The organism is Paenibacillus sp. FSL R5-0636, assembly GCF_037974255.1.
GTDB classification, from domain to species: domain Bacteria; phylum Bacillota; class Bacilli; order Paenibacillales; family Paenibacillaceae; genus Paenibacillus_AQ; species Paenibacillus_AQ odorifer.
This window is the reverse complement of sequence record NZ_CP150232.1, coordinates 3,287,274-3,344,944: the sequence shown is the minus strand read 5'-3', so window position 1 is coordinate 3,344,944 and position 57,671 is coordinate 3,287,274. Positions and strand designations below refer to the sequence as shown.

Sequence of the window (57,671 nt, the reverse complement as noted above, 5' to 3'; positions counted from 1 at the left end):
GGCGAGTCCCAAGAGTATTTCTTACCCCCGAGCTCAATCGCAAACATGAGACAAAGAATTGAAGCTACTAGTGTAAAAGCCCCAAGATAATCAATTTTCTCTTTGGAATGCTCAACAGATTCTTTGTAGAAGAAAGCGATCATAAAGAATGCAATAACACCAATGGGTAAATTGATATAAAAGACCCAAGACCAATGAATATAATCCGCTATATAAGCGCCAATAAGGGGACCGAAAATACTGGAAATACCATAGGCAGCACCGAATAACCCACCGATTTTCCCCCGTTTCTCCGGGGCCACTACATCGAACATAATCGTGAATGCGATAGGAACGAGTGCCCCTCCACCAATACCCTGAATCGCCCGATAAATACTAAGCTGGACAATAGAATTTGCCGTACCACATAAAGCTGAACCAATCATAAAGACAATAATACCGAAAATAAAAAATCGCTTACGTCCATACATATCCGATAATTTACCGAAAATCGGCATACCCGCCATCTCAGCTATCATATAAGCGGACGTAACCCACATCAATTTGTCAAAACCGCCAAGGTCACCTACAATGGTTCCCATTGCGGTTGCAAGTATAGTATTATCCATTGATGCCATAAGGGTGGCCAACAATAGAGCTACTATAATAACCCCAACTTTATTTTTCTTTTCCATGCTCCTTTTTCTCCTCCACTTTTCCCAAATGTTTAGTTCTGCTCTAATTGTTAAAGGATTGTGCACAGGCTTCATTCCAAACCACGTGATGTTATACCCTTTGCAAATTAGTGAATAATTCGATAAAATCAAGACAATTAATTAGATGTTCATCAAGCATCTTGTTTATTAATTATCTTGACTATCAAGATATAAACATTTTAAAAGGAGGGTCCTCTTTTGTCAAGAGATCGACACAATCAAGTTACAATTCAGCAGGAAGACTTAACTTTACGCATGCGGGGCCTAGGCAGCCGAACGGTTTTGTATCAGCAAAAAGTAGCAACTTCTTTAGGGTTATACAATAACGATTTTCTATCTATAGATATCCTTCAGGAAAAAGGTCCTATCACCGCCGGCGAGCTATCCAAATTAACTGGACTTACTACAGGCAGCATTACCACATTAGTTGATCGACTTGAAAAAAACGGCTTTGTTCGCAGAGAACATGACCCAAATGACCGTCGTAAGGTGATCATTGTCCCTTTATATGAGAATAACGAGGTTGGAAATGCCTACCTTCCTTTGCACACTAAGATGGTTAAACTGGCGTCTTCCTTTACTGAGCAGGAGCTTGAGTTGATAACAACATTTTTAGGCAAAGCAAGTACCATCCTGGAAGAGCAGATTCATTATCTCAGCACTACAACTAGTAACTAAAACTGTATAATCATCAAAAAAGGACGATATCCCATGAAGTCAAATGACTTTGAGATATCGTCCTTTTAATATAAGTATGGATCAAAGAGAAGCTGAAGCTTGAGCAACTAAAGAGACCAACTGTGCAGAATCAAATGTGTCTCCTTTTCGAAGCTTTAAGGTTTTCCTTTCAGGTGGTCCCTCAAATGCTCCCTCTGGAAGCGTTAGCTCGGTTGTATTAAAGATTACAAAGCTGACTGCGTCTTTTGATGTCGAGATGGCCGCAGCGTATTTTCCATTTTTCAAAAAATGAGGTTTCTTATACTGAATACGTTCCTGCACATCCGGTATAGCCTGATGAACAACCTCACGTAGTGAGGTGGACAACTCCACCTGCCATGATTCTTTTAGCGCTTCAATAAAATCGATTACTTCCTGATTCATTTTTCATCTCTCCCTTTAAGTAATTAAATGGTTTGCCTGAATAAGCGCAGTAAGTTGTTTAACAAAATCAGGAGGTCCTTTGAGATCCGACGCATCTGCTATGACGAACATAAGATGATGAAATCAACACATCTGCAAAAGAATTTCAAAAATTTAATAGTTTAAATTCCCCATATATTAATTTCTTGTTCATGTAGTCATTATCCTTCTGGCAAATTAGAGATATTAGCTCGTTACAAGCTAAAAAGGGAAAAGCTCCTAAGAGCTTCTCCCTCAACCTCGTACATAAAATTAATGAATCGTTAGATTAAAACCGCTCTGAATATAATTCAGATTCGGATAAGCAATGTTAGAAGTTGTCAGGTTATTAAAGGTTGCCGCACCATTGCCTGTATAGGTGTAAATAGCTGCACCTTTATGTGGACCTGAGAACCGTGAAGTTGTTATTCCATCAAGTCCTGTACCGTTAATATTGATGTTGTTGAACACGATGTTCTCGAATCCACCACCATATCCAAATTGAATCGCATCACGCTGGGTATTAATGATGTCTATGTTGTTAAATGTAACGTTCTTGATAGCATCATTTGATGCTTCAAGATCAATTGCGCCACGTTCACCCCCATAAAGATCTTTACTCGTGCCACTGTTAATAATGGTTGTGTCTGAGAAAACTACACCCGTATTATTCTGGAAATGATAACCTGGAAAAACGGTATTCATACGTATGCCGGAACCACCAACTGTATCAATGATATAGTTATGATCAGCCTTATGACCACTTCCTCCAAAGAAAGCAATCGCTGCCGCACGCCAGTTATTCTCAATGGTGTTATACGAGAAGGTATTATTCACACCAGCAGGTGCACCATTGGTGTTACTGGTCCATACTGCAAGACCATCGTCACCATTATTTCGCACACTGCTATTGCGTACAATTGAATTGCTAGTGCCTTGCGAGAAGTTGATGCCGTCTGCAAGATTGTTCCGAATCCGACTGTTTTCAACTACCAGCCCGGTAGCATAAATCGCAGGTGTATGAGCGTAGTCGCCTACCCACATTCCGCATTCAAAATGCTCTACCCAGACATCATGGATAATAGAGTTGGTTCCAAAGTTATCCATAAAACCTTTGTAAATTGCATTTTGTCCATAACGTGAGCGCAAATTAGAATTCATATAAACATTGCTGAAATCTAGCTTACCTGAAATACGGAGTGAAATACCCCCGCCCGCAGCATTAGGATTGGTGAACTGAATATTGGTGTGCCAGAGACCAGCACCAGTAATAGTGAGGTTATTGATCATATTACTAGCAGAACCAATCTCCCACATACTGCCAAGATTAAAGGTTCCTGCTGGAATATAAATAGACTTTCCGCTTACCACGGCTGCATTTACAGTAGCTTTAAAAGCTGCCAGATCATCTTGTCCGTCGTTTGCCACAGCACCGTAATCTGTTACAGATACGGAGTTAGCTGGGCGGGCAATTGCTGTTGGAACAGATTCAATTTCAATGAAATCCACACCATATTCCAAGCTATCTCCATTGTTCTTCTGGATTCGAATCTTGTCCCCAGGTTGGAGGGGTGTATCCATCTTCCAGTGAACTTCATCAAAACGGAATAGTGGACGTCCTGCACTAGGTGTATCGCCAGGCATATCACCTGAGAAATACTGCCAGCTGTAGTATGAGGTTAAAGAAACTGTTTTTACTTTCGCTCCATTCACATACACATCCAGTGAACCATTCAATCCCATCCCATCTGCAGAGTCAGGCATTGTAAATCTCATCGTTACACCTGCGCCGCCTTGACCCTGTCTGACCGTCCACTCTAAGTTCGAACCATTCGAAGGAAGAGCTATATAACGCTGGCCAGAAGCTTCAGAAGCGAGTAATGCCTGATCAAAGGTTGGCGCCGATTTCAAGGTCGCGCCACCCCCGAGAGTAGCATCCTCGGTATCATATCGACTATACGGCATGCTTGCACCACGCGCAGCATAGACAACGAGATTAGAAACACTTACATTATTCGCTTGCTTGGCAGCTATCTCATTAGCATCCACTTCAACAGTAGTGGTGACTGTGTAGTTACCATTAATCGCTGTCCAAGTCCCTGGAATCGCAACATTAACTGATGCCCCCGCTGCTAAGGCACCGTTATAAGATCCATTATAGGTTTGAACAGTGGAACCCGCAGAGTTTTTTAGAACAACGCTTATACCATGTGAACCACATGCAGAGGCAATGGTTCCTTGATTCTTAAGATTTACATTGAACGCTACATTGTTATTAGCAACAGGATTACTTGGTGTCCATGTAACAGTTCCCACTAAGTCAGAGCTGGACACTGGAGCGATAATAAGTGACGCTGGGTTCGTGTAGCTGTTATTCGCTTCATTTTGTTCGATAACTAGGTTGTCTTCATCAACTTTGGCACTAACTGAATACGTTGCGGCAGGCTTAACTCCTGCGGTAAGTGTCATCGATGCTGTTGTCGATGCTCCAGTTGCTAGTACACCTACCGGAGCTGAGCCTACAAGCTCATTATTTAAATAGAAATTAACAGTAGTAGCTGGAGAGCTGGCATTGCCGATATTCTTTACGATTGCGTTCAGCGTAATCGCATTAGACTCGACCGGATTCGTTGGTGACCAGGACATGCCAGTAATCACCAAATCCGGATTCGGAGCTGGAGTACCGTATACTTCAAATTCGGCGATCTGTCCAGCTGGAGCACCCGAGTTGGCAGTAATATTAAGCTGTAGACGTTTGACAGTTGCGGTAACAGGAATGGTTACTGTATTTCCTGAAGCTGGATTAAACGAATACGATTGTGCTGACACCAGATTCCCAAATGTCGTTGTGTTTTGATTGTGACCGAGCACTTGAATCGTTTGGGTACGTGCTCCCCATGCAGCGGCTGGATTTAACTTTAGAACGATTGAGGAAACATTGTAGTTTGACCCCAGATCAAGTATCAATGAACTAGGATTACTGCCACCTTCCCAGTATGTGTTGGTGTTGTTGTCATTAGCATTTGCTGCCACAAATGATTGCGTATTAGAGGATGCGGTAATCGATTTGCCAAACGCGATATTACTGCCCGCAACAGGCGTAGCCGTTGGCGTTGCTGTCGGTATGGCTGTTGGCGTTGGTGTGACAGTTGGCGTTGGTGTGGCTGTTGGCGTTGGTGTGGCTGTCGGTGTGGCTGTTGGAATTGGTGTGGCTGTCGGTGTGGCTGTTGGCGTCGGTGTTGGTGTGCTAGCTCCATAAATTTCGAATTCAGATACTTGCGCTGCCGGCCAACCCGTATTGCCTGTTACATTCAGGCGTACATAACGAGTGCTGGTTGCTGAAAAATCAAGCTTAACGGTGTTCCCTCCTGCTGAAGGATTGAACACATAATCAGCTGAACCAACAATGTCAGTGAATGTAGATCCATTTGTGCTGCCTTGAACGGCGAGTGTTTGCGTACGCGTCTCCCAGCCCGTTGGCAGCTTCAATACGATTTGGTCAATACTTGTCTCTGTACCGAGATCAACTTGGATCCATTGCGGAAATGCATTATTGCTGCTTTCCCAATACGTCTCTTGATTGCTGTCTTTCACATTGTTTGGACTATACGTTTGTGATTGACCGCTAGCCGTTACAGTTTTGCCCAGCGTCAAATTTGCGCCACCAGAGGCACTAACAAATGTGAACGGACCCGCTGCCAGGTATAAACTTGAAATCAACAGGGTTACTACAAGCGACCATACGACATACTTGTTGCGCATTATAATCCTCCTCTTAATGTAGATTATCACTAATGTGTCGCCCTATCTGAGTACTCAAATGATAGCGTTTACATTCAAATTCATCTCAGAGCACATTTAATAACAACCGATCCTCCTTTCAATGTGAGACACTTTCATTATAGAGAAAGAGTAGTTCAAGCTATAAGATGTAATTCTACGGAAAAGATATGTGATACCAATATCGCCAAACTACCCTAAATATGGAATCTATCAACATCACGCCAATCAAATATAGGCCTGATTTCTCAGGCCCTTGTTTTTTATAAAGATTAGCTTATGGTTTTAAGTTCTTTTTCATTAGCTGAATCTGGAGAGTTTAATAAAACTACACCTCCAACTATTAATACTATGCCTGCAAGTGTAAGCACACTAAATGGATCCCCCCATATTACTATGCCAACGATGGCGGTTAGAACTGTACCTACACCTGCCCAAATCGCATAAGCTAAGCTTAAAGGTAAAACTCTGAGACTTATGGACAAACTATAAAATGCGATAATAAAACCAATAATAACACCTATAGTAGGCAATATTTGTGTGAACCCTTCTGACATTTTCAGCATAGTTGTACCTATTACTTCGCTTATAATAGCTACCCCTAGTACCCAAAAACCCTTATTCTTGTTCATAACATTTCCTCCAAGCTCTAATGAGATCCACCAGAAAGTTTCATAATGACTACTCCACCAATGATAAGAATCAGACCGAGTAATTTCTTCAGATTGAAGTTTTCTTTATAAATGATTACTCCAATTAACGCAGTTAAAGCCGTACCTACCCCTGACCAAATAGCATAAGCCGTCCCTAGAGGAATCGTTGAAAGCGCTAAAGAAAGACAATAAAAGGCTGAACCCATGCCGAGTACGACTCCTATTGAAGGTAAAATCTTTTTAAACCCGTTAGAAACCTTAAGCATGGAGCTACCAAATACCTCGCAGATAATCGCTGTTGCCAGTAACACATATGAATTCAACAATAGCCCCTCCTTACTCCGTCATATTTATTAATTCTTGAATCACTTTACTGCGTAACTCCTTATCTAAAACTCCTAATCCGAACATTTCTGAATACCATAAACCGTCCGCTGCCAGCCTGACAATCGTTGAACGTACAGGATCTATTCCATCGTTCTCTATATTGTTTTGCCATACTGAGTATTGATCTTGAAATTTCTTAAGGATATCCGGATTCGTAAAAAGAGCAGCCGAAAGCGCTGTGCTAATCTCCTGCTCTTCCTTAAGATCGTCGTCAATCGCCTGAACAAACGCTCGTCCCCACTTCCCCGTTTCTCTAGATGCATTCGCTACTCTTTCTTGAACATTACTGAAAAAATCGCTTGTTAACTCTTCCACCATACTTTTTATTAAAGCTTCCTTATTCGGAAAATGGTGCAGCAGTCCACCTTTACTGACCCCGGCTTCTTTGGCAACGGCTTCAAGCGTAAGCTTCTCCACCCCATTATTTTTAACAACAATAGAAGCTGCTAATAAAATACTACTTCGTTTTGAATTACTGTTCACGATAATCACCCCTGTTATTTACTATACCGTCTGGACGGTTTTATTGTCAAATAAAAAATCATTATCTTAGAGCAAAAAAAGCCTGGTAATCCAGGCCTCCAACATTTTTAAATCAATTACATTAAATTTTTAATATACCAAGCATCACAAGCAAAATGCTCCGACCCAGCAAGTGGTTTTTCTAATAGCTCAAATCCATTTTTTGTGTAGAAACGGTTGGCTGCGTGCATATTTTGCAGTGTCTCCAAATAACATTGGTTGTAATGAAGCTTGGCAAAGTCCAGCGCTGTATTTAAAAGTTCGTTGGCTATCCCGTTACCTCTAATCGACTGAGATAAATACATTTTTTGCAACTCACATATCTTGTCATCATTCCCGAAAGGAGCAATTCCACAACCTCCCAATACTTCCCCTCCCTCTTCAACAACCCAATAAGCCCGATTCTCACTATGATTATAATAATCTGATAAATGATGCAGGCTGTCATCCTCCCAGGCGAGACCCGCGCGATTCCCGCCAAACTCAATTAGGCAGTCCCTGATGACCTTTTCAATGGAGCTATTATCTTTCATTTGTAATAGTCGGATATTCATGAGTAACGTTCTCCTATCTTTTGATTAGCTTTCTTCAGTTATTATATTGTATCAGCCTTCAGAATGGATAATTATAATGGGAATCAAACATAATATAGAGAAATTTATTTAGGAGGGGCTTCAATGAAAATGGCAGCTAAGCAGCTCTCGATTGCAGCATTAGGCGGGGTTCATGAAATCGGTAAAAATATGTATATCCTGCAATACGCAGATGACATTGTCGTTATTGATTGCGGCTCTAAATTTCCAGATGAAAGTCTTTTAGGAATTGACCTAATTATTCCTGATGTTTCGTATTTATTAAATAATATTGATAAGGTACAAGCATTGGTGGTTACTCATGGACATGAGGATCATATCGGTGGGATTCCTTACCTGCTTAAACAGTTGAATATCCCGATATATGCTTCCCGTTTAACCCTAGGATTAATCGAAAATAAACTTAGGGAACATGGGATTTTACGACAAACGAAACTCAATTGTATTGATTCAGAATCTACTTTAGCCCTGGGTGCCATTACTACAACATTTTTTAATACAAATCATAGCATTCCAGATTGCCTTGGCGTAGTATTCGATACACCTGAAGGTACCGTAGTTCATACGGGAGACTTCAAATTTGACATGACGCCCGTCAACAAGCAGTATCCAGATATACATAAAATGGCCGATATCGGTAAAAAGGGTGTAAAGATCCTGCTGTCAGAAAGCACCAATGCTGAGCGCCCTGGCTTCACCCCTTCTGAGAAGCTTGTTGGCGCTCACATAGAAGAAGCCTTTTTAAAAGCAGAACGTAGAATTTTTATTTCTACCTTCGCCTCAAATGTACATCGTCTACAGCAGATCATTGATGCTTCTCATTTAACTGAACGTAAATTGACCTTACTAGGCAGAAGTATGGTTAATGTAGTCGGAGTAGCCCAAGAGCTCGGTTACTTAAACATTCCGGACAATATGCTGATCGAACCTGCAGAAGCTGCTAAGCTTCCTCCGGCTCAGGTAACTGTTTTATGTACAGGCAGTCAAGGAGAGCCCATGGCCGCCCTCTCCCGCTTAGCGAACTCAAGCCATCGATTGATGGAGATCCAGGCTGGGGACACGGTTCTGCTCGCAGCCAATCCCATCCCAGGAAATGAAAGAAATGTTTCAAGGATTGTCGATAATTTATATATGCTGGGTGCTAAAGTCATCTATGGTTCACGCAGTGAGCTTCACGTCTCAGGGCATGGTAGCCAAGAGGAACTTAAGCTAATGCTGACTCTAATGAAACCTGAATACTTTATTCCGATCCATGGTGAATACCGCATGCTGCATCATCACAGCTTGTTAGCGGAGGCGGTAGGCGTCAAACCAGAAAATATCTTTATTCTAAAAAATGGGGACATCGTCGAGTCATCGTCTGGTGTTGTCCGCCAATCCGGTCGAGTGACTGCTGGGCAAATTCTAGTGGATGGCCTTGGGATCGGTGATATTGGAAATGTTGTGCTTCGCGATCGTCGCCAGCTGTCAGCAGACGGCATACTGATTACGGTGATTACACTGAGCCAAACCGATGGACGTCTATTAAATGAGCCGGACACCATTTCCAGGGGATTCGTTTATGTCCGTAACTCCGATAATTTAATGGACGAGATCAACCAGCATGTAACATCGACCCTTAAAAAGATGAACGAAACTGATCTCGGCCAATGGAATATCATCAAGCAGACCATCAAAGAATCATTAAGTAAGTTCCTATACGAGAAAACGAAACGGCGTCCAATGATCCTTCCAATCATCATTGAGGTTTAATGTAGGAATGCATCCAAATAGATATTGGCGGATTCTCACTCCATTATGAGTAAGAATTCGCCTTTTTGTGTTTTATAGTTTTAATACTCTTCTTTTATATATTCTGCTGATAGTATTAGATTCAGGTGCAAATTTCTACATACTGAAGTACAACTAAGCAAGAATTATCAAAATCCCTTTAAATAGATGAGGTATATTAAGACCAGAACAAGGAGGTGATCAGGCTGTATTACAAGATGATTCACAATAGTATTGAATTTATTGAGAACCATTTGGAAGAAGAAGAATTGAATCTGGACAGAATTGCGAAAGAGGCTGGATTCTCCAAATATCATTTCCATCGGCTCTTTCAGAAATATGTCGGCAAAAGTGTAGCTGAATACATTCGTTCCCGTAGGTTGAGTTCTGCTGCCCAACTGCTGCTCTATTCCGAAGAACGCATTCTAGATATTGCACTTCTTTATGGTTTTGATAGTCAAGAGGCTTTTACAAGAGCTTTTAAAGGACTTTATGCTCTCCCCCCAGCCCAATACAGGTCACAGATAAAACTATTGATTCAGGAAAGAGAGGAATTTACCATGTCCGAAATTAAAGGTTGGTTCATCACCGGAACATCCCCCAGCAAATATAAGGCATCATTAGATATGCAGATTTACCATAAGGGAAGGAACTCTGTATCACTGGAATGCGCAGAAACTGAACCACTCGAAGGGAACGAATTCGGTACTCTAATGCAGCAGTTTGACGCAAAAAATTATCTTGGGAAACGGATGCGGTTTGCCGGCTTTATCCGGACCGAAGAAGTAAGCGACTGGTGCGGCTTATGGATGCGTATTGATGACAAGCTCCAGAATATGCTGGGTTTTGACAACATGCAGTACAGAAGTATTAAAGGAACTGCTTCCTGGAATTTTTACGCTTGTGTGCTGGATATCCCGGCAGAGGCGGATTGTATCAACATAGGTATTCTCCTATCCGGATCCGGAAAGATTTGGCTGGATGACTGCACCTTTGAAGAAGTAGGCCTGGACGTTCCCGTCACTGATTCCCGTGCACGGACAGAAGAATTTCCGACGGAACCGCAGAATCTGAAGTTTGAAGCCTAAAGTTTGCTTACCGGCGGAAAGTTTTGAGGAGTGATCTATTGTTTGTGTTAATTATGGAAATCATGAAGACAGCCATTCAATTTTTGACGGATTTGTTATCTGGGAATCTGCCAAAATACTTTTACCTCTGGTGTGGTCTATTTATGCTATTTGTAATCATCTACGCCTATCTTGAGGTACGGATGAAATATAAATCAGCCGATTTTATAAAAGGCATCTGCATTGAAAGTGTCTCCCATCTTGCAGGCTGGATCATCGGTATCCTAGTAACCTTGTGTAGTTACATTATCCATCCTCAGTGGTGTTTTTGCGTTACTGTTCATGATTTCTCAGAGAGATGGAATCATTGCCTCAGACGCCAATTTTAATCGTCACAGTTAATGCAGATGGTGCCTCGGGATAAAAAAACAGGATACCCTTCGGAGAATCGAAGTAAGGTATCCTGTTTAAGATTCGTTAATTGAACTCGTATACTTAGAATACTTTCGTCGTCCAATCTTCGCAATTCCAGATATCTGTTACGATGTCCTGATAAAAATCGGGTTCGTGAGAAATCATAAGAATGCTTCCTTTGTATGCTTTTAGAGCGCGTTTCAGTTCATCTTTGGCATCGATATCCAAGTGGTTTGTCGGCTCATCTAATACGAGAATATTGGTTTCGCTATTAATGAGCTTACATAGACGCACTTTGGCTTTTTCCCCACCACTTAGAACAGCAATCTTACTCTCAATATGCTTCGTAGTTAATCCGCATTTAGCAAGGGCAGCACGTACTTCGAATTGTGACAGTGACGGGAACGTGTCCCAGATTTCCTCAATACAAGTCTTGTAATTGCCTTCCTTCATCTCTTGCTCAAAATAGCCAATCTCCTGATGGTATCCACGTTCTACCGAACCGGACAATGCAGAGATTTCACCTAAAATGCTGCGCAGCAAAGTTGTTTTACCAATTCCGTTTGCCCCAACCAACGCGATCTTCTGTCCACGCTCCATCAGCAAATTAAGCGGTCTGGACAATGGAGAATCGTAGCCGATAACCAATTCTTTTGCTTCGAAAATCATCTTGCCCGCAGTTTTACCTTCTTTAAAGTTAAACTGTGGTTTCGGTTTCTCCTTGGCAATCTCGATGATCTCCATCTTGTCGAGCTTCTTCTGTCTGGACATCGCCATATTACGGGTTGCCACGCTGGCTTTATTACGAGCTACGAAATCCTTCAGCTCTGCTATTTCTTGCTTTTGACGATTATAAGCAGATTCAAGCTGTTGTTTTCTCATTTCGTAGACTTGTTGGAATTGCTCATAATCACCCACATAACGGGTCAGCTTTTGATTTTCCATATGGTAGATCAGGTTGATAACGCTATTCAAGAATGGCATATCGTGAGAGATCAGAATAAAGGCATTATCATACTCTTGAAGATAACGTCTCAGCCACTCAATATGCTGCTCATCCAGATAGTTGGTAGGCTCATCGAGGAGCAAAATATCTGGTTTTTCAAGCAATAGCTTCGCAAGCAAGATTTTGGTACGTTGACCACCACTAAGATCGGCTACATCACGATCCAATCCAATGTCAGTGATCCCTAGTCCACGCGCAGTTTCTTGTACTTTCGCATCAATCATGTAAAAATCTTGATTTGTAAGTGTATCTTGGATGGTACCTACTTCTTCAAGCAGCTTTTCCAGCTCTTCAGGTGAAACGTCACCCATTCTGCCGTACATATCATTCATCTCTTGCTCCAGATCAAACAGGTATTGAAAGGCACTTCTGAGTACGTCTTGAATCGTCATTCCTTTGGTTAACACAGCATGCTGATCGAGGTAGCCAACACGCACCCGCTTGGACCATTCGACTTTACCCTCATCAGGTTGCAGTTTGCCTGTAACAATATTCATAAAAGTGGATTTTCCTTCGCCGTTAGCGCCGAATAATCCGATATGCTCGCCTTTTAGGAGACGGAATGAAACATCCTTAAAAATCGCACGATCCCCAAAGCCATGACTTAATCCTTCAACATTTAATATGCTCATTTATGGACACCTTTTTCTTATTTTTCTCGCTATATTATAAGCAGGATTAACTAAAAACTCAATGGAGAAGCAAAAAATTATCATTTTTCAGGCTAATTTGCGAACAATTTTAGTTTTTGTGGACCGTCACTTGCCGAGATTAGGTTTGCGCTGGCGATCGCTCGTCATCTTTTATATGATAGTATGCATAGATACACTTTGGAGTTGACTTGAGAACTAAGGAGAATTAGAAATGAATAAACTTGTATTTTTTCTTGGTCCAGCTGGAGCAGGCAAAACAACGTTAGCTAAAGCGATTGCTTCGCGGCGCAAAATACCATTTTTCGATATGGATATTCTGCTACGGCCTGCTGCCGACGCCATAATGACTTTACACGGACTGGATCCGGCAGATAGAGACTCAGCAGAGTACAAAAGGTTATGCCGCGATTTAGGTTATCGAATCACTATGGATGCTGCGCTGGATAATATAGGCTTGGACGTCGATGCTTTTGTGGTTGGTCCCTTCACCAAAGAGGCGGCCAATCCTGACTGGATCAGCAATGAGTTAGCTCGGATCGGACGTTCCCTCCTTGATGTTGAAGTCAAGGTTGTCTTGGTAGGTTTAGCCAACGAGGAATTGTACCGGGAACGAATTCAAGACAGACAATCACCACTAGATGAATGGAAGTTCCAGCATTGGAATGAATTCCGCACTTCTCTTGGCAACCGTGCGGTAGCATGGCCGCTCGCAGCTGAAAATATTGCGTTGATCGATAATTCTAACCCGGATATTAATGCTACCGTTGCGGCAGTAGAGCGATTTATTTACGTCTAAACTTTCGGACCCAGATGACGTTATTTCCGCTTTTATCAGCTTTTGCGCAGAGTTTCGGACCCCAGTGCAGCTATTCGTTAGAAAAGAGTGCTTGGGGAGTGTTTTTCGTGTCAATAGCGACGATGCGGTCCGTTCGGATTGCAAAAGTGCGATAATGCTGCGTTTAGGGTCAGCTGAGTCCGATAGCTGCTGCGTCCCCCGTAAAATAATGACATCAAACGATGTTTAAGGCTTTGACAAAGAGTTTTGGCTAAACTTTTGGACTCAGATGACGCTAGTTCCACATTTATCAACTTTTGCGCAGAGTTTCGGAACGCAGATGACGTTATTCCCAGAATTCTTTTATTGAATATACTTCTGACTGACCAAATCATCAGCAAGCACCGCGGTTGGTATCACAAATTCAACGGAGCCCATATAACCCGGTGCGACATCGTATTTATTAAACACAATCACAAGCTTACCTTCGGTATTGATATAAAAGCTTTGATCCTTCGTAATGGATGTAAACTGATCCGTTGGCACATCATCGCCATACTCAGGGATCCAGTAAACTTTCTCAGAGTCTGCTTTCATTTGAGCAATCATCTGTTCTTTAATATTTTCGCTGATGCGCTCAATGTATTGATCATCTTTAAATAACATTGGTAATGTAATAAGGATCTGATTTTCTTTGTCTATCGTATCAAAAGTAACTTCCATTGAAGATGAACCAGCGGTTTCCTCAACATATCTGCCAATGGAGAAAATATGCTCATTATCCGTTTTCACTTCATAACCAACATCCAGCCCCAAATGGCCCCCACCTTGTTCCTTCAACGCTTCGATCTCCGCTTGGAACTTTTCGTATAGTGCTTTGTTCTCACTTAAATATTTGCTGTTCAATCCAAGCTCCAGTTCTTTGTTCTCCATATCCGTAACGGCTGGAACTTTGATATTAGCATCGTAATTCTCTTCTTCTACAACATATTCTTTAATAGTTAGCACTTTTATTATCCGATCAACGCCTGGGATGGAAGATAATGCACTAGCTACGGTTGTACTGGTGTTTATGGCTACTAGAAAAATAACTGCGGCCGCGCCAACACTAGCCACCCACTTAGTTGTTGTGTGTTTCTTTCTATTGGCTTTAAGTGACTGCTTTATAGAGCGGTTTACAATCAAATCAAGTTCATCCGGAATGGGAATATCGGTATACTCTTTATGTAATTCTTGTATTCTTTCGTCCATCTTACTTTATCTCCTTTAAGGCTTCATCATTCAGCTTCACCCGCAATAACTGAAGGGCCTGATACAGCCTTGTCTTTATTGTATTGGTGTTCTCGTTAAGAACTTCAGCCACTTCATTAATCTTCATATCCTCAAAATATCTAAGCACGATCACACTTCGGTATTTCGCCGGCAGCTCTTCCAGTGTTCTTTTCAAATCCATATCTGTATAGTTATCCTCAACAGCCGGACTATAGGTTTCTATTATCTCTGGCTCCATCGTCTGAACCTTCTTGTTTCTGCGCAAAAAGTCTAAAGAGGTATTCACGACAATCCTGTAAAACCAGCTTTTCACGGCATCGTGATCCTTTAGCAAATCCATCCGTGTCATCGCTTTATAAATAGAATCCTGCACAATGTCGAGGGCATCCTCTTTGTTTTTCACATAACTGTAAGCAAGCCGGTATACATTTTCTTTGTTTTCTTTGATACATCGCGTCAATATTTTCTCGGTTTTCCTATTCAACATGGTCGATTATCCTTCTCTGTTTGTGATCTGGTGTTGTAACAGGAGTAAGACGTTTGGTGAGTATAAAAAAGTTTGGAGATTCCAAATAAATTATTTATTTTCTTTTTCCAAAGCTTTAATTAGAATTGATGCATAATACTTGGCACCCTCACGTTTCAGATGAACACCATCTTTGTAGAAGTAGTCGTCTTTTCCTTCACTAGCTGAGTACCAGTCTACTATGGTCGTATTCCTGAATTCACTGGAAACTTTTGAAAGGGTGGAATTCACAGTCTGCTCCCACTTTCTCGGCACACGTGTATTGACCAAAATAATCTGCTCCGCATCGCTTAACGAGTTTAATAGTTTACGTAATTGCTTGGAGTTAAAAGCTCCATTCGTCCCCAGCTCTATGATCATCCGCTTCCCTAACCGTCCTTGTGCTCTAAGCTGATCAACCACCTCCTGTGCCTGCATCATCTGTCTGCCGACCTTTCCATCGATAACAATACCAGGGAGACTTTCTACCAAAAATGGTGCCGCATCCAAAATGACAGAATCGCCAATGGCCGTAATATTCTTTCCGGTTTGATTTTTTTCGGTTACCGCTATGTTTCTTTCTGGTTCAGCTTGTTTCTCTTCAGTGTCAGGTTTTTGCTTCTCAACAACCGTCGTATCTTTTTCTACGGGTGGTGCCAATGAGTTGTGATCTATTGGATCTTGCGCTGTTCCCTCTTGCTGTACATTCTGCTTATCTGCAACTTCGATTGTAGGCGTGTCAGATTCAGCATTGGATAAATATCCATTGCAGGCAATCGGTATAAGAATCAAAAAGATCATGGTCATAAGAAAGACTGGGCGGTAGCTGCGGCCTTGTTTCGCACTCCAATGGTTCCAAATGTTTCTTAATGATCCCCGCCGGAGCGGCTCCTCCACATATTTGTATGATAAGGCTGCCAGTAGAAAACTTCCTGCTAACTGAAGGATCATACGAAGCACGCCGCTCTCATCTGGATTCCCATTAGGGCTGGTAAGAATAATTACGGGATAATGCCAAAGGTATAAGCTATATGAACGTACACCTATCCATCGCAAAGGTTTGCAGCCTATTTTCCGGCCAAGAGAACTGGCAGGATGAGCAAGCACGGCAATCACTACTGCAGTAATGATAGAGATGATCAAAAATCCACCACGATATAGTGATTCATCAAATTCGTTAATCCGGTAAACTAGCACCATTAATACCAGCAGTCCCAGAGCACCAATGATATCAAACATATAACGAGATCTTTCTGTGACTGTATTTTTAAGTTTCTGACTAGGCCATGCAACGGCAAGCGCCGCTCCAACTAGAAGTGCAAATATGCGAGTATCTGTTCCATAATAGACCCTGCTTGGATCTGTGCCCGGTACATAGAACATAGCCATGGCTAAAGCTGAGACAGCAGCACAAGCCAGAATCCAGGCAGTAAGTTTACCTCGACGAGGTATGATCTTTAGTCCTAATACGAGCAGCAGCGGCCATAGAATATAAAACTGTTCTTCAATAGAAAGTGACCATAAATGTCCGATCGGTGAAGGAGGTCCAAAGCTTTCGAAGTACGAAACATCATGAAATATTAACCACCAGTTATTAACGTAAAATAGTGATGACATGAAATCTCCTGTCAGCCCATTTAATCTCGTGGGATCTATGATTAAGAGCCATAAGGTGACAACGATCAGCATGACTATCGTCGCCGGCAGCAACCTCCGTGCTCTACGTATCCAAAAGTCCAGAAGGTCCAATCTTCGATGACGCTCCCATTGGTTAATGATTTGGTCTGTGATGAGATAACCCGAGATCACAAAAAAGATTCCCACTCCCAGCAGTCCACCCCCAGCCCATTTCAAATTCAAATGATAGGCTATAACAGCGAGTACAGAAAAAGCTCTTAGTCCATCAATTCCAGGCATATAACGCTTGTTGTCATTCATTCTGTTTCAGTCCTTACCCTTAATTTGTTGTTCATAGGCAGGACGCAGGAGTAGCACAAAAAGTTCTTTTAACTGGTTATTCTGTTATCAAAAGTAAAAAAACACCCGCGCAAGAATTACCCTGCGGGATGTTTTTAAAAAATCTAACTACTTTCACAAACTTCTAAAAGGTTATTTCTGAACTTCAACCTGTAGAATTTCTGATACGAATTGAACAGGTACATAGGTTTTGTTATCTTGTAGAACAGGTGCAGCACCTAAAGCTTTAGGAGTCATTTTTGCGAAGAAGTATGAATCTTTGTTAAGCGTAACACTTGTCCACTGTGCACCTTTCATCAATTCAGCGGTTTTGGTAGACTGATTCCATTTCAATTCATAGTTTAGTTGACTGGCCACATCACGAAGCGATACCATGAGCACGCCTTTCTTATTCGTGAAAGTAGCTACTTTTTTCAAATCTAGCTTGGTTGAATCCGTTGAACTATGATTTAAGCTGAACCGAAACTCTGGTGAACCTACATAACCTGGTGCAATGCTGTATTTAGGGAATACGATTACTAAGTTACCTTTATCGATATAGAACGACTGCTCAGTTGAAGTTCCTGTGTACTCTTCTAAGAAATACTTATCTGAATCCTTTTTAATTTCTGCCAGAATGTCTGCATCGAGCTTCTCTTTGTAGTTAGCGCCCAGTAGATCCGTTAGTGTAACAGGTTCTGCCTCAGCTATATTTTTCACATTATAAGTATCGATCCGCGGCATGCTTGTTCCACCTTCAGAGCCTTCAGTAGTAACAGTCAAGGAGATAACGCCTGCTGGAGAACCTGTTCCATCTGATTTCAGATCATAAGTAATGTAAAGAGTATAAGGATGAAATTCCATTTGATCAGCCTGTGCTTTTTTGCCCATTTCTGCAGCGTCTTTCTCCCACTGTGCCAGATCCTTTTCAGCATGAGAGAGGATAATATCGTTCAGTTCATCTTGATAATGAGTATCCAGCATTCCTGTTAGCTGTGGTACTTTTAAATCTGCAATCAGGTATTTACTTGTTGTGTTAAGTACTTTTTCTTGTACTTTAATGCCAGCAAGGGCTGGTGTCTTGGACGGTAAAGCCGCAGAAACATTAGCTGTTACTTGAGTGGGAACCATAGCATGAACCGGTAAAGAAGCTGCACTCACTCCCATAATGGCTACACATCCAACTGCACTCATTTTAAATAGATTTTTTGTTCTTTTGTTCATATCTCGTCATCCTCCATCTCTATTTATAAGTGCCTTCCGATGACACTCATTAGCTAGGACGCAGGAGGACCTCTAAAAAGTTTGCTGGTTTTCTAATTTAAATATAATTTCTTCAACTTCTGTACCCCGTAACTCTACGTAAAAAGGCTGCACCTCATCATTTAGACAATACTCCAGCCGCAGTCTGAGGTTTTTCCATGTGACCATTTCTAATGCTTGTTCTATCGAGAAAAACCCAACTTCTAAGCTCTCGGAACTAGTAGCAGGTTCGCCGCCGATGGCTTTCCCTAGAAATAGGTTAGTACAAATAGATCGATCAACATTTTGAAAAACTCCGCAGAACTTATTAATCTCTATATCAATGCCCGATTCTTCTTTGGCTTCCCTGATTGCTGCTTCTATAAGGGACTCCTCCTCTTCAACCTGTCCGCCTGGCATCTCCCAGCCTCTGCGTGGACCTTTTATTAATAAGATTTCTTCTTGATCATTGAATACAACTGTAGCTGCTGAAAGAATATGTTTGGGGGGATTCATACCCATTGTTACCTCGCTCTAAATTTATTCTAAGCCCTAATTAATTCTGAATACAGGTCCTTTGGGTGAGAAAGGCAAGTCATTACCCTTGGGCAAAATATAAGCATGGTCTCTTTTAAGGATCAGCTTGTCACAATAACCATCTGTAATAATTAGAAGCGGTCCTTTTTTCGGGAAATCCTCAGCTTGTTGAATCAAATCAATAGCTGGTTGTAAGATCGTTCCCCCTCTTCCCTTCACTTGTACCCGATCCGCGATAGCCTCGGGGGGCATGTAACCTGCATCATAAGGACAAGCATCACAAAAGATAATCCGTGCAAATGGAACATCACGAGCCTGCGCATAACTTGAAATGGCCCCTAATGCTTTGGCCAGAAGCTTTTTATCCATTGAGCCTGAGGTATCTAAAATAACTCCAAAAGTACGGCCATCATCTGCAGCACCGCTATGAACCCACTGTGGTCGAGGGATATCAGGCGTAGAAGATTGACGTCTGCTAATTCGTGAATAAGATCTGGTCTTCTCAAGCGGTGAAAAATAATGATCAAACCACCGTGCAAGCTCTACATCCCATTTAATAGGTGGCTGGCCCAGCGCTCTAATCTCTTCAACTAGGCCTGATGGCAAAAGACCGCGACTTTGCTCTTCATGATACATAAGTCCCTGTTGCATAGCATTTTTACAGAAATCATCTAACGTCTGTCCTTCTCTCGCATCCCAAAAACTTGATGAACCGTTATCTAAAATGTCACCAAGTCCATTCCCTCTCAAGGTTGCCAGTTTCTTATAAGTGCGGATATCTCCGACCATACGATCATAAATCGTTTCAGCAGATAAACCTTTAAGCTCAGGATCTAATAAGAGTCCAATTCGCGGATACTCCCCTACACTCATTTCCACTAGCCATAAATTTATAACGTAGTCACAAGCCACATTCCAAAGATAATGATCTCGACCAAGACATCGCTCGTGATGCTGAAGCCCCGCATGCAGAAGCTCATGCGCCATCACGAAAATACACTCCTCATCGTTTAGTCCAGCTGCAGGGTTCATGAATATTTTGCGATCAATAACGTCAATGGCAGCTATGGAAATATCTAATCGCCGACATATCGCTGGATCTTCTATAATCTCAAAGCCGGCGGCAAGCGCTCCTAATAAAGGATATCTGTCCATAAACCATCGTTTTGCCCGTTGTGGAGCTGTTAAAGAAAGTGCAGGGTCACTAATAGTATTAGCATGTCCTCCAGCAACACTTACTGCATTCGTCACAGCATTAGATAACCCATAAGCAAAATAGGCTTCCCAATCCGGTGCTTTTCCCCAGTATCTTTTGGTGGCATCTCTAACATTCATATCCAGTTTTGAAACACCCGCAGTCCCAAAATATCTGGAGTTGTCCGGAATTCCTTTTATCATAAACTGCTCGTAAAGCTGTTGTTCATCTTTAATTGTAAGATCAATTCGCGACTCCATATCTGCGGGTATTTTCCCAAACTTCAAGTCATTTAAAAACTTTGCTATGTACACATCACATGCAACGTTCCACGCCACTTGATTCTCTTTAATCTTTAAATGTCCAAGACCTAAATGAAGAAAACAATGTGCCAAAACGTACATCCATTCAGCAACCTCGCCACGCCGTTTAGGATGAGTGTAAATATAACCGTTATTAGTGACAATTGCCCAGCCGTCTTCAGGATAGGGACTATTTTCATTATGAATAATCGAAGCTCGAACAGATAACGGCGCAAAAATAGGATGATCCGCGATTAACGAACATGCTTCGTTAAAATTTTTCAAAGCGGGATTATCTGGAGTTGTTTTTTTAGCCATATTTACCCCCGCTCTTTTATTGCAAGACGTGGTAAATCACGTACAATTTCAACCATTAACCAATCTGGAATATTATCACTTTGCTCCTGCTTAGCAACTACTAGCTGTGCAATTTCAAAGCTAATGACGGACAGGTCTTTAATCAGCTTTTTAACCGTATGTGCAAATTGGCGATGTCCATCTCGTACGTTATCTTTAATCGGAGGGAGTTCTTTGATAATCTGGGCACGCAAGGATTGCGCCAGAAAATACAGGAGATCCCGATCTTCTGGAGCCGTTGGAAATGAGGATTTACCATCTATAATTTGATTAAGTTCATATTTTCCAGTTAGATTTTTATAAAAAGCCCTGAATTGTGTGGCGTGAGAAGGTGTCAGTGAGCCATTCGCTAAAATCCCCACGGTATCCACATTTACATCATCGCCAAACTCATGTAGTGCATCACTAAGCATATGCCAAGAGCGTGGCGTGGAGAAAGGCTCTTCAGTCTTTGGAGGTGCACTCCACAAATGATCGGGACGCAATTCCAGATATTCAATAACCATAGGATGAATGCTATGCTCATATGCCCAAGAGATCCAATTCTGAAACGATACATTTAACTGTATATGGAACATCCGATTGATAAGCGCGGAGGACATAGGTTTAACAATTGCACTATCTTGTGCACGGTTACCAGCTCCTATTACTATAGAGCCCTCAGGTAGGTGATAATCGCCGATGCGGCGTTCGTGGATGAGACTATAAAAAGCTTTTTGCACCTCTTGAGAACAGGCATTAAGCTCGTCTAGGAACAAACAATATGGTTCATCCCGAGCAATCATTTTTGGAGGACAGAATTGGCTCTTACCGTTAACGATTTGCGGGACTCCAATGATGTCTTCAGGTGCTAATTGAGAACCTAATAGTGACACACAAGGAAGACCCACCTGATCAGCAAAAGCTTCTACTAGCGAAGATTTCCCAATACCAGGCGCCCCCCAGATAAAAACAGGGCGAATCACAGAAACGTTTAGAAGTACTTGCATAAGTTGAATAGGTGTTACAGGAGTTGCTAGATTCAAATAAATGCTCCTTTTTAATGAAATAATAATAAAGATAACTATACACAGTATAACAAATAATTCATTAGCTCAGGAACGAACTTCAACAACAACACTCTATTTCATTCGAAAAAAACAAACCTTTTCTTGACGAGATATAAAAAAGGATGATATATTGTTTCACGCTTTAATAATTAAGTAGTTAATCATTTAGTTGTTATCTAAAATTTAATGGAATTACTTATTCCGCCCTATTTCATAACTTTAGGAGGCGTGATTTGGCTAATAATGAAGATTTTCTTCAGATTTCTACTATGTTCAAATCCTTTTTAAAAGGAATCTCCCAAGATTGGAACAAACAAGACTACCCCTTAAATATTACACAGTTCAAAACCCTCAGGACTTTATCTAAGAACGGTCCACAAAACGTATCACAGATTGCTGCAGCTCTGGGTATTACCTCAGCAGCAATTACAGGCGTAACAGACCAATTAATCGCTGAAGATTACGTAAATAAGGAACGCGCCAAAGATGATCGAAGGGTTGTACACATCACCATTACGCAGAAAGGAGAAGCAACGATTAAAGAGGTGCAGGAACGCCATCAAGAACTTATGGAATCTTACTTTAAGATACTGCCCGATGAGGATATTGAGCATTTAAGAAGAATTTTCGCAGTAATAATTTCTGATTTAGACAAGAGATAAAATTTAAAAAGTGGCGGGGAAACAATCAAATGGAACATTTATCCAGCAAACGAAAACTTAGTATTATGATAGCAATAATGGCTGCAATGCTGTTCGCAGCGATTAATCAGACAATTACAAGTACTGCTATGCCGCGTATAATCGCAATTCTTGATGGCATGGATTACTATACTTGGACTATTAACATTTACTTATTAACATCAACAATAGCAACCGTTCTTGTCGGTAAGTTATCTGATATGTTCGGACGTAAACCCTTTCTATTAGCAGGTATTCTCTTATTTATGGTTGGGGCTTTTCTGACAGGTACATCTTCCGATGTTTATCAATTTATCATTTACCGTGGGATTCAAGGGGTAGGTGCAGGTATTATTCAATCCACCGCATTTACTGCCGTAGGTGACTTATTCCCTCCGCGTGAACGTGGTAAATGGATGGGGTTGATGATGGCAGTATTCGGCTTCTCCAGTGTGCTTGGACCAACGCTTGGAGGCTTTTTGATTGACAATATGGATTGGCATTGGCTGTTCTGGATCTTCCTACCGCTTGGTGTAGTAGCCTTCGTGATGATTCTTACCTTATTTCCTAAAGGCAAACGCGGGGAGTCAACAAGCATAGACTATTTAGGTTCCTTGCTAATGACAACTACCATCGTGCCTCTACTGCTTGCCTTCACCTGGGCAGGTACAGAATATGATTGGGGTTCTTCGCAAATTCTCGGCCTGTTGGCGGGAACGGTCGTTTCGGCACTTCTCTTTATTTTGGTCGAATCCAAAGCTAAAAATCCAATTCTTCCGCTTCATCTATTTAAGAATAGCGTAGTTACCATATCTAATATTATTGGTTTTATTATGAACTTCGGTATGATGGGAGCTATGATCTATCTTTCCTTCTTCGTACAAGGTGTTCTGGGGATCTCCGCGACATATGCAGGGTATGTTACTATGCCAATGTCGATCGTTATGGTTGTAGCCAGTGCCCTTACCGGACAAAAGATGGCGAAAAAAGGGAAGTATAAACGTTACGCATTAATTGGAATACCCATTATGATTGCTGGTATGACAATTATGGTATTTATGAATAATGTACCGATGGCTGTCCTAAGTATGATTGTGTTTGGTCTTGGGTTAGGATTGGGAATGCCAGTATTCTCACTAGCTACTCAAAATGCGGTTTCACACACAGAACTGGGTGTAGTAACGGCCTCCTCACAATTATTCCGTAATTTAGGCGGTACGATCGGTATCGCAGTCATGGGTACCGTTATGTCAAATAGTCTTACCAAAAACTTGAAGGAAGCTCTGCAATCGTCATCAGCACCGGATTTCACACAGATAGATCCAAAACTTGCTGAGCAAATGCTCTCCTTCGCTAATCCACAGGCATTAATGAACAAACCATTGCTTGAACAGACTCAAGCTAGTCTGCCAACCGATGTACAGCCTATCTTCTTACAAATGATTGAGGGTATCCGTGACGCTTTAGGACAGACATTGTCATCCGTGTTCTTAACCGGGACCATTGTGCTTGTTGTAGCTTTCGTGCTTGTCTTCTTCCTGAAGGAGCTTCCACTTCGTACTTCTAACCAAATGCCAGTTCCTGAAGAAGCTGAACAGGACCCGTCAAACATGAAATCTTCAAAACTTGCAGTGGATAAAGCCTAACCGCAAATTACTTTGAAGCTGACTATAAAACAACAAAAACTGCAACGTACTCATGCGTAACTGAGTAAGTTGCAGTTTTTGTGTTGATCTATTATTTTACAGGTGAAAGCTCATCTTCTGTTACCCACTTATGATTTTTCACTTCATCTCCACCCGTAGTAGGTTTGTAATTAATCATATAGACAGTGGTTTTTTCTGCTGAGTTAATCTGAGCCGTTGCACCCTTCATATCCTTCATATGATCAGATTCCATAATAACCTCTGAGCCTGGTTGATAGGATATATCATCTGCTTCTTTTATTTCTTCATGAATAATCCACTTATGATTTGTGACCGGCTGACCTCCTGTAGTAGGTCTATAGGAAACATTATATGCTGTCGTCTCATAAGCTCCCACAATTGTCGCAATGGCTCCCTTCATCCCTTCCATATGGTCAGTTTGGATCACAGCTTCACTTCCTACTTTGTAAGTAGGGTTCTCCGCTACCCGCAGATCTTTTGGAACTTCACCTGAACTTGAATGTGAGTTATGTTCCATTTGTGTATCGTTAGAAGACATTTGATTGCCATAGCTATTGTCATTACTACAAGCACTTAAGCTGAAAGCAGCTGCAACGACTAGTAGAAATAATTGCTTTTTCATATAAAAGACCTCCGAAATTTTATCTGCCTATAAGTATTATTTTACCCATTTCAGAAAATCACAAACGGAACTAAGAGTTCACAGTTTGTAAAACAGTAATTTATTTTCCATTAAATGAGTGTTGTCTCAATGATTAAACTATATTTATAATGTTTTCTGAAAGGAGGCTACTATAATGAAGACTAAAATATTCACTTTGTTGCTTCTTTTGGGTCTGGTGAGCATGGCTACTATGATCGGTTCTGCTAATGCAGCTCCGGTATTAACCATAGGAAGTTCTTCAGGAGATGTATGGGATCTACAATATAGATTAAAAACCCTTGATTTCTATACTGAGCCCTTAGATGGGGTATACGGATCACAAACGAAAGCAGCGGTTACTAGTTTTCAAAAGGCCTATGGAATAAGCGCTGATGGAATTTCGGGGACAAAAACTTGGAATATTTTAAAAAAACACACGCTTAATATTAATGAAATGGATATTTTGGCTAAAGTTATCTACAGTGAGTCTCGCGGTGAGCCTTATGTAGGACAAGTTGCAGTGGGTGCAGTAGTCATGAATCGTATACAATCAAGTCAATTTCCTAATAATATTAAAGAAGTTGTATTCCAAAAAGGAGCTTTCACAGCCGTATCTGACGGCCAGTATTGGCTTACACCAAATCAGACAGCTTATTTAGCTGCTCTTGATGCTGTTCGGGGTTGGGACCCCACAAACCATTCAATCTATTATTTCAATCCGGATACAGCAACAAGTGCATGGATCTGGTCACGTCCGCAAAACTTGAAAATTGGTAAGCATATATTTGCGAGTTAAACGCATCAAATAGCTAAGATCAACAAAAGCCGATCTAACTATGATAGTTAGATCGGCTCTTCAATTCCAAGCACTAAAGCCATATTAATCTGCCCTACTTCGTCCTTATGGTTATACCCCAATTTATTATAGATTCTGATCGCATTTCGATTTTCTTTATCTGCTGCTAGAAAACTCCGCTTAGCGCCGTTGTTATTCCCCCAGCGTATACCTTCAACAGCTAACTTATGTCCGATACCTTGGTTATGATATTTCGGATCTACAGCTAATTCTCTAAGCCATAACACAGGTCCCTTTTCATTTTCAAATCCGTAGATGTTCAATAAACATACTCCAACAATGCTTTTATTCAATTCTGCTACAAGAATACAAGAATGATCCGATTCATTCCATGTTTGTATGAAATCCAACTCTTCACCATAGAAACCTCTTGAAAGATTTATACATGCTTTGGTGATCATACTAACCTGTAAATAGTCTTTAGGCTCAATGTTTCTTATGAATGGTGATTCTGCTTGATCGGTGATCTTCTTTGAGATATCCTCATTCCAGAAATCAATAAACTGACTAACTATCTTGAACCCCAAAGACTCCATAACTGGCATGAGATCTGGATGTATAAATTCGATATACATTCTATGAGTTCCACCCACAGGTAATTGAATAAACTTACTGGTCAGATCTATTAGTGCAGTCCTAAATAATTCTGTAGACTCGGCAGCCCAGTGAATATTATGACCCTCATCAACCGATTTACATAATATAAACACACCAGGTTCATCAATAAGAATATCCTCAGGCGCCTGTAGTTCCAGCTCTTCAACATCCAAATATTGCAAAGAACTGTACTTATAAGCTTTCGCTTTTAGGAATGAATTCTTAAACATAACTTCGAAATAATCCCCTTTTATGGATTCGATAATTTTGATTGGTTACTAAATGTAAAAATCATCTTTAATTCATCATCATATGACTTCCCGCATTCCTCTAAATAACTATCACCAGTGTATTCTTTTAAAGTTTTCCTCCAAAAATGCTGTGCTCTCCCATTTGTGCCCGTGGGATTTGTTTGCAACTCCCAGTTACCCAAATGAAGCTTAAAGACTTCCTTAGCTGCATATTCAGCAATTCCCTTACCACGGAAGGGCCGTAGAATAAAAAATTCATTCAAATAGAATTCACAAGCAGACGGTGTGTAAGGCGGTGTAGCAACTAATGCAAACCCTACTGGAATATCATTTTCTTTTATTAAATAAGGATACAAAACGCCAGCTTTCTCCCACCAAATGTCGAAGACTTTATTCTGTTCCTTCAGTGTCTGTGTCTCGTCCTCCGCGAATACCCCGTATTGATTAGGAATCGTCCCCCATATTTCTGATAGATCGTGTAAGTATAGTGGGTAGAGGTTGTTAATAATAAACTTCGAGGCACTATCAGTTAAGGTGATTGTGATATTCATATCGTTACCTTCCTACCTTCTATCGAATTTTCGAATATATTAATGGAGATCACTCAAATAACATTCTGTATAATTATCTTTTGTATACTCTGTAAGTACTTTCCGTTAAAATATTATGGCAGAATAACTTTTTATCTTCAACGGTTCAGGAACAAACTTAATCTCCATCATCCCCCACAATTTCTTCTCAATAATTACTTCTTTTCTCAGTATAATTACGACCTCGCTCTAGTTATATGCCATATTCGATTAGAATTAATTTTTATATAATGTCACCATTTATATTTGATAATTAAGTTAAGCGTACCTGTACTTCTATATACTCGACTCGCCTTAACTTCTGCGGATATAGTACAAACCTCTAGCATATTATAATTGTATAAAAATGGGAGGTGTGCTCAGATATGCCGGATCCTTTTGTTTCGAGATCTCTAGATGAAATACGATTCTGGTCACGAATCATGAAAGAACACTCTTTTTTTCTTAAATTAGGGTTTCGTTGTGAAGACACGCAACTAATTAATGAAGCAAACCATTTCTATGCCACATTCGAAGCCATAGAGAATAGATCACTCGGATTTACTGTGGATTCTGATCCAGCAGTAATACGGAAGTTTAATGAGGAAGTTCATAGTGCAGCTTCACATATCTGGGCGTTCAAAAGAAAAATACTAGGTCTAATTCTACAATGTAAGCTTCCAGGCGGAACGAACTTCCCCTTATTAGTGGATCATGTCAGTAGGGAAGCCAACTATTTTCGAAATCGACTGGAAGAACTGAATCAGGGTAGGTTAGATCCTTTACCAGACGCAATTATTAATGAAAATGTATTCTTCCTACGTATAATGGCAGACCATGCTAAATTCATTGGTCATTTATTGGACCCCTCTGAACGTCAACTTGTTGAACAAGCAAGAAATTTCAGCCATGACTTTGATGTTTTGCTGTATCAAGCTATTGATCTTAGCTCCATGCGTCCTCAATCCCAAACCAAACCCCTGCTCAGTCAGCAACTTGACGAGAATAAAGTCTCAGTTAAATCTCTCCGTGACTTTAAGAAAACGGCACGAGATCTTATTGAGGAATGTCGAATAAAGAGCATCATCCATCCATTGCTTGCGGATCATGTATTCCGAGAAGCAGAACGATTCCTGTATATAATTGATGCATTTGAAGCCTCTTTGAATATGAATAAACAAATCGTATAGCATTACATATTTAATGGATAGGGCGACAACTTGTATCAAAAAATACAGGTTGTCGCCCTATCTATCTTTATATTTGACTTCATTAATTCAGTAATCCATTCCCAATCGATGTATAGAGATTTAAAGCACAAAAAGTAGTTGGTATTTGAGAAAAAACACTTTATAGTAAAACTCAGGGAGGAATAGTAAGTTTATGGAATACGGGATTGCTACCAGTAAATACAAAATCAATAGATAAGGATGATTGAAAATGAAAAGGTTTGGTCGATATTTGATACTATGCACTATGGTTATTGCTCTATTAATGCCATCCACTGTGTTTGCTGCTGATAAGAAATTGCTCAACGAAGCGAGTATTACTTTGTCTAGTGATGTTATTCCCGTGGGTGGAACCACAAAAATAAAAGTTCGCTTACTAGCCGAAATGACCAGTCTTACATATGCAAAATTGACACCTGAAGTTTCTGATGAATCTATACTTACCATTGAATTGGATGGTTACTCAGATTATATTATTACAGGAGTTCAAGAAGGTTCTGCAGAAGTAGTCTTCAACATTCCTGGTTGGTCTGAAGAAAGATTCCCTATTACCGTTCTATCTGAGGCAGATTATGAAGAAAAGATGAAAACGCCACAAGAAGTAATAGATTTCACAACCTATTCTAATCAAATAGCAGCGATTTTTAAATTTGACGAAATTGCCTCTGAGGCATATGTAAAGAACAGAATAGATACAGGTAACAATAGAAAACAACGCTATACAGCGTTTAATAATGTGATCATTCCCAATTACACTAAGTTGGTAATAGAGGCGAAAAAGATCAAAGCACCCAATACAGAATTGCAGGCGTTACATGAAATCTATTTAAAAGCGATTAAGTTGCAATTAGAAGCAATGACAATGATGAAAGAAGCACTATACAAAACAAAGGTTTCTAGTACAGCTATTAATGCCGCAAATAAAAAGATGGATGAAGGCGTGAAGTATGAAGGACAGTTTGTAGATGGGATCAATAAATATCGGAAAAAATATGGTATTTAAGATTAAATTATAATTAAATTCCAAAAACCACGTCAGAGTTTCCTCTAACGTGGTTTTTTTGGATGATAAGCTATTTTTTTGAATAAACAATTTTCTTGATACTATCTCTAGAAAGGCAATATTCATCTGAAAGCTGGTCAACCGTTGCACCAACAGCAAATCTTAGACAGATTTCGATATTTCTAGATCTTAAGTATTTTCTGCTCCCTGATTTTTCGCCCCATTTTACATGTGATTCTTCTGGCTTAGGGATATAAACCATACCACCGTTGATATATTTCTGAATTTCCTCTAATAATTCTTTTGGGAAAATCGTATCTGCATTTACATATTTCATAATCGCTCTGCTCCTTAAACTTTTTAATGAGTTTGAAGGTAGCAAAGTCTATTCTGTAAACAACCCATGCACACTGCACTAGCGGTAAACTCAATTTTTCGCTCTATACAAACAACCGCCGTTGTTTATAAGTCTAGACTTTGCATAGAGCTGATCGCTAATCTTCTCACGATTGTACACCCTCCTTTTTATTGTGTAGTTACTTGTTCCAAAATACGCTCAGCTGTCTTTTCTCCATTCGCAATACAATCCGGAATACCAACTCCATAATAAGAGCATCCGGCAAGGATAACATTAGGATACCTATCTGTCATCTTCTTCTCTAAGGATACTACAATTTGATGATGAAGTTTATGGTAATTTGGCATTACATCATGCCATTTGGTCACATCATAGGTAGCTGGCTGTCCTGTTATCCCGAGACTGGTCTGTATATCTTTCAAAGCCACCTTCAATAGTTCCTCTTCAGATAGCTTGATCAACGAATCATAATGAGGGTTTGAGCTCTTATAAAAGAGTCTGACAAGCAGACGCTGTTGTCCTGACGTATGCTCCCACTTGCGACTTGTCCACGTACACGCATTACATAGAACATCATCGCTGTTGGCAGTGATGAACCCTGTGCCATTCGCAGGCAACTGACTATCAGGGATATTAAATCCTAAATATACACTAATCATTGAACTATTATATAACTGATTGAAATCTTCATTTAGTTCTTCGTCTTGAAGTAGCGCTTGTGCAGTAGAATGCATCGTTCCAAGTACGACAACATCGGAGTCTATGATTCGTCCATCTGCCAAAGTTACCCGGTACTGCTCTCCACGTTTCTCAATTCTCTCGGCACGAATCCCTTTGATGATCTCCGAATTAGAAAGATGTTCTTCCATAGAATCGATCAAGGCAGATACACCACCCTTGAATGACATGAACTTCTTATCGCCATTTCCTAGAAATTTGGCTTTATTAGCGGATAAACCCTGAATAATACTGCCGTATTCATTCTTATAATCAATCAAATAAGGCAGTGTCGAGGCAATTGTAAGTTCACTCAACTTCCCGGAATATACACCTGAAAGAACAGGTGAAATTTGCTTCTCGACAAGTTCCTTTCCTAAAAAAGCTTCTAGAAAATCACCCACGGAATCGTTTTTCGTAAACTTATTATTGGGTGTGTAGAAATCTTTGAGTGCTTCAACCTTTCCTTCAGCTGAGATCAGTTCTGTAGTAGCAAGCGACTCCATACTGAGCGGAATGCCAAAGACTGCATCTTTAGGAATTTGCTTCAGTTTACCTTCTGTATAAATAAAGGATATTCCTGTCGCGTTATATACAACCTCATTTTGTATACCCAACTCTTCAATCAGAGGTGCAACATTCGTTTTGCGGGTGACCATAGAATCTGCCCCAGACTCCATAATGAAGTCTTCTTGTTTTAGTGTTCTGATTTTGCCGCCCAGTCTATCGCTGGCTTCAACCAAAATAATTTTTACATCTAGCTTATTATGCTCTATAGATTTCTGTAAATAGTAAGCGGTGGACAATCCAGTAATTCCCCCGCCAATCACGACAATTGTTCTCAATTCGTTGACACCTACCTCGTGGTTATAATCTGTATCAATTCAATTGTGTACATTATATCATAGGATTTTATAAGAATTTACATACCAACGTGTCAGATATGACACAAAAAAGCCGCGTTAAACGCGGCAATGATGGATAATAGTTATATATTTTCCTGTTTCAATGCATCGATAATGTTCTCTTTTTTCACTTTTGAGCTTGAATATAACATGGCTACGCTAACGATGATAAACACTGCCAAAATGACGCACAAGATACTCATCCACGGAAGTGTGAATCCATAAGAGAAGCTGCTCATCATTGATCTATAGATCAAGTACATAATAACGATACTAATCGGAAGCCCGTATAGTAGTGACTTTATTCCATAAAAAACACTTTCGTAATTAATCATTTTATTAAAACCATTTGGTGTCATCCCCACAGACTTCAGCATTGCGAACTCTCTTTTACGAAGGGATATGCTGGTTGATATCGTATTAAAAATATTCGCAATTGATATTAAAGTAATCAAAGCAATAAAACCATAGGTGAAAATAGACATTAACATGATCATCTGCTCACTATTTTGTCTATTTTGATACACATTTTGAACATAGATATTACGCTCTTTCATTTCCTCTATGGCTTGCTGTGTCGCTAATGGGTCTGTGCTGTTCAAGTTAAGCCGACTTTGAATATCTTTACTCATCGTATCATTTGTTAGTTTATCGAAGACTTGTTCAGAGACGATGATGTTTATTCCACCAACCATTGCTGAATGTACACCCATGGGACGTTTATCAGTTAGAGCGGCAATTTTTACGGGTAATAAATCCGTCGCTTTTTTTGTATCCCAATCCGTATAAAAAAGATCAAGCTTTTGGCCGACTTCAGAGTGAAAAGCTTTGGTCTCGACAATTTTTTTGGCTTTCTCATCCTCAAAAGTAACCGTATCATTCACAATAGCAGTCATCTGATCAAGCTTCGTTAGTTGTTCATAATTTGTGCCGACCGTTTCTGCATAGGTTTTCAAACTCTGTTCATTTAGTGCATAAATCTGAATGTAGTAAGGATATTTCCCGTTCTTTAGAACACTCTTATCCGCCTGCACAATCTCTTGCAATTCTTTCGCCATATTTTTTTCATCAATCCATGAACTCACACTAAGTTCCCTAGTCACATTATATTCCGTTATATTAGGTAATTTGGATATCGATTTCGTCAACCGATCCACTTTTTGAGCGTCCTCAGTCCCCATATATACTTGGATATCATAGTTCAACCCATCCTGTGAGAGTTCTACCGACCTTGTCATATTAGAAGTGAACGCTGATACAGATAAAAACAAAACGATACTAATGACAAGTGAGAACACGGTTGCTTGGTACCTGCGTTTATTTCTCTTTAAATTCTTCAAACCAATTTCTGCTTCAATACCAAACAATCTGCGCACGAACTTGGATGTTTTCACAGCTTTACCAGAGAGCCTAACATCGGTTGTTTGTCTGATCGCATCAATAGCCGAGATCTTTGAAGCCTTTCTGGCTGGAAGATAAGTGGATATAAAAATTGTCAGTATTGAAACTAAACAAGCGGTTAGTAGAGACAGAGGTGTAACAACTAACGTTAATTTTTCTGTTATGCCTAATACATCTTGAATCATTGAATTGATAAACATAAAAGTGATCCCGATGCCTGCTATTCCGCAAATGATCCCAATGGGGATACTAATTAAACCGATAATCATTCCTTCAAAAAACACTGAATTCTGCTTCTGCCACTTTGTAGCCCCTACGCTGGAGAGCATCCCTAAATGACGTGCACGCTCCGAGACAGAGATCGCAAAAGCATTATAGATTAATGAAACGGAACCAATGATAATCACAACCATAATGATCACTGACAATGAAAGAAGTGTGTTACGTAAGCCATCGTTATTCGTCACACCATAGTAGCGGAGCAGACTATTATTATAAGAGATCGACTCGATATTGTTTTCTTTTGCCAATTCCTCTGCATGCTTGTATATGGAGCTATCCACCTTGTTTAATACTACCGTCGCTGTGGTTTTTTCGGCTGCTCCAATCAAGCTTTCATCCACATAACTTAAGGCAGTATAGCCCGGAGACCATGTTGGTTCCCAAGTAGGACGCTTTATCACTCCCACAATCGTATAGTTCATTGGTTTTTTATGAATAATCTTTTCAAGCAGGGTGTCCTCTTCAGTCCGTAATCGTTCATTCTGAGATAGGGGTTGGCCACTATTTTCACCATCGCTAGTGACACGTTCACCAACATCAAGCGTTAAAGTTTCCCCCATCTTGTAAGTGACTTTTGCATTCTTTGCAATCTCCTCAGAAATGACTACTTCGTGGTTTGTCTTCGGGAGTCTACCTTCCAGCAGTTCAATCGGAAATTGTTTAAAACCAGCTGCATTATATTCCTTGATATACCAATAAGGTTTATTCTCATTCTTCCCACCCTCTAAAGGGGCGTAACCACGATCGTTGGAGATCACTAGTGCTTTTGTCGCATCATCTGTTTCTATCGCTTTGAGCTGAGCTTTAGTAACATTTCTATATTGGACATGCCATTCTCCATTTGTCGAGATACTTTGCTTCTTCATTAATTCCATAAAAGAAAAACCTAAGGTCGCGACAGCCGTTACCATAGCTACAGAAATAATGACTCCAATGATAGTAACCAATGTTCTTCGCTTATTCTGTTTCAAATGTCTTATAGTTAATTTGTTTACGATATTCACGGACGAATCACCTCATCTTTAGCGATCCTTCCATCTTCAATAGTAATGACCCGATCTGCTTGCAAGGCAATACGTTCATCGTGAGTAATAACAATAAGTGTTTGATTATACGTTTTATTAAACATTTTTAATAATTCAATAATTTCACTACTATTCTTGCTATCTAGATTACCAGTTGGCTCATCTGCCAGCATAATTGCAGGATTACTAATTAACGCTCTGCCTATGGATACCCGCTGCTGCTGTCCGCCTGATAGCTGATTCGGCAGATGTTTTAAACGATTGTCCAGATTCAACGCCTTCACGGTATCCGCAAACTGTTTCTTATCCACCTTATGCTGATCGAGCAGTAACGGTAGTGTGATATTCTCTTCGACCGTCAACACCGGTATGAGATTATAGAACTGATAAATCAGACCAATTTGTCTGCGTCTAAAGATCGCCAGTTGTGTTTCATTCAAATCGTAAATATCCGTGTTATCTACAAATACTTTGCCGCTTGTCGGTCTATCCACTCCACCTAATAAATGCAAAATGGTTGATTTTCCTGAGCCGGATGGTCCGATAATCGCTACGAATTCACCTTTTTTAATTGAAAACGATACGTCATCCAGAGCCTTTACTGCAGTCTCGCCTTTACCATATGTTTTAGACAGATGTTCAATCTTTAAAATATCCATTGTTAGACCTCCATTTGTTGATGAGATCAGTATATCTGTCTACAATGACTCTCCAGTGACTCTTAAGTGACATTCTAGTCACTAAGCTATAAGTGTTAAATCACTTGCTTGTAAAATTTGATCTGAAATTGTGTACCCTTCCCTACTTCACTCATCACATCAATCGTTCCGTTTTGTTCAGTGATAATACTTTGCGCCAAGGCAAGTCCAATTCCAACGCTGTCTTCGTTTGCATTTGTCCCCTTGTAGAATCGTTTGAAAATATAGGGGATCTCTGCCTTAGGAATTCCTTTGCCATTATCAGTAATGACAATTTCCGTGAACAGCGTGTTTTCTGCAAAAGAAATCGTGATCACTCCCCCAGCAGGTGTATGCTCTACACAGTTTTTCAGAATATTAATCATCGCCTCAGTTGTCCAATTGTAATCGCCTATGAATGAGGTAGCGTCTTCTCCTTCGATTTGGATCCGTTGCTCCTTAATATCCATTGGAATCAGTATGGGCTCCATAGATTTCTGAACAAGCCTCTTTACTTTTATTGAATCTTTTTTAAATTGAATGGTTCCGGCATCGATCTTTGAGAACTTTAATAATGAAGAAACCAGCCAGCCAATCCGATCGAGCTGAAGACTGATTTTCCGCGTAAATTCCATTCTTTTCTCAACGTTCAGTTCAGGGTCGCTTAATAAATCTGCCATCACGGTCATGGAGGTAAGTGGTGTTTTGAGCTGATGGGAGATGTCGGAGATCGCATTGGTAAGCTTTATTTTATCCTCTTGCAACAGCAAACGCTGCTCCGATAACATCAACGTCACCTTATAAATATCATTTTTCAGAATGCTAAGCTCGCCTTCCTGATTATCACGAACATCGAGCGAATAATTACCGCTGCTAATTTGACGTAGATACCCTGAAAGCTTCTCAATTTCGCGGTATCTCCAGCGGGTAAATAATAAACAACAACCTATAAGCAGAACTGAAGTTACCGCCGTGATCCCCATCGCCCCTGATGAAATAAATGCCGTTACTATAATCGCCAGAAGGCTGATCGTAGACATCGTTAGTAATAACCATCTAAATTCTTTGTTACGTAACATCCTAATCACCAACCTTATACCCTAAACCGCGTACTGTTTTGATTAAGGTGGGCTCTTGCGGGTTATCCTCTAACTTTTCCCGTAAGCGTTTAATATACACAGACAATGTATTATCATTTACAAATTCTCCGGCGACATCCCAAATCCGCTCTAACAATTGATTTCTGGAAAGGACTTGTCCCACATGATTAGCAAATATCAGAAGCAGACGATATTCTAATGCTGTTAGCAGAACTTCATTGCCGTTCTTATACACTTTTCCTTCTAGCGTATTAATCCGTACATTCTCTAGTTCAAAATTAGACGGGGTCTGAGCCTGCTTGTTATATCTCCTTAACACCGATTTAATGCGTGATAACAGCTCACGAATCCGAAATGGCTTAGTTATGTAATCGTCTGCTCCCATATCAAGTCCCATCACTACATTGACCTCATCATCAATCGCAGTTAAAAAGATGACCGGAATATCGCTCCGTTCCTTCACGATCTTACACAGATCATATCCGCTGCCATCCGGTAGAGAGAGATCAAAAATGCAAAGTGTTACTTCAGATATCTGCTCCGCCAACACCCTCCTAGCAGAGGTTGCATCATAACATAAAATAGTTTCAAAATGATCCTGCTGCAAGGAATATTCAAGTCCTGACGCAATGGTTCTATCGTCCTCTACGAGCAATATTTTCATATATGTTCATCCTAACCTAATAATTTGCGAAACCGTCATATTGAAAAAGCGCTACACTTATATTGATGAATTTGCTGAAATCCTAAACGAAGAGCTAGCTTTTGGGAAGCTTCATTATCTAATGAACAGTCCCAATAAGGTGTAAAACCATTTGCAAGTATATCTCCCGCTACTAAAGCCGCTAAATGGGTCCCCACTCCTCTATTCTGATACTTGGAGAGGGTTTCAATTCCGATAGCATGAGTATCCACAGTAACGAAACTAGAATAACATACACCAATGATCTCAGCTCCCTCAATAGCAGCATATCCATAGCCTGTTGCCTTAAAGCCTTTTTTCGATGACCAGAATAAATCAATATTCTCATGTACAAATTCCATGTGCTTTAAATCTAAGTTCTCCCAATCCTGTATTTTAAGATTTATAGTTCTAATCCCATTATTAAGGGACTCAGCGGGCTTGTGGAATAACTTGAACACCATTTGTTCAAAAGGATATAGCTTCCTAGAAGGAAACATCAATGCCAGATCCCATTCATCGTGTTGACCTGAGACTTCAAAATACTCCAGCCCAAGCTTTTTCATCCTCGGTGCAATATGACTGGATACATAACTATCTAAGCTTTTGATAAATATCCCATTGGTGTGATCGCCTATAATATAAAATCCTTGCATCCCCTTACTCCATACCAACGCGCTTTTCGGTGTTACAAGTTGATCTACAAAAATCCAGCCCGGATTATTTCCCTCGATGATGGAGAGAATTTCAGGATGAATAAGAGCACCTGTAAGTAACGGTTTCACTTCAATAAAATCCTGTTGAGATAATTCAAGCATATGAACACTCCTCGCCAACAATTTATCTAAATAACTGAGCAATACTTAAAAGAATAATTCCCCTTTGTATATTCTATAAGATAATTCAACAGATTGCTTATTATTAAATCCGATCCGGGTATCCTAAATAAAAAAGAATTGAACCCAATGCTTAACGCACAGGCCCAATCCTTTATTTGGAGTATCCATAATGACCGAAATCAGCTTGCATTATTGACCTATCATACCACCGTCGACTGTATATAGAGAACCCGTTACGAATGAAGCCTCATCCGACAGAAGGAAGTTCATCACAGCGGCAACTTCTTGCGGTTCACCGTAGCGACCCATTGGTGTTGCAGCTTCGTTAGCTGCCTTGTATTCTTCTGCACTTCCGAAATTATTCTCAATTTTACGCATCATTTGTGTATTGATCGTTCCTGGCAGTACCGCATTAACACGAATGCCAAGTGGTGCAAGCTCATTTGCAGCTACGCGAGTCAGACCAATTACAGCATGCTTAGACATAATGTAAGGGGCCATGCCTGGTGCGCCCATGAGTCCTGCCAGAGAAGAAGTGTTCAGAATAGCACCTGAGTTTTGTTTTTTCATCACAGGAATTACATAGTGTAGTCCAAGAAATACACCACGTACATTGACGTTGTATACAAGATCAAGTGCTTTGACGTTAAGCTCTTCGATTTGACCTGCTGGACCTTCAATTCCGGCATTGTTTGCAAAATAATCAATGGCACCAAATTTTTCTACCGCTTTATTAACATAATTCTGAACGTCTTCTTCATTAGAGACATCCGCAGCTACAGCTAAAGAGTTAGATTCATTTAAGCCTAAATCTTGGATAACATTTTTTATCGCTTCTTCATTCAGATCGACAAGTACAAGATTCAGTTTACGATCAGACAATCGACGGGCAAGCTCCTTACCGATTCCTCCTGCAGCTCCAGTAATTACAGCAGTTTTTACATATGATTCACTCATTGTATATTCGCATCCTTTGTTATGAATTGGCTATATATTATAGTCTTAGGAGATGGGATAACCTATCTCTATTACTAGAGTACACCCCATTAGTTAATCTGTTCAATAATCAGAATTTTAATCAATGTCGCCTAACCAACAGAACTGATCTCTGTGTTTACTTATGTCTAAATCTTGAACATTGGCTGATCTTTTGTTACTTTTAAAGTAGGAATTATAAATGAACGATAAAAAGATCATAGCTGGGGGTAGTTTTTTTGATACAGGAAGAGCATGAAGACAGAAGAACCAGAAGAACACGCCAAGCTCTGAAATCTGCATTCATTGAACTAATATTGGAAAATAGTTATGATTCAGTTACGATATTGGACGTGACTAATCGAGCGGATTACAATCGAGGGACTTTTTATAAGCATTTTGAGAGTAAAGAGGCTTTGCTTAACGAAATACATGATGAATTTCTACAGGGCATAGGTGAAGCGCTAATAGACCCTTATGAGGGATTGGATCGTATTGAGGCAACAGAGGTTTTCCCTTCCATTTTGCAATTGTTCGAATATATTGAGGGGCATAAAGCTGAGTTTTTGGCCTTATCCGCTGTGGAACGAGGGAAAATGACTGTTGAACTGTTCGACCGTTTACGGGAATCCATGCGTGAGGATATGCGGATTGAGATAGAAGCTGATGCTGCTCCCGTGGATTATGAAATTATGTTGAGTTACCAAATGTCTGCTACAGTAGGTGTCATTATGCACTGGGCTGAAGTCAATTTCAAATATTCGGCGAGCTATATGGCAGAACAGTTAATTACACTGGTTAACAGCAAAATAGACCATATAGCGTTTATGAAAAAATCAAATGGATAAGAAACGAAACGCAAGCAGCTAATACGGAAACAAAAATTCAAGAAACCAGAGCATTGAGAGATGATCTCAAATGCTCTGGTTTTTTAGTGTAGCAGTGCTCTACTCAGCGAATATCTTTTACTCGAATATTATTTCCTAACAGACTGGCATCACTACTTAATTTAAATGTAGGGTAATTTGCATCTGCTTCAAGTCGCATCTGTTCATCAAATAAAGATTCCTGTTGACGATCAACAAAAAATGTAAAAGGCTCTTTCTGAACTTCAATATCTGTAGCATAGGGTTCACTAATGATCTGAATTACGATCACGCCATTACAACCACAACCCTCTGTATCGAAGAACAATTTAAAATCACCTGGCCGTTCCCCAAGGTTCTCTTTTAACTTATCTACTGTTAGTGCGTTTAGTTCTATGTGCATAAGATACTCTACTCCTTATTTTGTAATTTAGACTACCCTTCAATCGATTCATCGTTGCTTGCCCCAGGCGGGACAATTGGATAGACATTTGTTTCTTCGATGACATCAAATTCCATAATAGCAGGACCTTCGGTATTCATAGCATGTTGGATTATGGCTTTAGCCTCTTCTTTAGTGCTGACTTGATAACCTTGTGCACCAAAGGATTTAGCGAGTGCGGCAAAGTCAGGTGAACTAATCTGTACGGCTGAGTATCTTTTGTTCAAGAATAGTTCCTGCCACTGACGCACCATTCCTAAATAACCATTTTTCAAAATAACTACTTTTACATTGAGCTGCAAATCTACAGCTGTCATGATTTCCTGCATATTCATTTGAAAGCTTCCATCCCCACTTATACATACAACCTGCCGTTCCGGAAAAGCAACTGCTGCTCCAATAGCTGCAGGAAACCCGTAACCCATAGTACCCAATCCTCCAGAGGTTAGAAAGGTACGCGGCTTTTTAAAATTATAGTGATGTGCTGTCCAGATTTGATGTTGTCCTACATCCGTGGAAATAATAGCATCGGAGACAGTTGCATGATCAACGTACCGAATAACGTCTTGAGGTGTCAATCTCGATTCATGATGATCTCTAAATGGTTGAATTGGACATCTGCTCCATTCATTGATCTGGTCATGCCATTCAGGAATCTTTCTATCTGATAAGCGATTAAGCATTTCCTGTAATACGTTTGTTATAGAATCACAAAGAGCTAGATCCATCTCTATATTTTTATCAAATTCAGCTTCATCTATGTCCACTTGGATTTTATACGAATGAGGAGAGAACGCTCTGCGTTTTCCTGTTACACGATCACTAAATCTGACGCCTAGACAAACTAGAACATCAGCTGCTTGTATAGCGCGGTTCGCGGCCACCGTTCCATGCATACCTACCATTCCTAAGTGCAATGGATGATCAGATGGAAACGCCCCTATACCCATCAGAGTAGAAGCAACTGGAAGATCGAGACGTTCTGCCAAATTAAGCAATAAGGAAGGGGTTTCACCTGCTACACATCCCCCGCCGATCAATAGTAAGGGTCTGGCAGCATTCCGAAGTTTCTCCGCCATCGTATCCAAGTCATTCCCATTAGACTGATTAGCAACTGAATATCCACGAATAGAAACAAATGATTGTTGTTCGGAAATTTCGTATATTATTGGAGTTGTGTCCATCATAACATTTTTAGGCAGATCAATAAGAACAGGGCCAGGACGTCCTGTAGTTGCCAAATAAAAAGCTTCATCAATGATGCGTGGGAGATCACTCTTATTCATTACTATGTAATTATGCTTCGTGATGGACATGGTCATGCCATAAATATCAACCTCCTGAAAGCTGTCTAATCCAATCATATCCGTGGGGACCTGACCAGTTAGTACGATCAGTGGAATGGAGTCCATAAAAGCTGTCGCTATTCCAGTTATAGCATTGGTGGCTCCAGGACCACTAGTTACGAGTGTAACGCCTACACTTCCTGTCGCTCTCGCGTAACCATCTGCGGCATGTACTGCAGCCTGTTCATGCCGTACTAAAATATGCTCTAATCCTTCACAATCGAACAATGCATCATATACAGGCAGTACGGCCCCACCGGGGTAACCAAAAATCGTTGAAACACCTTTCCTCAATAACAAGTCTACTAACAATTCCGCTCCCGACATTAGATAATTTCTCCTTTCCTTCTATGCTCCAGATTTACTGCTTTGGCAAAGTATAAATCGATTTTCTTCTCCTCTCGTGTGACTGCCATCACTTCTAATTTGACAGTCATGCGTCCGAGAATAGGTTATTCATAACAAAAAAAAGCATGAACCCTTATGGGTCCACGCTTACAAATTTATTAGCTCTATTTAGAGGATTGATTTAAGCCGACTTTTGAGTCTCCCGGGCACCGCCTAGCTTAAACACTAGAATACCGCCAACAATCACAAGTACTCCGACCAACTGCTTCCAAGTGAAAGGAACCTTCTCAAGCCCTAACCAGCCGAGGGAATCCCACAATAAAGCGAATCCAAGCTGAGAGATTAACACGATAGAGATCGCATAGGTTGGTCCAAGCCGCTTGGTCCCTTGCACGAGACAGATTACAACTCCCACTCCGATCAATCCGCTGATCCAATACCAGGGCTCCATGTTTCGCAAAGTAAATATACGGTTGCCTTCAAAGATAAGACTCATGATAAAAGAAGCCAGAAATCCCATGCCTAACACTAATGTCGTTGTAGCCCAAGATCCAACCTTCTCATTAACCTTCGTATTAAATATATTTTGCAGGCTCACTAGTGAGCCCGCGATAAGCGCTAATATCAAACCTATAATCATAACTTCATTCCTCCATTTATCGATTATCCATCAGGATCATTTAGAATTTCAGGATCACGACGCCAGCAATCATTAACGCGATACCGATAAATTGTGGCAGTCTCATCTTTCGTTTTTCCATCCCGAACCAGCCTTTAATATCGATGATGAAGGTCAAGCATAGCTGAGCAATCAGCAATGTGGATATCGTAAACGTTACACCAATCTGCTGAATAGCTGTTACCTCACTGAAAATAATGACTGCGGCAAAGGCGCCGCCAATCAAATATAAAGGTTTTACCTGTTTAAAGCCCTGTGATTTGCCATCTCGGACGAATAGCAGGATTAATAAGGACATTATAAACCCAGTTAGCTGTGTAATTGTCGCAGCTTGCCAAGTCCCAATATCTTGACTAATTCGAGCATTAGATACTCCTTGCAGAGTGATACAAGCCCCCGCTAAAAACGCAAATATAATTCCTCTCATTTCTCTCTCTCCTCAACTTCGATCTCTTACATATTAAAAAGCAATTCAGGCCTTTAAAAAAGGACATCTGTCCTAAACCAAAATAAACGATGTTGTTGCCCCTATAAGCCTTTCATATATTTTCAAAAAAAAGACCGCCTCAAGCCATCTCTTAGGCTTAAAACGGGCTTTCAGAACTTTAAATTGTGGATTAGGAAAGTAATTTATGCTCATGCAATTGATCAAAAATGATCTGTGTAACGACTGAAACACCATTTCGATCCTTATAAGATAACCAGGATAACTCTTCAATTTCCGACGCAGGACTAAGTGTACCTTCAAAATCGGCGATATAACATGTCATTTTAACTATGACGCCTTCAGCTTTACCGTGAGCTTCCGCTTCAAAGGTTCCAAAATAGGAGATGGTTTCTGTTTTAATACGAACAGAGATCTCTTCCTCGATTTCGCGCACGAGCGTCTCCTCGTCTGTTTCTCCAGCTTCTCTTTTTCCTCCAGGCAAATAATAGGTATCTTTCCCTTTGGAACGCGCACACAAAACTTGTCCATTCTGAATATGAATCCATGCAATTTTATCAATGATTGTAGTCATACAGTTCTCCCCATATTTTTTTCTAATAATTATATCATACAGCCAAGACCATCTATTTATACAACGTCTATATTTGATTTTTGTATGTGCAGCTTAGCTTTGGCCTGAGGTACATGATGAAGCAAATAGTACGCAGCAAGAGAAAGAAGTGTTACTCCCCTCGCAACCTCATACATCATTCGGTAATCCGTATAAGAAGCAATTAAACCCATGAAATACGAGCCCGCTCCATAACCCAAATCAAAAAACAAGAAAAAGGTCCCATTCGCACTACCTCTACGATCTTTAGCCGCTAATTTAAGCGCAAGAGTCTGGAAACATGGCATAAGTGCACCATATCCAATTCCCATAATGACACCAGACATCATTAACATCAAACCAGACCGAGCTTGACTTAAACTAAGCAATCCAACGGCGAAGATTAGAATTCCGGGATAGATGAGAATATGCTCATTATATTTATCGAATACTTTACCTATAACCGGGCGAAACAATACAATCATAATTGCAAAAGCCACAAAAAAATAACCAGTAAGCTGTGATTGATGAATTTCTTTCGTAAAAGAAGCTATAAATCCAGACAAGGAGCTGTAGGAAAAAGCAAGCGTAAATCCGACAAGTGAAATCGGCAAGGCTTTTGGCTCGATTACGTCTCTCCAGCGGAGCCCTTTTCGCGTCTTCGCAGGTTCCTTAATAGCTTCAATAACGTTAGCCTTATCTTCTTTTGGCATCCGAACACCTAACGTGAATAACAGCGAAAGAGCAGCAATCACACATACGCCTAACAGTAATACATTAATATTCTCATCTTTCCAGAGAAAAAGCCCCAATGCGGGTCCAATGACCATAGCAATGCTCATAAACATGCTAAAATAACCGATGCCTTCTCCTTGACGTGAATAAGGAATTAGCGTCGAGGCTATTGTACTTGTAGCTGTAGAGGCAACAGCATAACTCATTCCGTGTAGGAAACGAATCACCAGGAATAATACAATTCCATTAGATCCGAAGTAACCAATACAGGCGATTAGAAAAATGGTTAGGCCAATAACCGCCATTTTCTTTTTACCGAATTTATCGACCCATTGTCCCGAAAAAGGACGGATCAACACTCCCCCTATTACATAGATAGTAATCGCTAACCCCATTTGCTGCTGATTCCCGTGCAAACTTTCCTTTACGTATAACGGGAATGCAGTTGCCAGAATGTAAAAGGTCAGGAACATAAAAAAACTACTTAAGCAAACAACAATAAAATTGCGGGTCCATATTTTCTCTCTAATCACAACAGACTCTCTCCATCCTACCTATAACTTTTTATATGTTACAATAGTATAGGACTGAAAATTAATTAAGTAAAATACATATTATATGATCGATAGATCACATTAGAGTTATAAGTAAAGTGAGGTTTTTGTTATGGAATTCCTTCAGCTTCAATATTTTCAGGCAGTTGCACGCCATGAACACATGACTAAGGCCGCAAAAGAATTAAATGTATCTCAGCCCTCCCTTAGTAATTCCATACAGCGTTTAGAGAAAAACTTAGGTGTTCCCTTATTCGAGCGACAAGGCAGAAATATAAAATTGAACGAATTCGGCAAAACCTATCTGCAACGCGTCGAGCAAGCTTTTATGGAACTTGAAGAAGGACAGCGTGAGCTCACAGATATGGCTGGACTTGAACATGGAGTAATTTCCATTGCGGCCACACTCCCGTATGTATTGCCCACTTTACTAAAAGAATTTCTTACCCTTCATCCGCATGTACGGATCATCCAACGCCAGCTTGGCTCTGCGTTAGAAATGAGAAATGATTTAGAGAGTGCAGCGATTGATTTTTGCATATCATCTACACCTGTTACCGGACCAGATATCGAGTGGCATACCTTAGCAGAAGAAGAATTATGTTTAACTGTGCCCAAGAACCATCACTTTGCTAATCGAAAGAGTATTTCTTTGATAGAAGCTGCAGGTGAGAATTTCATTTCTTTATCTTCTAGATATAATTTCCGTGAAATTTCAGATGAATTTTGCCGACAAGCTGGATTTGAACCTCAAATTACGTTCGAGCTTGAAGAAGTAAGCGCCATTCAAACCCTAGTAGAAATGGGACTAGGAATCACCTTCACCCTCCCTCTCTCCTTAGGCAGAAGAAGTCAAAATACCGAAATTGTTCAATTAAAAATAACAGATCCGCTATGTCAACGCTCTTTTGGCATCGCATGGAGCAGAAAGCACTTTTTATCGCAAGCAGCTATACATTTCCGGAAATTTGCTGTGGATTTTTTTAGTAAACCTCATGAATATAATTAAGGTGAAAACTACTATGCTAAGCATTTTTAGTTATACCAAGATGATTGTAAAGCGTACATATCTGCATAAATCCCTTTATTATTTATTAAGTCTTGATGCTGCCCCACTTCAGCTATACTTCCATTATCAATAACATAGATCGTATCCACATTTTTCGCCCAGCCCAGTCTATGTGAAATGAAGATGGCAGCTTTATCTTGGCAGATATCTAATAATTGTGTATAGATCTGCATCTCAGCATTCGGATCAATCGCAGAAGTAGGTTCGTCAAACACTATAAGATCCACATCATTATATAACGCACGCGCTATCGCCAGCTTTTGCCACTGTCCGCCTGATAGCTGCCTGCTTCCTTCAAGCATTTGACCTAACCTTACATCTAGTCCCCCTAATTCGTAAAACAAATCCATCAGCTCACATTTTTCCAGAATACTTAGTATTTTCACATCGTCCGGCGAAGATTTGGCATCCCCCAACAGGATGTTTTCTCTTAGTGTCAGTTCGAATTTAATAGAATGCTGGTACACGACGGATACTTTACCTTGAGGTTCTGGACTGTCTTTCCAGTAAATAGATCCAGAACTAGCAGTGTACTGCCCTAATAACAATTTGATCAAGGTAGACTTTCCTGCTCCATTTTCTCCAACGATGGCTATTTTCTCACCGGGCTTTATGACCATATTGATGTTAGATAAAACATACTTACTGGATTTGGCGTATTTAAAATAGACATTTGAAACGGTAATAGGAAGCATAGCTTCAGAGCTGTTATTGATATTATTTTTTCGAAAATCTCTATTTTTATAGGTAAGCACTTCATTTAAGTCATATAATTTACTGCTGCTGATGTAAAGCTTGCTTAGCGGCCAGGTCAAACTCATGATTTTACCACCACAAGTTAACAAAGCCAGAAATAATACTGAGATTGTCCCCACAATAACTGTATTTGACTCCCCCATTTTACTTAACAGATAGACCAATACGATAAAAATAGCACTCGTCTGAACCATAGCCACAATCATCCCTGTTTTGATTTCGAATTTCCTCGCACTATACCTTTTATCATGCTGCTTCTTCATAAGCTTTGCCCAGAGATCCGTAAAATAGGAGATAGAGTTATAGATTCGCATTTCCCTAATCGCATTAGGATCTTCCAAAGTTACAGCTAGATAATCCCCCATTCTTCCGTCAAAAGTAAGCTCTCGCCCTGTTCTTCTAACTTTAATCTCAGTAAACATTCGAAAAGATAAAGTAGATACGATCATTAAACCCACCACCAGTGTGACTAAAAAATATCCACTTGTAGCCGATAACCAGATGATACTTATAAGTCCTGAGATATTTCCTACACTGGACACCAAAAAACCAGTAATTCCCTCTAAATCTTCTCCAACTATTGTTTTAGCTCTTTGCAGCTTGTTCCCAAACTCTTCATCATCAAAATCCTCAAAGTCAACTTGGTTTGCAATATCTATCAGCTCGGATTGGAAAGCGAGAGTTAGTTCCGCATTCATTCGACTTTTCATTATGTTGGTTATACTCAATGAACAGGCTTGTACTCCATGAATTAAAACAAACCATAGAATCGGAATAAAGGTTATCGCACCAGCAGCTACTGCATTAATGATATGAACTTGAACAGAATACGAGTAAAAAGTTAATAATCCACTGATTATAGGAACTATGATCGTTATTGTTGAGATTACTGGACTTATTCCAATCATCCGTGCCAGTATCGTTAAAATATTCTTAAGGTCTCTTCTCAGCAGAATCTCTCCTTTCTCAGCCATATAAAGAGGACTGGCGGTTAAACATTCCCCTGTACTTACCATCCAAAATCATTAATTCTTCATGTGTTCCACTTTCAACGATTTGTCCATGCTCAAACAGAAAAATTCTATCAACAAATTTGGACATATATAGCCGATGTGTCACAATAATGGAGGTCTGCTGCTCTCCTAATTTCATAAAGGTTTCAAACGCCTGCTGTTCCGCGTAAGGATCGAGGGCTGCAGTAGGTTCATCAAAAATCGTAAGCGAGCCGTTGTTGAGATAAGCACGTGCAATCGCAAGTCTTTGCCATTGTCCACCAGACAGATCGATCCCCCCAAACTGTGGACCTACTAAAGTGTCCAACGCAACACCATAGGAATCAGCTTCTGCTTTTCTCATCGCAGCTAATAATCTTGAATCGTCATACATGGCAGCAATATTCCCCATGGCTATGTTTTCTCGAATTGGTCTATGTAATTTAGTGAAATCCTGAAATACAACTCTCACACCCTTTGTGACGTTATGAGCCAGAACTTCCTGCTCTCCATTAAACCACTGGATGTTTCCCGCTGTTGGATGATATAACCCTGCTATCAGCTTGATGAGCGTGGATTTTCCTGAACCATTCTCACCTACAAAAGCAACTCGTTCACCAGGTTTGAGGATCATGTTTATATTTTTAAGCGTGTCCTCTGCATTGGTTGCATAACGATAATTCAACTGCTGAATTGTGATCTGCATCGCATCGGTATTCCTTATGGAATCTTCCGGATCTCTTTGAACTTGCTCTTCAAGTTCCAAATACGCACTATACTCATTGAAGCGCAAGCGACTTTTGGTCAGATCAGAATACATCCTTGTTAGTGCAGGAATGACAATAAATAATTGACTAGATATCTGAAGTAATAATACGAAAAGTCCGGCGCTCTGCCCGCTACCTCCAAGCGTAATTGCTAAAATAGCAATCGTAAGCCCGTTTAATAAAGTCATTATTATACTTTGGGAGAAGCTTAAGGTCTCAGATAAAATAACTTTTCGGTGCATTTGTTTGAAATTTCCATTGAAGATTTCTTTCATTGTGGTAACCAAGTAGGAGGACATTCCGTACATTCTTACTTCCGGGAGGGTATTTCTACTAACCAGCAAATCAACGATATAATTAATCATTCGTACAGAGGAGGTTTGATTCGCTGAAATGGCCTCTACTTTCCGAGACATCCATCTCATGAGGTAAAGCTGCAGAATTTGTACAACTAAAATGAACACTGCCAGGATATAAAAGCCATAACAGGATAGAACTACGATTAGTGCGATTAATGTTATAAAGTGGATTGTCACTCCGGTCCATTGATCTAATAAATCGATCAGGGAAAGCCGTTTTGCTTTTTCTCTAATCGTTTTTGTTGCGGGGTCTTCCAATAAAGCCGTCGATAATTTAGAGGTCTTAGCCAAAATACTATGTTCCAGTTCATAAATACTGGTTGCCGTTAAATTGGTTACAGAAATGGCTCGAAGAGAACCATTGATGCCAGCCAGATATAAAATTAACATCAGTGAACTTACCAATAGTAAGATATGTAGGTAGGCGTTAGGCGTGAAGTTCTGAATGAGGTCAACCACATATTTCGTTATGAACAGCTCGGCAAATAGAATTGGTGGGCTCAGCAGGTTAGTGATAAAATATAAAAGTGAGTTTCTTTTGTCTTTTACATAGAGCAGTTTTACAACGTAGAGAAAGTCAGGCAGATAGCATCTCTCCTTAAGTGTATATTTTTCACTGAAAACTCTTTCCTTTTTAAACGTGGAATCTGATTATAACGTTAATTGTTTATAATTGGAAGAAGTAATTTCGAGATTACCAAATTATAGGAGTGTGAATTCATGAAACTTCAATTCAACTTATTCCCAGGCGGATTATCTAAGGCGCTCACTATGAGCTATGATGACGGCCAGAAACACGATATCCGCTTGGCTGGTATTTTTGATCAATATGGAATCAAAGGGACCTTCCATTTAAATAGTGCAATGATCAATGCACCTGGGTTCTTATCGCCCGCTGATGTTAAGCATTCGCTCAGGAATCATGAAGTGTCCGCCCATTCCGTTACTCACCCACATCTAGAGCGTCTTCCTTTACCGATGGTAATTGAAGAGCTGTTCGAAGACCGTAAACGATTGGAAAAGCTGGTGGATTATCCAGTGCGAGGCATGTCCTACCCCTACGGTACATACTCTCAGGAGATAATTGCACCACTTCAGTCCGTAGGAATTGAATACAGCCGCACTGTTCACTCTACTAAACAATTTGATATGCCTCTTAATTTCATGGAATGGCATCCAACCTGCCACCATATTGAAGATCTGCATCAGGTTTGGGAGCGATTCACAATGGAAGGACCCTCCCAGAAACTAAGACTCTGTTATGTTTGGGGCCATAGCTATGAGTTCGCACAGCAGAACAATTGGGAGCTAATCGAAACCTTTTGCCAACAAGCAGGTGGACATACAGATATTTGGTACGCTACTAATATTGAGATTTATGATTATGTCACTGCCCTGTATTCACTGAAATTAAGTGCCGACAAAACGATTATCCGCAACAATTCTGCCATAGATGTTTGGGTATCTATAAATGATCAACCCGTTCAGATTAAGGGTGGAAGTATGATGACGACGAAATAATCATAAATACATAAAAAAGAGCGATGTTCAACATCGCTCTTTTTTTGTACTAATTATATTGATGTGATTCCGAATTATTTCGCTTGAAGTGTATATGTCACTGTTTTTGCTTTTTCCTCAAGGATTGGCGTGTAGGTGAAGGTCAGTACATTCCCCTTACGGCTTTTCATCCCTAACATTCTGCTCAGAATGTATTGATCTCTGCCATCATTTACTTTATCCCATTCTTTACGATCCTCACTAGTAATCAGTTGTTCACTGAGATTGACGATTTCTCCTGTACTGCTGTAGACAATATATAATTGTGTTGTATCTAATAAGCGAACGAGTGCCACATCCTCCGCGGCGTACTCCACTATGAAATCACCGGTTGCCCCGGTTAATTTCTCCATCTCAAACAACTTGCCCAAACCGCCATCCTTAGTAATATACTGAACGTTCTTCCCATCGGTCATATACACCTGAGTGGAGGGCACTTGAGGCGCATGAGGATAAGCAGAGATCATATAATGATAATCCATTTGCTGAATTATTGTACCTGCTTGAACTAGTACCTGATAGCTGTTGCTGAAATCATTAAACATAGCATAGTGATTGTCTGTTAACTGGAGCAAGTACTTGCCATTTCCAAATTTCTTGATCTCAAATCCATGATTGTAAGCGGATCCCTTGAGCGGTAGTTGGCCAATAATTACTGGTTTCCCAGCTGCTGTAGCCCGGTAATATAAATCACCGTTTTTTTGAGATATCCAATAGGATCTTCCTTCTACAGAAGCGGCAACAAATCTAGGTTCATCAACGATGTGGATAATTCCATCCGTTTTATTTAGCCCCGCTTTACCCCCAAGTACACTGACCGCAGAGACCAATGGCACGTACAACGAACCTTTTATGATACGTGGAGATTTTGTTAATCCCATCGCTCCCCCGTTCACTTTTGACGTTGTAGCACCCGCAGTGAAGATGACTTCACGCTCTGGACGTACCAGCTTGGCCGTTTTTAATTTTTGATCCCACGATAACGTATAACCCATAGCATCTGCAAGTGATTTCAAAGGTACAAAAGTTGTATTCTCCGCGATGACTTGTTTACTGCTGATTCCAATTTCTTTATAGTTGAATTGAATTTGCTTGTCTGCTTGCGCAGATGCCGATCCATACCCAGTACTTAAAATCAAAACAGCAAAGATCCCTAGCGTTACTTTCCATTTATTCATTTCTATCCGTCTCCTTCGACATTATAATCATATGTAATTAGACGGAAGATAATGGAAAAAGTTTCATTTCACCCTCTAGCAAACTCATAAAAAGCCAAAGCATCCTCCCGAGTTGGGAATCCTGCTTGCGCCAGTTTATCGCTGCCCCCGCCTTTACCGTTGTAGCTGCCTAGATGAGCTTTGAAAAAAGCTCCACAGGAAATCTCCAGGCTCCCATTCTGCGCAAACACAACCTTATTCTCCGCAGAAGTAGCTAATAATACAGGAAGATCACATTTCGAAGTCAGCTTATTAGCTAAGCTCTGTAGATCTTTTAGCGATTTATCCTCAAATACTTGTGCGATTATCTTTCCCGCTTGCTCATTTAAAAGCTCTTGCACGACATAGTCGTCATTTTTTTCTTTAAGCAGGTTAATTTCAGCTTGCAGAAGCTTTTGTTCATTTTCCCATTTTTCAATTCGATCGATAATTTCATCTTTGCCTGTATTGAATTTGGAAGATAGTGTACCAAGGATTTGCTGACTGGTATTAAATTCCTCTAAAGCCCGGTATCCACATTTAAAATAAATCCGCGTATTCCCTTTTATTTTTTCAGCTTTCAGAAGCTTAATCATTCCAATTTCACCTGTTGAGGACACATGTGTCCCCCCACAAGCGTTGTATTCAACATCTTTGATCTCAACAATCCTGATGTTCTCTGTCACTTTTGGCTGTTTAACCAATTTAAGCTGTGAAGCCTCTTCCCCTGTTACGAAATAGCTGAGAATATTGTGATTTAAGTAAATCTGCCGATTAACTTCTCTCTCTATCGAGGACAGTTGACCAGCATTCAGTTCTGGCACTTCTATATCAATGGTGCAATAATCCTCACCTAAATGAAAGCTTAAGGTCATAAAGTTATGTTTTTCTAGACAAACCGCTGAGAGCAAATGCTGGCCACTATGCTGCTGCATATGGTCAAATCTTCTATTCCAATCGAGCTGGCAAGCTACCGATTCATCATTAGGTAAACGTTCCAGCTTATGTAGTACAAGCTCTTCCTCACTGATTACATCAAGCACAGGAATTCCCTGAATAGATCCTAGATCACAGGGTTGTCCACCACCATGCGGATAAAAAGCCGTCTCCTCCAAAAGAACATAAAGACCATCTTCTCGTTCTATGGTTTCAGTCACACGGGTTTGCCAATCAGTCAGGTATGTTGAATTGTAGTATAATTTGTTGGTCATAAATGGTTTCCTCTCTTTTTTACGTTATCGACATATTAAGTTTATAGTATCATAACGGATAGTGTGAATCTTATTATTTCAAAAAAACCAGCTCCACGCAAAAGCTGCGTAGAACTGGTATTAGGGTAATTAACAAGAACAAGTAGCATCTTTTAAATTTCTAATGGCAATTGCATTTAGTCGAAGCGCTTCTACTATTGAGTCTCTTACTGCTAACAATTCAAATCTTTCACGACTGCCAATAGGCAACCTGCAAAGAATGGCTTCAATTCTTTTAAGACTTTCTTTCAGAATCACTCTTTGCTTACGCAATGCGTTCAAAGCTCTTTGAATTTTTCTCTTCTCTGCAGCAGTCATAAACTACCACCTCTTTTCGATTGTGATAGTATATGAGATGCTTATTCCCCCTTATTTGCTTGTACAATCCGGAAACCAAATAACTATATTTACTCTTTTTTGCTAGCTTCCATGATAGGAACGGACCAGTCTACATTAGTATACATTCGATTGTTTATCGTGCGTATTAATTGAAGCTGCTCGGGAATTTGTGTAAGGCCTTCGGCACGGAATTGGAAATATTTCTTTTGATTATTTGACTGAGATTGAACAATTATAATATATCCATCCTTCCATCCTTCCCCTTTGATAGAATGCGCTCCTTGTTTAGTGAGTTTGTATTCCTTGCCATCCATTGTCTTGAACATCCATTCATCATTCATAAATTCATTTTTCAATCTTCCGCTAAAATGTAATACACCTTCCTTCGCTGATACATTGTTATCGGGAGACGATTCCACTATAAAATCATTTAACATCAGCTCATCCCCGTCAAAAGCAAAGGGAATCGGATGTTCTTTCAACTTGGCTGGCTCAAATTGCACACTAGAACCATCCTTCTCTGGGATAAAATATCCATCCAATACGAAAGTATAAGGCGTATCCTGTGGTAAATATTTAAACGTATAGCTCCAGTGCATAAGTCCCTTTGTTGCCCCGGGAATGTTAGAGTAGGACATAACGCTGTTCTTATTAGGAAACTTTCTAGCATTAACACTGTGAATCTCTTCTCCTACTGTATCCTCAAAATGGAATTTCAAACCTTGTTGCTTCCATAGTTCGCCTGGAGAACGGGTCAACGCCTCTTCACTCAATTGAGTATCGAACTCAAAACGAACACCTTGCACCATATGAGTTAATTTATTCAAGGTCACAGTTAAACCGTCCGGGGAGGTGTAGCTACCCGTTAGTGGCATGGAGGTCGTTTGTTTATTCGCTTCCGTCATATCCATCGAAAAATTGAAATTCCAATCGCCTTTAAGAGTAGGGATGTTCTTGCGTTCACTTCCCAATTCAGTAATATGACCTTCGACCGTAATTCGATCAGTTTGCAGAGGTTCAGTGAAATTAGCGATCAAATAGTAAAAGTCACTGGTAAATCCTATATCGTATAACTCCCCAACAACCTTCCCTTGATCATCCTTAATCGCAATACTGTTCCCATCATTAAGGGCCAAGCGTTTTTTATCATGCTTTCCATCCGGTCCAAACAACTGTAACGCAACAATTACCCGTGTAGGATCTGCCACCGCTTCATCTATTTTGATAGTGTAGCCCTTATCCTTCACCTTAATATTAGGATGTTCTACTAACCCAAATTCTTGTGCTCGTAGAAGGCCAATGTCCATGTTGTTTTTTACAAAAAGAGAACGTAAAGTCTCTGCCAGTGTAGGAACGGAATATAAGATCACGGCACTTAGTACAACCAGTAACAACGCCGCGCCCATAAATAATCTCAGCAACTTATTGCGCTTCGGATGCTTGCGATTCCTTTGTGTTGGAGTAAATTCCTCAAGCTCAACTTGTTCCAAAGAAGCCATTACTTGAGCAGTAAATGAATCTGGTAAGCGCTCTTCATACATAGCCTGCGACCATTCAGCTTGTTCTTCAAGCTCTGCTTCGTAGATCATATTACAATGCGTACAAGTTGCCATATGTTCAGCTACGGCTTGATCTCGTAAGATAGATTTGCTTAAAATATATTCTTCGATCTCATAGGAATTTAAGCACCTCATCGGTCTTCACCTCCTGGAGTGTAATTAGCTGCTTCAAACGCTGTTTAGCCCGGTATAAATCATTTTGAATCTTGCTTAATGGAACATCTAGAACCATACACATTTCTTCGTAGCTTAAATCATTGGTATAACGAAGCAGTAAAGCCGTACGATAATTAGACGGGAGCTTCTGCATCAGGTGAAGCAGCTCTGTGCGATGCTCCGATCGCATTAATTCTTCTTCTGGATTATCTGAAAGAGAATGTTCGGCATTGTTGTCCGGCAAGCTCGCTGTTGGTCGGTCTTTTTTCCACAAATCCTTCAGTAAATTAGTCGCGATAGCATATAGCCACGCCGCAAAATTCTTATCCAAATCATGTGAGGCTAGCTTGCGGTAAGCTTTAATAAAAGTCTCCTGCGTTATGTCTTGTGCATCTTGATGATTGGCTCCCATTCCTCGCATAAGCCCATAAATTTTATTCTTATATCGATTTACAAGATACGAATAGTCTTCTTTATGTCCATCGAGAATATTTTGGATCCATAGCCTCTCATCCTCTTTTTCAACTTTCGGTACATGTCCCTTCACCTTGAAGCCTCCTTGAAGCACGATACTGTATAGACGATCCCTATTTAAAAAACTCTCACTTTATACAAAAAAAAGTAGATCTTCAAATAAAACGAAGACCTACTGTGTAATCTACCGATTACGTTTTAGAACAAAATACAACAATTGATCACGAAGTTCAGCGTCCTGCTCAAACGCTAATCGCTCTAGCAGCATTAAGGATCTAACATTCTCTGGCTCAACTGTAGCGTCAATACTAGTAAACCCCAATTTCAAGAATCCCAAATCAATAATCTCTTTCATCACTTCGTACATGTAGCCTTTGCCCCAGAACGCTCTGGATAAATCATAGCCTACCTCTGCTGTAAATTCATTGCCTACTCTTCTTAAATAATGATATCCGCAGGTGCCGATAAACTCATTATTCGCTTTTTCGAACATTCCCCATCTACAACCCGAATCGTCCAAATGATACTGAATGATCTCTTCAGCTTCTTTTAGATCTTTGCAGGGCTCAATGTCCATATATCTAGTTACTTCTTCATCAGAAAAATGTCTAAAGACTACATTTGCATCCTCTAGATTTAAAATCCGCAATTCAATTCTTTCTGTATGCAACGCAGGAAACACAATACTTTGATCGTTCAACTTAACACCTTCCATTTCTAAAGCCATAGAATCACTGAAGCGCTAAAGAAACCACTTTACTCCAATAAATTAACTCTTCATCCCTACCATATGCCCCGATACATTGAAACCCTAATGGCATGTTATTTATAGTGGCAGCTGGAATACTCACCGCAGGCGCTCCAGCATATGACCAAATGGCCGTCATTCCGGTCCATCCGGTTCGTGTTCCCCACAGCGGAGCTGTTCCTGCCTGAGCCGGCGAAACCCACAGATCAATCCCCTGTGACTTCTGCACATCTAATAGATCATTTCTGAGCTTGAGTTGTCCGCTACGATATCCTTCCAGTTCTTCCTCAGTAATGGTTCGTCCAGATAAAATAGCCTGCCGTACGGTATCATCATAAAGATCTTTATAAACATCAAATAGTGGATCATGGACTTGCGCCATTTCTCCATGTACAAACCTCACCATGGCATCTCCGTAGATAAAGCTATCTTCCCACGGCATCGCAACTGTTTTTATGCTGAACCCTGCTTCCTCAAGCTTCTTAAGCTGCTTCTGAAAGGTTATCTTGGTGTCATCCTCCAATAATGTCATGTACACACCTTCGGGTATCCCCAGTACAGGTTTACGAGCTTCTTTAAAAGGTCTCCATCCCGTTACAAGCTCAGCGGCGAGAAAGTCCATACCCTCCATATCCTGAGTGAAAAATCCAAACGTATCAAAAGATGGCGACATCAATTGGACACCATCTATAGGGATACGCGCATAACTAGGTTTAAAGCCGACCACTCCGCAAAATGAAGCAGGTGCCATAACAGAACGCAAAGTTTGTGTACCTATCGCAAATGGACAGATGCCCGCGGCAACCGCAGCAGCAGAGCCTGCACTAGAACCGCCAGGCGTATGATCCAGCTGATGAGGATTGCGGGTTGTGATAGGTCCGGCATAAGCAAATTCCTCCGTCACTGTTTTGCCGGTGAACCAAACCCCTTTTTGCCGAAGCTTTTGAATAAAACTGCCTTCAGACTTCGTCAAAGCTTGTGAGGGGAGGTTCGACCCTGCACGGGTAGGCAACCCATCTAAGTGAATTAAATCTTTGATTCCAGCAGGTATTCCATATAGCGATGGTTTAGGAATTTCTGAATACTTCTCTCTTACCCCAGCCACTTCATTTTTTATTCTATCTGCTCGGTTCTCCTCTGGCACGAAAGCACGCACGTGTGGTTCTACCTTATCGTAAAGATCTAAATATTGTGTAAGATATCTATCCATGGTTACATCTGAGATCTTATTGCCCTGAGCAAACTGAGCTAACGAAGATTTATTAATGTACATGTCTGATTGGAACCCTCCTTAATATTCACTTAAACCACTTAAACCAGGAAGCCATTTGAAGACGATTGTATTAATTTGGAACAGCTTCATGTTACTAGTTAACCTTATCTATGGCTATACTTTAGTTCTCTATTTCTATTTTCATCCACAATATTGATTACACGATCCACCCACCCTTGATAAAATTGCTCCTCATGAGAAACCAGAATCACTGTACCTTTAAATTGGATTAAAGCATTCTGTAAAGCATCTTTTGTTTCGGCATCTAAGTGATTGGTGGGCTCATCTAAGATTAAGAAATTACATGCTGTAAGCAATAAAAGACACAGCTTAACTTTAGATTGTTCGCCACCGCTGAGTGTACGGATAGGCTGTGTAACGTGACTATCTTTTACAACACATAATGCTAGATGACGACGTATTTCCTTAATAGTCAATTTTGGATAAAACGATGAGACGATTTCAATAGGTGTCATGTTATCGTTTTCCCAAATTAAATCTTGCTCGTAGTAACCAATAGAGACTTGTTCGGCAAAGCGGAAAGCCCCGGCAACACAGGAGATTTGACCAACTAATGTTTTCAGCAATGTTGATTTTCCGATGCCGTTAAAGCCTGTAATGACTATCTTTTGTCCTCCTCGAATCGAAAATGTTAATTTGGGCAGCAGCGGTTTGACGTAACCAACCACCAGATGGTCTACTCTAAGCGCAACTTGTGCATTAACAGGAAGCTCTTGAAAACGGATAGATGCTTTAGTGACAAACGTCGGTGCAGCGACTCTCTCCATACGATCCAGCTGCTTCTGACGGCCACGGGCAATTCTAGAATTAACACCAGCAACATTTTTCCGGATATATTGC

General features: G+C 40.4%; 55 protein-coding genes (2 of these 55 cut by a window edge). 13 read left to right on the top strand and 42 right to left on the bottom strand.

Translation table 11 applies throughout. The features are described from left to right. Positions 1 to 674, bottom strand: the start of a protein-coding gene (locus MKX34_RS15240; protein ID WP_076296719.1) for an MDR family MFS transporter. Its footprint begins 850 nt before the window's first position; 674 of the gene's 1,524 nt are visible here — the first part of the coding sequence; it begins with the start codon at positions 672 to 674; its stop codon lies beyond the left edge, outside the window. A 276-nt stretch (positions 675 to 950) separates the two neighbouring features. On the opposite strand from MKX34_RS15240, the gene MKX34_RS15235 reads away from it, so the two are divergent. After that, positions 951 to 1,373, top strand: a complete 423-nt coding sequence (locus MKX34_RS15235; protein ID WP_169744822.1) for a MarR family transcriptional regulator — start codon at positions 951 to 953, stop codon at positions 1,371 to 1,373. Positions 1,374 to 1,454: 81 nt separating this feature from the next. Here MKX34_RS15235 and MKX34_RS15230 read toward each other — a convergent pair whose 3' ends face one another. The 6 genes from MKX34_RS15230 to MKX34_RS15205 form a co-directional block, all read right to left on the bottom strand. Next, positions 1,455 to 1,796: a DUF1801 domain-containing protein gene (locus MKX34_RS15230; RefSeq protein ID WP_036677965.1), complete on the bottom strand. Its 342-nt coding sequence runs from the start codon at positions 1,794 to 1,796 to the stop codon at positions 1,455 to 1,457. Between the two features lie 291 nt (positions 1,797 to 2,087). After that, positions 2,088 to 5,576 (bottom strand): discoidin domain-containing protein, encoded by a 3,489-nt coding sequence (locus tag MKX34_RS15225; protein ID WP_076296720.1) that lies wholly within the window; start codon positions 5,574 to 5,576, stop codon positions 2,088 to 2,090. 290 nt (positions 5,577 to 5,866) lie between these two features. Beyond that, complete coding sequence (locus MKX34_RS15220) at positions 5,867 to 6,226, bottom strand: multidrug efflux SMR transporter (RefSeq protein ID WP_076296721.1); 360 nt, start codon at positions 6,224 to 6,226, stop codon at positions 5,867 to 5,869. A 17-nt stretch (positions 6,227 to 6,243) separates the two neighbouring features. Further along, complete coding sequence (locus MKX34_RS15215; RefSeq protein WP_036677974.1) at positions 6,244 to 6,570, bottom strand: multidrug efflux SMR transporter; 327 nt, start codon at positions 6,568 to 6,570, stop codon at positions 6,244 to 6,246. A gap of 13 nt (positions 6,571 to 6,583) precedes the next feature. Next, positions 6,584 to 7,117, bottom strand: coding sequence for a TetR/AcrR family transcriptional regulator (locus MKX34_RS15210; RefSeq protein WP_036677976.1), 534 nt, complete (start codon positions 7,115 to 7,117; stop codon positions 6,584 to 6,586). 116 nt (positions 7,118 to 7,233) lie between these two features. Continuing rightward, complete coding sequence (locus MKX34_RS15205; protein WP_038570891.1) at positions 7,234 to 7,710, bottom strand: GNAT family N-acetyltransferase; 477 nt, start codon at positions 7,708 to 7,710, stop codon at positions 7,234 to 7,236. 129 nt (positions 7,711 to 7,839) lie between these two features. Here MKX34_RS15205 and MKX34_RS15200 point away from each other — a divergent pair, with 129 nt between their 5' ends. The 3 genes from MKX34_RS15200 to MKX34_RS15190 all read left to right on the top strand — a co-directional run bounded on the left by MKX34_RS15200 (position 7,840) and on the right by MKX34_RS15190 (position 10,975). After that, complete coding sequence (locus MKX34_RS15200; RefSeq protein WP_076099360.1) at positions 7,840 to 9,501, top strand: ribonuclease J; 1,662 nt, start codon at positions 7,840 to 7,842, stop codon at positions 9,499 to 9,501. A gap of 236 nt (positions 9,502 to 9,737) precedes the next feature. Next, positions 9,738 to 10,607, top strand: a complete 870-nt coding sequence (locus MKX34_RS15195) for a helix-turn-helix domain-containing protein (RefSeq protein ID WP_076099285.1) — start codon at positions 9,738 to 9,740, stop codon at positions 10,605 to 10,607. 44 nt (positions 10,608 to 10,651) lie between these two features. Continuing rightward, positions 10,652 to 10,975, top strand: a complete 324-nt coding sequence (locus MKX34_RS15190) for a DUF5823 family protein (protein WP_256717626.1) — start codon at positions 10,652 to 10,654, stop codon at positions 10,973 to 10,975. Between the two features lie 106 nt (positions 10,976 to 11,081). Here MKX34_RS15190 and MKX34_RS15185 read toward each other — a convergent pair whose 3' ends face one another. Beyond that, positions 11,082 to 12,638, bottom strand: a complete 1,557-nt coding sequence (locus tag MKX34_RS15185; RefSeq protein WP_036677991.1) for an ABC-F family ATP-binding cassette domain-containing protein — start codon at positions 12,636 to 12,638, stop codon at positions 11,082 to 11,084. A 232-nt stretch (positions 12,639 to 12,870) separates the two neighbouring features. On the opposite strand from MKX34_RS15185, the gene MKX34_RS15180 reads away from it, so the two are divergent. Further along, positions 12,871 to 13,455 carry an AAA family ATPase gene (locus tag MKX34_RS15180; protein WP_076296723.1) on the top strand — a complete coding sequence of 195 codons (585 nt, stop codon included), beginning with the start codon at positions 12,871 to 12,873 and terminating at the stop codon, positions 13,453 to 13,455. Positions 13,456 to 13,797: 342 nt separating this feature from the next. Here the strand turns inward: MKX34_RS15180 and MKX34_RS15175 are convergent, their stop codons facing one another. The 7 genes from MKX34_RS15175 to MKX34_RS15145 all read right to left on the bottom strand — a co-directional run bounded on the left by MKX34_RS15175 (position 13,798) and on the right by MKX34_RS15145 (position 21,825). Then, entirely contained in the window at positions 13,798 to 14,685 is an 888-nt protein-coding gene (locus tag MKX34_RS15175; RefSeq protein WP_036677997.1) for an RsiV family protein, read from the bottom strand. A 1-nt stretch (position 14,686) separates the two neighbouring features. Further along, on the bottom strand, positions 14,687 to 15,193 hold the full coding sequence (locus tag MKX34_RS15170; protein WP_038570883.1) for a sigma-70 family RNA polymerase sigma factor: 507 nt from the start codon (positions 15,191 to 15,193) through the stop codon (positions 14,687 to 14,689). Positions 15,194 to 15,283: 90 nt separating this feature from the next. Next, positions 15,284 to 17,149 (bottom strand): acyltransferase family protein, encoded by a 1,866-nt coding sequence (locus MKX34_RS15165; RefSeq protein WP_076296724.1) that lies wholly within the window; start codon positions 17,147 to 17,149, stop codon positions 15,284 to 15,286. A gap of 171 nt (positions 17,150 to 17,320) precedes the next feature. Then, on the bottom strand, positions 17,321 to 18,391 hold the full coding sequence (locus MKX34_RS15160) for a stalk domain-containing protein (RefSeq protein WP_076296725.1): 1,071 nt from the start codon (positions 18,389 to 18,391) through the stop codon (positions 17,321 to 17,323). Between the two features lie 72 nt (positions 18,392 to 18,463). After that, positions 18,464 to 18,925 carry an NUDIX hydrolase gene (locus MKX34_RS15155; protein ID WP_076125878.1) on the bottom strand — a complete coding sequence of 154 codons (462 nt, stop codon included), beginning with the start codon at positions 18,923 to 18,925 and terminating at the stop codon, positions 18,464 to 18,466. Between the two features lie 36 nt (positions 18,926 to 18,961). Then, on the bottom strand, positions 18,962 to 20,761 hold the full coding sequence (locus MKX34_RS15150; RefSeq protein WP_038570877.1) for a peptidase: 1,800 nt from the start codon (positions 20,759 to 20,761) through the stop codon (positions 18,962 to 18,964). A gap of 2 nt (positions 20,762 to 20,763) precedes the next feature. Continuing rightward, a complete protein-coding gene (locus MKX34_RS15145) occupies positions 20,764 to 21,825 on the bottom strand; it encodes a MoxR family ATPase (RefSeq protein ID WP_076105644.1) in 1,062 nt (353 codons plus the stop codon). A 257-nt stretch (positions 21,826 to 22,082) separates the two neighbouring features. On the opposite strand from MKX34_RS15145, the gene MKX34_RS15140 reads away from it, so the two are divergent. Then, positions 22,083 to 22,511: a MarR family transcriptional regulator gene (locus tag MKX34_RS15140; RefSeq protein ID WP_036678010.1), complete on the top strand. Its 429-nt coding sequence runs from the start codon at positions 22,083 to 22,085 to the stop codon at positions 22,509 to 22,511. 29 nt (positions 22,512 to 22,540) lie between these two features. Further along, a complete protein-coding gene (locus MKX34_RS15135) occupies positions 22,541 to 24,175 on the top strand; it encodes an MDR family MFS transporter (protein WP_076099291.1) in 1,635 nt (544 codons plus the stop codon). A 91-nt stretch (positions 24,176 to 24,266) separates the two neighbouring features. Here MKX34_RS15135 and MKX34_RS15130 read toward each other — a convergent pair whose 3' ends face one another. Then, positions 24,267 to 24,818 carry a YdhK family protein gene (locus tag MKX34_RS15130; RefSeq protein ID WP_076105643.1) on the bottom strand — a complete coding sequence of 184 codons (552 nt, stop codon included), beginning with the start codon at positions 24,816 to 24,818 and terminating at the stop codon, positions 24,267 to 24,269. A gap of 223 nt (positions 24,819 to 25,041) precedes the next feature. Here MKX34_RS15130 and sleB point away from each other — a divergent pair, with 223 nt between their 5' ends. Further along, the gene (sleB, locus tag MKX34_RS15125; RefSeq protein ID WP_256715518.1) at positions 25,042 to 25,635 is read left to right on the top strand and encodes a spore cortex-lytic enzyme; all 594 of its coding nucleotides are present in this window, start codon (positions 25,042 to 25,044) and stop codon (positions 25,633 to 25,635) included. A 47-nt stretch (positions 25,636 to 25,682) separates the two neighbouring features. Here sleB and MKX34_RS15120 read toward each other — a convergent pair whose 3' ends face one another. Together MKX34_RS15120 and MKX34_RS15115 are read right to left on the bottom strand one after the other, a co-directional pair. Beyond that, positions 25,683 to 26,522, bottom strand: coding sequence for a GNAT family N-acetyltransferase (locus MKX34_RS15120; RefSeq protein WP_076105641.1), 840 nt, complete (start codon positions 26,520 to 26,522; stop codon positions 25,683 to 25,685). 20 nt (positions 26,523 to 26,542) lie between these two features. Beyond that, the gene (locus MKX34_RS15115) at positions 26,543 to 27,094 is read right to left on the bottom strand and encodes a GNAT family N-acetyltransferase (protein ID WP_076105640.1); all 552 of its coding nucleotides are present in this window, start codon (positions 27,092 to 27,094) and stop codon (positions 26,543 to 26,545) included. 404 nt (positions 27,095 to 27,498) lie between these two features. Here MKX34_RS15115 and MKX34_RS15110 point away from each other — a divergent pair, with 404 nt between their 5' ends. Next, complete coding sequence (locus MKX34_RS15110; protein ID WP_036678028.1) at positions 27,499 to 28,302, top strand: DUF2935 domain-containing protein; 804 nt, start codon at positions 27,499 to 27,501, stop codon at positions 28,300 to 28,302. Between the two features lie 250 nt (positions 28,303 to 28,552). After that, complete coding sequence (locus tag MKX34_RS15105) at positions 28,553 to 29,344, top strand: hypothetical protein (RefSeq protein ID WP_076105639.1); 792 nt, start codon at positions 28,553 to 28,555, stop codon at positions 29,342 to 29,344. 70 nt (positions 29,345 to 29,414) lie between these two features. Here the strand turns inward: MKX34_RS15105 and MKX34_RS15100 are convergent, their stop codons facing one another. The 8 genes from MKX34_RS15100 to MKX34_RS15065 form a co-directional block, all read right to left on the bottom strand. Then, positions 29,415 to 29,681: a CD3324 family protein gene (locus MKX34_RS15100; RefSeq protein WP_038570858.1), complete on the bottom strand. Its 267-nt coding sequence runs from the start codon at positions 29,679 to 29,681 to the stop codon at positions 29,415 to 29,417. A gap of 188 nt (positions 29,682 to 29,869) precedes the next feature. Further along, the gene (locus MKX34_RS15095; RefSeq protein ID WP_076105638.1) at positions 29,870 to 31,264 is read right to left on the bottom strand and encodes a protoporphyrinogen oxidase; all 1,395 of its coding nucleotides are present in this window, start codon (positions 31,262 to 31,264) and stop codon (positions 29,870 to 29,872) included. Between the two features lie 143 nt (positions 31,265 to 31,407). Beyond that, on the bottom strand, positions 31,408 to 34,011 hold the full coding sequence (locus tag MKX34_RS15090) for an FtsX-like permease family protein (RefSeq protein ID WP_076105637.1): 2,604 nt from the start codon (positions 34,009 to 34,011) through the stop codon (positions 31,408 to 31,410). Further along, positions 34,008 to 34,691 (bottom strand): ABC transporter ATP-binding protein, encoded by a 684-nt coding sequence (locus MKX34_RS15085; protein WP_036678042.1) that lies wholly within the window; start codon positions 34,689 to 34,691, stop codon positions 34,008 to 34,010. Before MKX34_RS15085 ends, MKX34_RS15090 begins: the two co-directional genes overlap by 4 nt. A 95-nt stretch (positions 34,692 to 34,786) precedes the next feature. Next, complete coding sequence (locus MKX34_RS15080; protein ID WP_076105636.1) at positions 34,787 to 35,788, bottom strand: HAMP domain-containing sensor histidine kinase; 1,002 nt, start codon at positions 35,786 to 35,788, stop codon at positions 34,787 to 34,789. Position 35,789: 1 nt separating this feature from the next. Further along, a complete protein-coding gene (locus tag MKX34_RS15075) occupies positions 35,790 to 36,473 on the bottom strand; it encodes a response regulator transcription factor (protein WP_036678046.1) in 684 nt (227 codons plus the stop codon). 35 nt (positions 36,474 to 36,508) lie between these two features. Further along, positions 36,509 to 37,351, bottom strand: coding sequence for a GNAT family N-acetyltransferase (locus tag MKX34_RS15070; protein ID WP_339205315.1), 843 nt, complete (start codon positions 37,349 to 37,351; stop codon positions 36,509 to 36,511). Between the two features lie 168 nt (positions 37,352 to 37,519). Next, entirely contained in the window at positions 37,520 to 38,287 is a 768-nt protein-coding gene (locus MKX34_RS15065) for an SDR family NAD(P)-dependent oxidoreductase (protein ID WP_036678050.1), read from the bottom strand. A 257-nt stretch (positions 38,288 to 38,544) separates the two neighbouring features. Between MKX34_RS15065 and MKX34_RS15060 the strand changes: the two genes are divergently transcribed. After that, positions 38,545 to 39,153 carry a TetR/AcrR family transcriptional regulator gene (locus tag MKX34_RS15060; protein WP_076105634.1) on the top strand — a complete coding sequence of 203 codons (609 nt, stop codon included), beginning with the start codon at positions 38,545 to 38,547 and terminating at the stop codon, positions 39,151 to 39,153. A 103-nt stretch (positions 39,154 to 39,256) separates the two neighbouring features. Here the strand turns inward: MKX34_RS15060 and MKX34_RS15055 are convergent, their stop codons facing one another. From MKX34_RS15055 to MKX34_RS15030, 6 genes are all read right to left on the bottom strand, one after another. Further along, positions 39,257 to 39,574, bottom strand: coding sequence for an iron-sulfur cluster biosynthesis family protein (locus MKX34_RS15055; RefSeq protein WP_038570840.1), 318 nt, complete (start codon positions 39,572 to 39,574; stop codon positions 39,257 to 39,259). Positions 39,575 to 39,606: 32 nt separating this feature from the next. Further along, on the bottom strand, positions 39,607 to 41,286 hold the full coding sequence (gene ilvB / locus MKX34_RS15050; RefSeq protein ID WP_076105633.1) for a biosynthetic-type acetolactate synthase large subunit: 1,680 nt from the start codon (positions 41,284 to 41,286) through the stop codon (positions 39,607 to 39,609). A gap of 202 nt (positions 41,287 to 41,488) precedes the next feature. Then, entirely contained in the window at positions 41,489 to 41,947 is a 459-nt protein-coding gene (locus MKX34_RS15045; protein ID WP_036678062.1) for a DMT family transporter, read from the bottom strand. Positions 41,948 to 41,987: 40 nt separating this feature from the next. Then, complete coding sequence (locus tag MKX34_RS15040; protein WP_036678064.1) at positions 41,988 to 42,413, bottom strand: DMT family transporter; 426 nt, start codon at positions 42,411 to 42,413, stop codon at positions 41,988 to 41,990. A gap of 190 nt (positions 42,414 to 42,603) precedes the next feature. Then, on the bottom strand, positions 42,604 to 43,005 hold the full coding sequence (locus tag MKX34_RS15035; protein ID WP_076105632.1) for an NUDIX domain-containing protein: 402 nt from the start codon (positions 43,003 to 43,005) through the stop codon (positions 42,604 to 42,606). Positions 43,006 to 43,061: 56 nt separating this feature from the next. Then, positions 43,062 to 44,291 carry an MFS transporter gene (locus tag MKX34_RS15030; protein ID WP_076296726.1) on the bottom strand — a complete coding sequence of 410 codons (1,230 nt, stop codon included), beginning with the start codon at positions 44,289 to 44,291 and terminating at the stop codon, positions 43,062 to 43,064. 133 nt (positions 44,292 to 44,424) lie between these two features. On the opposite strand from MKX34_RS15030, the gene MKX34_RS15025 reads away from it, so the two are divergent. Further along, positions 44,425 to 45,321: a LysR family transcriptional regulator gene (locus MKX34_RS15025; RefSeq protein WP_076105630.1), complete on the top strand. Its 897-nt coding sequence runs from the start codon at positions 44,425 to 44,427 to the stop codon at positions 45,319 to 45,321. 26 nt (positions 45,322 to 45,347) lie between these two features. Here MKX34_RS15025 and MKX34_RS15020 read toward each other — a convergent pair whose 3' ends face one another. After that, positions 45,348 to 47,111 (bottom strand): ABC transporter ATP-binding protein, encoded by a 1,764-nt coding sequence (locus tag MKX34_RS15020; RefSeq protein WP_076105629.1) that lies wholly within the window; start codon positions 47,109 to 47,111, stop codon positions 45,348 to 45,350. Next, positions 47,104 to 48,660 carry an ABC transporter ATP-binding protein gene (locus MKX34_RS15015; protein ID WP_339205309.1) on the bottom strand — a complete coding sequence of 519 codons (1,557 nt, stop codon included), beginning with the start codon at positions 48,658 to 48,660 and terminating at the stop codon, positions 47,104 to 47,106. Before MKX34_RS15015 ends, MKX34_RS15020 begins: the two co-directional genes overlap by 8 nt. 315 nt (positions 48,661 to 48,975) lie before the next feature. Between MKX34_RS15015 and MKX34_RS15010 the strand changes: the two genes are divergently transcribed. After that, on the top strand, positions 48,976 to 49,776 hold the full coding sequence (locus MKX34_RS15010) for a polysaccharide deacetylase family protein (protein ID WP_076105627.1): 801 nt from the start codon (positions 48,976 to 48,978) through the stop codon (positions 49,774 to 49,776). Between the two features lie 74 nt (positions 49,777 to 49,850). On the opposite strand, the gene MKX34_RS15005 is transcribed toward MKX34_RS15010, so the two are convergent. The 8 genes from MKX34_RS15005 to MKX34_RS14970 all read right to left on the bottom strand — a co-directional run. Beyond that, positions 49,851 to 50,993 (bottom strand): copper amine oxidase N-terminal domain-containing protein, encoded by a 1,143-nt coding sequence (locus MKX34_RS15005; protein WP_038570823.1) that lies wholly within the window; start codon positions 50,991 to 50,993, stop codon positions 49,851 to 49,853. A 68-nt stretch (positions 50,994 to 51,061) separates the two neighbouring features. After that, positions 51,062 to 52,222, bottom strand: coding sequence for a DHHA1 domain-containing protein (locus MKX34_RS15000; RefSeq protein WP_038570821.1), 1,161 nt, complete (start codon positions 52,220 to 52,222; stop codon positions 51,062 to 51,064). Between the two features lie 129 nt (positions 52,223 to 52,351). Next, positions 52,352 to 52,579, bottom strand: a complete 228-nt coding sequence (locus MKX34_RS14995) for a hypothetical protein (protein ID WP_036678084.1) — start codon at positions 52,577 to 52,579, stop codon at positions 52,352 to 52,354. 89 nt (positions 52,580 to 52,668) lie between these two features. Then, positions 52,669 to 54,294: a DUF4179 domain-containing protein gene (locus tag MKX34_RS14990; protein WP_052097022.1), complete on the bottom strand. Its 1,626-nt coding sequence runs from the start codon at positions 54,292 to 54,294 to the stop codon at positions 52,669 to 52,671. Next, positions 54,272 to 54,862 (bottom strand): sigma-70 family RNA polymerase sigma factor, encoded by a 591-nt coding sequence (locus MKX34_RS14985; protein WP_076105626.1) that lies wholly within the window; start codon positions 54,860 to 54,862, stop codon positions 54,272 to 54,274. The genes MKX34_RS14990 and MKX34_RS14985 overlap by 23 nt, the downstream gene beginning before the upstream one ends. A 111-nt stretch (positions 54,863 to 54,973) precedes the next feature. Beyond that, positions 54,974 to 55,516, bottom strand: coding sequence for a GNAT family N-acetyltransferase (locus MKX34_RS14980; protein WP_256718494.1), 543 nt, complete (start codon positions 55,514 to 55,516; stop codon positions 54,974 to 54,976). A gap of 4 nt (positions 55,517 to 55,520) precedes the next feature. Next, a complete protein-coding gene (locus tag MKX34_RS14975; RefSeq protein ID WP_076105625.1) occupies positions 55,521 to 56,810 on the bottom strand; it encodes an amidase in 1,290 nt (429 codons plus the stop codon). A gap of 104 nt (positions 56,811 to 56,914) precedes the next feature. After that, positions 56,915 to 57,671, bottom strand: partial view of an ABC-F family ATP-binding cassette domain-containing protein gene (locus MKX34_RS14970; RefSeq protein WP_076296727.1) — the 3' portion only. Its footprint extends 809 nt past the window's final position; the window shows 757 of its 1,566 coding nt (coding positions 810-1,566); the start codon falls outside the window, past its right edge; the stop codon is at positions 56,915 to 56,917.

Excerpts from the sequence above, each read along its gene's own strand:
- MKX34_RS15185 (WP_036677991.1), bottom strand. The coding sequence starts at position 12,638 with ATGAGCATATTAAATGTTGAAGGATTAAGTCATGGCTTTGGGGATCGT.
- MKX34_RS15010 (WP_076105627.1), top strand. The coding sequence starts at position 48,976 with ATGAAACTTCAATTCAACTTATTCCCAGGCGGATTATCTAAGGCGCTC.
- MKX34_RS15165 (WP_076296724.1), bottom strand. The coding sequence starts at position 17,149 with ATGAATGACAACAAGCGTTATATGCCTGGAATTGATGGACTAAGAGCT.
- MKX34_RS15230 (WP_036677965.1), bottom strand. The coding sequence starts at position 1,796 with ATGAATCAGGAAGTAATCGATTTTATTGAAGCGCTAAAAGAATCATGG.
- MKX34_RS15175 (WP_036677997.1), bottom strand. The coding sequence starts at position 14,685 with ATGGACGAAAGAATACAAGAATTACATAAAGAGTATACCGATATTCCC.
- MKX34_RS15075 (WP_036678046.1), bottom strand. The coding sequence starts at position 36,473 with ATGAAAATATTGCTCGTAGAGGACGATAGAACCATTGCGTCAGGACTT.
- MKX34_RS15225 (WP_076296720.1), bottom strand. The coding sequence starts at position 5,576 with ATGCGCAACAAGTATGTCGTATGGTCGCTTGTAGTAACCCTGTTGATT.
- MKX34_RS15115 (WP_076105640.1), bottom strand. The coding sequence starts at position 27,094 with ATGAATATCACAATCACCTTAACTGATAGTGCCTCGAAGTTTATTATT.
- MKX34_RS15065 (WP_036678050.1), bottom strand. The coding sequence starts at position 38,287 with ATGAGTGAATCATATGTAAAAACTGCTGTAATTACTGGAGCTGCAGGA.
- MKX34_RS15130 (WP_076105643.1), bottom strand. The coding sequence starts at position 24,818 with ATGAAAAAGCAATTATTTCTACTAGTCGTTGCAGCTGCTTTCAGCTTA.
- MKX34_RS14995 (WP_036678084.1), bottom strand. The coding sequence starts at position 52,579 with ATGACTGCTGCAGAGAAGAGAAAAATTCAAAGAGCTTTGAACGCATTG.
- MKX34_RS15150 (WP_038570877.1), bottom strand. The coding sequence starts at position 20,761 with ATGGCTAAAAAAACAACTCCAGATAATCCCGCTTTGAAAAATTTTAAC.
- ilvB (WP_076105633.1), bottom strand. The coding sequence starts at position 41,286 with ATGTCGGGAGCGGAATTGTTAGTAGACTTGTTATTGAGGAAAGGTGTT.
- MKX34_RS15020 (WP_076105629.1), bottom strand. The coding sequence starts at position 47,111 with ATGGCTGAGAAAGGAGAGATTCTGCTGAGAAGAGACCTTAAGAATATT.
- MKX34_RS15220 (WP_076296721.1), bottom strand. The coding sequence starts at position 6,226 with ATGAACAAGAATAAGGGTTTTTGGGTACTAGGGGTAGCTATTATAAGC.
- MKX34_RS15135 (WP_076099291.1), top strand. The coding sequence starts at position 22,541 with ATGGAACATTTATCCAGCAAACGAAAACTTAGTATTATGATAGCAATA.
- MKX34_RS15200 (WP_076099360.1), top strand. The coding sequence starts at position 7,840 with ATGGCAGCTAAGCAGCTCTCGATTGCAGCATTAGGCGGGGTTCATGAA.
- MKX34_RS15080 (WP_076105636.1), bottom strand. The coding sequence starts at position 35,788 with ATGTTACGTAACAAAGAATTTAGATGGTTATTACTAACGATGTCTACG.
- MKX34_RS15085 (WP_036678042.1), bottom strand. The coding sequence starts at position 34,691 with ATGGATATTTTAAAGATTGAACATCTGTCTAAAACATATGGTAAAGGC.
- MKX34_RS15055 (WP_038570840.1), bottom strand. The coding sequence starts at position 39,574 with ATGCACATAGAACTAAACGCACTAACAGTAGATAAGTTAAAAGAGAAC.
- MKX34_RS15195 (WP_076099285.1), top strand. The coding sequence starts at position 9,738 with ATGATTCACAATAGTATTGAATTTATTGAGAACCATTTGGAAGAAGAA.
- MKX34_RS14975 (WP_076105625.1), bottom strand. The coding sequence starts at position 56,810 with ATGTACATTAATAAATCTTCGTTAGCTCAGTTTGCTCAGGGCAATAAG.
- MKX34_RS15040 (WP_036678064.1), bottom strand. The coding sequence starts at position 42,413 with ATGAGAGGAATTATATTTGCGTTTTTAGCGGGGGCTTGTATCACTCTG.
- MKX34_RS15155 (WP_076125878.1), bottom strand. The coding sequence starts at position 18,925 with ATGAATCCCCCCAAACATATTCTTTCAGCAGCTACAGTTGTATTCAAT.
- MKX34_RS15100 (WP_038570858.1), bottom strand. The coding sequence starts at position 29,681 with ATGAAATATGTAAATGCAGATACGATTTTCCCAAAAGAATTATTAGAG.
- sleB (WP_256715518.1), top strand. The coding sequence starts at position 25,042 with ATGGCTACTATGATCGGTTCTGCTAATGCAGCTCCGGTATTAACCATA.
- MKX34_RS14980 (WP_256718494.1), bottom strand. The coding sequence starts at position 55,516 with ATGGCTTTAGAAATGGAAGGTGTTAAGTTGAACGATCAAAGTATTGTG.
- MKX34_RS15120 (WP_076105641.1), bottom strand. The coding sequence starts at position 26,522 with ATGTTTAAGAATTCATTCCTAAAAGCGAAAGCTTATAAGTACAGTTCT.
- MKX34_RS15025 (WP_076105630.1), top strand. The coding sequence starts at position 44,425 with ATGGAATTCCTTCAGCTTCAATATTTTCAGGCAGTTGCACGCCATGAA.
- MKX34_RS15045 (WP_036678062.1), bottom strand. The coding sequence starts at position 41,947 with ATGATTATAGGTTTGATATTAGCGCTTATCGCGGGCTCACTAGTGAGC.
- MKX34_RS15035 (WP_076105632.1), bottom strand. The coding sequence starts at position 43,005 with ATGACTACAATCATTGATAAAATTGCATGGATTCATATTCAGAATGGA.
- MKX34_RS14990 (WP_052097022.1), bottom strand. The coding sequence starts at position 54,294 with ATGAGGTGCTTAAATTCCTATGAGATCGAAGAATATATTTTAAGCAAA.
- MKX34_RS15105 (WP_076105639.1), top strand. The coding sequence starts at position 28,553 with ATGAAAAGGTTTGGTCGATATTTGATACTATGCACTATGGTTATTGCT.
- MKX34_RS15235 (WP_169744822.1), top strand. The coding sequence starts at position 951 with ATGCGGGGCCTAGGCAGCCGAACGGTTTTGTATCAGCAAAAAGTAGCA.
- MKX34_RS15110 (WP_036678028.1), top strand. The coding sequence starts at position 27,499 with ATGCCGGATCCTTTTGTTTCGAGATCTCTAGATGAAATACGATTCTGG.
- MKX34_RS15160 (WP_076296725.1), bottom strand. The coding sequence starts at position 18,391 with ATGAACAAAAGAACAAAAAATCTATTTAAAATGAGTGCAGTTGGATGT.
- MKX34_RS15170 (WP_038570883.1), bottom strand. The coding sequence starts at position 15,193 with ATGTTGAATAGGAAAACCGAGAAAATATTGACGCGATGTATCAAAGAA.
- MKX34_RS15180 (WP_076296723.1), top strand. The coding sequence starts at position 12,871 with ATGAATAAACTTGTATTTTTTCTTGGTCCAGCTGGAGCAGGCAAAACA.
- MKX34_RS15205 (WP_038570891.1), bottom strand. The coding sequence starts at position 7,710 with ATGAATATCCGACTATTACAAATGAAAGATAATAGCTCCATTGAAAAG.
- MKX34_RS15000 (WP_038570821.1), bottom strand. The coding sequence starts at position 52,222 with ATGACCAACAAATTATACTACAATTCAACATACCTGACTGATTGGCAA.
- MKX34_RS15005 (WP_038570823.1), bottom strand. The coding sequence starts at position 50,993 with ATGAATAAATGGAAAGTAACGCTAGGGATCTTTGCTGTTTTGATTTTA.